This is a genomic window from Pseudorhizobium endolithicum (assembly GCF_902153245.2).
In the GTDB taxonomy this organism is placed as follows: domain Bacteria; phylum Pseudomonadota; class Alphaproteobacteria; order Rhizobiales; family Rhizobiaceae; genus Neorhizobium; species Neorhizobium endolithicum.
In genome coordinates, this window is record NZ_CABFWF030000001.1 from 54908 (window position 1) to 108396 (window position 53489).

65 protein-coding genes and 1 pseudogene (2 of these 66 running past the window's edge) are annotated in these 53489 nt (G+C 61.5%); 20 read left to right on the top strand and 46 right to left on the bottom strand.

All coding sequences use genetic code 11. The annotated features are described in order from the left end of the window. From RTCK_RS00295 to RTCK_RS00325, 7 genes are all read left to right on the top strand, one after another. Positions 1-19: the final stretch of a DUF1638 domain-containing protein gene (locus RTCK_RS00295; protein ID WP_142590719.1), read on the top strand. 623 nt of this gene lie to the left of the window's left edge; the window shows 19 of its 642 coding nt (coding positions 624-642); the start codon falls outside the window, past its left edge; the stop codon is at positions 17-19. Positions 20-131: 112 nt separating this feature from the next. Next, positions 132-434, top strand: coding sequence for a virulence factor (locus tag RTCK_RS00300; protein WP_142590721.1), 303 nt, complete (start codon positions 132-134; stop codon positions 432-434). Beyond that, positions 427-1008 carry a methylenetetrahydrofolate reductase C-terminal domain-containing protein gene (locus RTCK_RS00305; protein WP_142520449.1) on the top strand — a complete coding sequence of 194 codons (582 nt, stop codon included), beginning with the start codon at positions 427-429 and terminating at the stop codon, positions 1006-1008. Before RTCK_RS00300 ends, RTCK_RS00305 begins: the two co-directional genes overlap by 8 nt. Beyond that, positions 1005-2096 carry a methylenetetrahydrofolate reductase gene (locus tag RTCK_RS00310; protein WP_142520448.1) on the top strand — a complete coding sequence of 364 codons (1092 nt, stop codon included), beginning with the start codon at positions 1005-1007 and terminating at the stop codon, positions 2094-2096. Before RTCK_RS00305 ends, RTCK_RS00310 begins: the two co-directional genes overlap by 4 nt. Positions 2097-2169: 73 nt before the next feature. Continuing rightward, positions 2170-3138, top strand: coding sequence for a methyltetrahydrofolate cobalamin methyltransferase (locus tag RTCK_RS00315; protein WP_142590723.1), 969 nt, complete (start codon positions 2170-2172; stop codon positions 3136-3138). A gap of 80 nt (positions 3139-3218) precedes the next feature. Next, complete coding sequence (locus RTCK_RS21140) at positions 3219-3530, top strand: CopG family antitoxin (RefSeq protein ID WP_142590725.1); 312 nt, start codon at positions 3219-3221, stop codon at positions 3528-3530. After that, positions 3527-5554, top strand: coding sequence for an ASKHA domain-containing protein (locus RTCK_RS00325; RefSeq protein ID WP_142590727.1), 2028 nt, complete (start codon positions 3527-3529; stop codon positions 5552-5554). Before RTCK_RS21140 ends, RTCK_RS00325 begins: the two co-directional genes overlap by 4 nt. On the opposite strand, the gene RTCK_RS00330 is transcribed toward RTCK_RS00325, so the two are convergent. Further along, positions 5555-6493, bottom strand: a complete 939-nt coding sequence (locus RTCK_RS00330; RefSeq protein WP_408004488.1) for a LysR substrate-binding domain-containing protein — start codon at positions 6491-6493, stop codon at positions 5555-5557. It lies immediately after the preceding gene. Positions 6494-6647: 154 nt separating this feature from the next. Here RTCK_RS00330 and RTCK_RS00335 point away from each other — a divergent pair, with 154 nt between their 5' ends. Next, entirely contained in the window at positions 6648-6854 is a 207-nt protein-coding gene (locus tag RTCK_RS00335; protein WP_142590731.1) for a hypothetical protein, read from the top strand. A gap of 191 nt (positions 6855-7045) precedes the next feature. Continuing rightward, entirely contained in the window at positions 7046-8065 is a 1020-nt protein-coding gene (locus tag RTCK_RS00340) for a GlxA family transcriptional regulator (protein ID WP_142591410.1), read from the top strand. Between the two features lie 36 nt (positions 8066-8101). On the opposite strand, the gene RTCK_RS00345 is transcribed toward RTCK_RS00340, so the two are convergent. The 3 genes from RTCK_RS00345 to RTCK_RS00355 form a co-directional block, all read right to left on the bottom strand. Further along, entirely contained in the window at positions 8102-8938 is an 837-nt protein-coding gene (locus tag RTCK_RS00345; RefSeq protein ID WP_142590733.1) for a response regulator, read from the bottom strand. 151 nt (positions 8939-9089) lie between these two features. Then, complete coding sequence (locus tag RTCK_RS00350; protein WP_142590736.1) at positions 9090-11603, bottom strand: GcvT family protein; 2514 nt, start codon at positions 11601-11603, stop codon at positions 9090-9092. A 142-nt stretch (positions 11604-11745) separates the two neighbouring features. Then, positions 11746-14229 carry a mechanosensitive ion channel family protein gene (locus RTCK_RS00355; protein WP_235988428.1) on the bottom strand — a complete coding sequence of 828 codons (2484 nt, stop codon included), beginning with the start codon at positions 14227-14229 and terminating at the stop codon, positions 11746-11748. Between the two features lie 136 nt (positions 14230-14365). On the opposite strand from RTCK_RS00355, the gene RTCK_RS00360 reads away from it, so the two are divergent. Then, on the top strand, positions 14366-14617 hold the full coding sequence (locus tag RTCK_RS00360) for a GlsB/YeaQ/YmgE family stress response membrane protein (protein ID WP_142520441.1): 252 nt from the start codon (positions 14366-14368) through the stop codon (positions 14615-14617). 10 nt (positions 14618-14627) lie between these two features. Here the strand turns inward: RTCK_RS00360 and RTCK_RS00365 are convergent, their stop codons facing one another. The 3 genes from RTCK_RS00365 to RTCK_RS00375 form a co-directional block, all read right to left on the bottom strand. Then, positions 14628-15170, bottom strand: a complete 543-nt coding sequence (locus tag RTCK_RS00365) for a DUF924 family protein (protein WP_142590738.1) — start codon at positions 15168-15170, stop codon at positions 14628-14630. Positions 15171-15174: 4 nt separating this feature from the next. Then, positions 15175-15672, bottom strand: coding sequence for a heme-degrading domain-containing protein (locus RTCK_RS00370; protein WP_142590740.1), 498 nt, complete (start codon positions 15670-15672; stop codon positions 15175-15177). Between the two features lie 79 nt (positions 15673-15751). Then, positions 15752-16120 (bottom strand): response regulator, encoded by a 369-nt coding sequence (locus tag RTCK_RS00375; RefSeq protein ID WP_142520438.1) that lies wholly within the window; start codon positions 16118-16120, stop codon positions 15752-15754. 369 nt (positions 16121-16489) lie between these two features. On the opposite strand from RTCK_RS00375, the pseudogene RTCK_RS00380 reads away from it, so the two are divergent. Together RTCK_RS00380 and RTCK_RS00385 are read left to right on the top strand one after the other, a co-directional pair. Then, a pseudogene (locus RTCK_RS00380) lies at positions 16490-16973 on the top strand (cupin domain-containing protein). Between the two features lie 96 nt (positions 16974-17069). After that, complete coding sequence (locus RTCK_RS00385) at positions 17070-18434, top strand: APC family permease (protein ID WP_142590742.1); 1365 nt, start codon at positions 17070-17072, stop codon at positions 18432-18434. 8 nt (positions 18435-18442) lie between these two features. On the opposite strand, the gene RTCK_RS00390 is transcribed toward RTCK_RS00385, so the two are convergent. The 4 genes from RTCK_RS00390 to RTCK_RS00405 all read right to left on the bottom strand — a co-directional run bounded on the left by RTCK_RS00390 (position 18443) and on the right by RTCK_RS00405 (position 22514). Then, positions 18443-19111, bottom strand: a complete 669-nt coding sequence (locus tag RTCK_RS00390; RefSeq protein ID WP_142590744.1) for an HAD-IA family hydrolase — start codon at positions 19109-19111, stop codon at positions 18443-18445. A gap of 96 nt (positions 19112-19207) precedes the next feature. Next, a complete protein-coding gene (locus RTCK_RS00395; RefSeq protein ID WP_142590746.1) occupies positions 19208-20119 on the bottom strand; it encodes a methylenetetrahydrofolate reductase in 912 nt (303 codons plus the stop codon). Positions 20120-20223: 104 nt separating this feature from the next. After that, entirely contained in the window at positions 20224-21636 is a 1413-nt protein-coding gene (gene ligM, locus RTCK_RS00400; RefSeq protein ID WP_142590748.1) for a vanillate/3-O-methylgallate O-demethylase, read from the bottom strand. Positions 21637-21779: 143 nt separating this feature from the next. Continuing rightward, positions 21780-22514 carry a GntR family transcriptional regulator gene (locus RTCK_RS00405; RefSeq protein ID WP_142520432.1) on the bottom strand — a complete coding sequence of 245 codons (735 nt, stop codon included), beginning with the start codon at positions 22512-22514 and terminating at the stop codon, positions 21780-21782. A gap of 203 nt (positions 22515-22717) precedes the next feature. Between RTCK_RS00405 and RTCK_RS00410 the strand changes: the two genes are divergently transcribed. Together RTCK_RS00410 and RTCK_RS00415 are read left to right on the top strand one after the other, a co-directional pair. After that, positions 22718-23890 (top strand): MFS transporter, encoded by a 1173-nt coding sequence (locus RTCK_RS00410; protein WP_142590750.1) that lies wholly within the window; start codon positions 22718-22720, stop codon positions 23888-23890. Between the two features lie 796 nt (positions 23891-24686). Then, entirely contained in the window at positions 24687-25478 is a 792-nt protein-coding gene (locus tag RTCK_RS00415; protein WP_142590752.1) for a class I SAM-dependent methyltransferase, read from the top strand. Positions 25479-25627: 149 nt separating this feature from the next. Here the strand turns inward: RTCK_RS00415 and RTCK_RS00420 are convergent, their stop codons facing one another. From RTCK_RS00420 to RTCK_RS00430, 3 genes are read right to left on the bottom strand one after another with little or no spacing between them, the layout of a single operon-like run. After that, positions 25628-26188 (bottom strand): hypothetical protein, encoded by a 561-nt coding sequence (locus RTCK_RS00420; RefSeq protein WP_142590754.1) that lies wholly within the window; start codon positions 26186-26188, stop codon positions 25628-25630. Next, positions 26181-26735, bottom strand: coding sequence for a hypothetical protein (locus RTCK_RS00425; protein WP_142590756.1), 555 nt, complete (start codon positions 26733-26735; stop codon positions 26181-26183). The genes RTCK_RS00420 and RTCK_RS00425 overlap by 8 nt, the downstream gene beginning before the upstream one ends. Positions 26736-26737: 2 nt before the next feature. Further along, positions 26738-27553: a hypothetical protein gene (locus RTCK_RS00430; RefSeq protein WP_142590758.1), complete on the bottom strand. Its 816-nt coding sequence runs from the start codon at positions 27551-27553 to the stop codon at positions 26738-26740. Positions 27554-27649: 96 nt separating this feature from the next. Here RTCK_RS00430 and RTCK_RS00435 point away from each other — a divergent pair, with 96 nt between their 5' ends. Both RTCK_RS00435 and RTCK_RS00440 read left to right on the top strand, forming a co-directional pair. Next, positions 27650-27934: a hypothetical protein gene (locus RTCK_RS00435; RefSeq protein ID WP_142590760.1), complete on the top strand. Its 285-nt coding sequence runs from the start codon at positions 27650-27652 to the stop codon at positions 27932-27934. A gap of 69 nt (positions 27935-28003) precedes the next feature. Then, positions 28004-28207 (top strand): CsbD family protein, encoded by a 204-nt coding sequence (locus RTCK_RS00440; RefSeq protein ID WP_052641318.1) that lies wholly within the window; start codon positions 28004-28006, stop codon positions 28205-28207. Positions 28208-28683: 476 nt separating this feature from the next. Here RTCK_RS00440 and RTCK_RS00445 read toward each other — a convergent pair whose 3' ends face one another. The 17 genes from RTCK_RS00445 to RTCK_RS00520 form a co-directional block, all read right to left on the bottom strand. Beyond that, positions 28684-29085 carry a DUF1515 domain-containing protein gene (locus RTCK_RS00445; protein WP_142520201.1) on the bottom strand — a complete coding sequence of 134 codons (402 nt, stop codon included), beginning with the start codon at positions 29083-29085 and terminating at the stop codon, positions 28684-28686. A gap of 152 nt (positions 29086-29237) precedes the next feature. Next, positions 29238-29480 (bottom strand): hypothetical protein, encoded by a 243-nt coding sequence (locus RTCK_RS20735; protein WP_142590762.1) that lies wholly within the window; start codon positions 29478-29480, stop codon positions 29238-29240. After that, a complete protein-coding gene (locus RTCK_RS00450) occupies positions 29365-29601 on the bottom strand; it encodes a hypothetical protein (protein ID WP_185927855.1) in 237 nt (78 codons plus the stop codon). Before RTCK_RS00450 ends, RTCK_RS20735 begins: the two co-directional genes overlap by 116 nt. Then, positions 29601-29837, bottom strand: a complete 237-nt coding sequence (locus RTCK_RS00455; RefSeq protein WP_142590764.1) for a hypothetical protein — start codon at positions 29835-29837, stop codon at positions 29601-29603. The genes RTCK_RS00450 and RTCK_RS00455 overlap by 1 nt, the downstream gene beginning before the upstream one ends. Positions 29838-29841: 4 nt before the next feature. Continuing rightward, positions 29842-30663 carry a hypothetical protein gene (locus tag RTCK_RS00460; protein WP_142590766.1) on the bottom strand — a complete coding sequence of 274 codons (822 nt, stop codon included), beginning with the start codon at positions 30661-30663 and terminating at the stop codon, positions 29842-29844. Between the two features lie 179 nt (positions 30664-30842). Then, positions 30843-32855, bottom strand: coding sequence for an acyltransferase family protein (locus tag RTCK_RS00465; RefSeq protein ID WP_185927856.1), 2013 nt, complete (start codon positions 32853-32855; stop codon positions 30843-30845). Positions 32856-32918: 63 nt separating this feature from the next. Continuing rightward, positions 32919-34373 carry a hyaluronate lyase N-terminal domain-containing protein gene (locus RTCK_RS00470; RefSeq protein ID WP_142590769.1) on the bottom strand — a complete coding sequence of 485 codons (1455 nt, stop codon included), beginning with the start codon at positions 34371-34373 and terminating at the stop codon, positions 32919-32921. After that, positions 34370-35413 carry a hypothetical protein gene (locus tag RTCK_RS00475; RefSeq protein WP_142590771.1) on the bottom strand — a complete coding sequence of 348 codons (1044 nt, stop codon included), beginning with the start codon at positions 35411-35413 and terminating at the stop codon, positions 34370-34372. The genes RTCK_RS00470 and RTCK_RS00475 overlap by 4 nt, the downstream gene beginning before the upstream one ends. A 25-nt stretch (positions 35414-35438) precedes the next feature. Further along, positions 35439-35783: a hypothetical protein gene (locus RTCK_RS00480; RefSeq protein WP_142590773.1), complete on the bottom strand. Its 345-nt coding sequence runs from the start codon at positions 35781-35783 to the stop codon at positions 35439-35441. After that, on the bottom strand, positions 35780-36202 hold the full coding sequence (locus RTCK_RS00485) for a hypothetical protein (RefSeq protein WP_142590775.1): 423 nt from the start codon (positions 36200-36202) through the stop codon (positions 35780-35782). The genes RTCK_RS00480 and RTCK_RS00485 overlap by 4 nt, the downstream gene beginning before the upstream one ends. Next, a complete protein-coding gene (locus RTCK_RS00490; protein WP_142590777.1) occupies positions 36199-36507 on the bottom strand; it encodes a hypothetical protein in 309 nt (102 codons plus the stop codon). The genes RTCK_RS00485 and RTCK_RS00490 overlap by 4 nt, the downstream gene beginning before the upstream one ends. 3 nt (positions 36508-36510) lie before the next feature. After that, positions 36511-39063, bottom strand: coding sequence for a phage tail protein (locus RTCK_RS00495; RefSeq protein ID WP_142590779.1), 2553 nt, complete (start codon positions 39061-39063; stop codon positions 36511-36513). Continuing rightward, positions 39064-39516, bottom strand: coding sequence for a DUF6950 family protein (locus RTCK_RS00500; RefSeq protein WP_142590781.1), 453 nt, complete (start codon positions 39514-39516; stop codon positions 39064-39066). Positions 39517-39520: 4 nt separating this feature from the next. After that, positions 39521-40174 carry a DUF2163 domain-containing protein gene (locus RTCK_RS00505; protein ID WP_235988431.1) on the bottom strand — a complete coding sequence of 218 codons (654 nt, stop codon included), beginning with the start codon at positions 40172-40174 and terminating at the stop codon, positions 39521-39523. Next, positions 40174-40362, bottom strand: a complete 189-nt coding sequence (locus tag RTCK_RS00510) for a hypothetical protein (RefSeq protein WP_142590784.1) — start codon at positions 40360-40362, stop codon at positions 40174-40176. The genes RTCK_RS00505 and RTCK_RS00510 overlap by 1 nt, the downstream gene beginning before the upstream one ends. Further along, on the bottom strand, positions 40359-40997 hold the full coding sequence (locus RTCK_RS00515; RefSeq protein WP_142590786.1) for a hypothetical protein: 639 nt from the start codon (positions 40995-40997) through the stop codon (positions 40359-40361). The genes RTCK_RS00510 and RTCK_RS00515 overlap by 4 nt, the downstream gene beginning before the upstream one ends. Next, complete coding sequence (locus RTCK_RS00520; protein ID WP_268963114.1) at positions 40997-43048, bottom strand: phage tail length tape measure family protein; 2052 nt, start codon at positions 43046-43048, stop codon at positions 40997-40999. The genes RTCK_RS00515 and RTCK_RS00520 overlap by 1 nt, the downstream gene beginning before the upstream one ends. A 201-nt stretch (positions 43049-43249) precedes the next feature. On the opposite strand from RTCK_RS00520, the gene RTCK_RS00525 reads away from it, so the two are divergent. Next, positions 43250-43534, top strand: coding sequence for a hypothetical protein (locus RTCK_RS00525; protein ID WP_142590791.1), 285 nt, complete (start codon positions 43250-43252; stop codon positions 43532-43534). Here RTCK_RS00525 and RTCK_RS21255 read toward each other — a convergent pair. The 4 genes from RTCK_RS21255 to RTCK_RS00540 are packed head-to-tail and all read right to left on the bottom strand — an operon-like array spanning position 43515 to position 45268. After that, a complete protein-coding gene (locus RTCK_RS21255; protein ID WP_456239058.1) occupies positions 43515-43889 on the bottom strand; it encodes a phage tail assembly chaperone in 375 nt (124 codons plus the stop codon). The genes RTCK_RS00525 and RTCK_RS21255 overlap by 20 nt on opposite strands. Then, positions 43889-44305: a hypothetical protein gene (locus RTCK_RS00530; RefSeq protein WP_142590793.1), complete on the bottom strand. Its 417-nt coding sequence runs from the start codon at positions 44303-44305 to the stop codon at positions 43889-43891. Before RTCK_RS00530 ends, RTCK_RS21255 begins: the two co-directional genes overlap by 1 nt. A gap of 9 nt (positions 44306-44314) precedes the next feature. After that, positions 44315-44809 (bottom strand): phage tail tube protein, encoded by a 495-nt coding sequence (locus RTCK_RS00535; protein WP_142590795.1) that lies wholly within the window; start codon positions 44807-44809, stop codon positions 44315-44317. A gap of 12 nt (positions 44810-44821) precedes the next feature. Next, on the bottom strand, positions 44822-45268 hold the full coding sequence (locus tag RTCK_RS00540; RefSeq protein ID WP_142590797.1) for a phage tail terminator-like protein: 447 nt from the start codon (positions 45266-45268) through the stop codon (positions 44822-44824). An 18-nt stretch (positions 45269-45286) separates the two neighbouring features. On the opposite strand from RTCK_RS00540, the gene RTCK_RS00545 reads away from it, so the two are divergent. Next, positions 45287-45481, top strand: coding sequence for a hypothetical protein (locus RTCK_RS00545; RefSeq protein ID WP_142590799.1), 195 nt, complete (start codon positions 45287-45289; stop codon positions 45479-45481). On the opposite strand, the gene RTCK_RS00550 is transcribed toward RTCK_RS00545, so the two are convergent. The 10 genes from RTCK_RS00550 to RTCK_RS00595 all read right to left on the bottom strand — a co-directional run bounded on the left by RTCK_RS00550 (position 45459) and on the right by RTCK_RS00595 (position 51354). Then, positions 45459-45905: an HK97-gp10 family putative phage morphogenesis protein gene (locus tag RTCK_RS00550; RefSeq protein ID WP_142590801.1), complete on the bottom strand. Its 447-nt coding sequence runs from the start codon at positions 45903-45905 to the stop codon at positions 45459-45461. The two genes, RTCK_RS00545 and RTCK_RS00550, sit on opposite strands and share 23 nt — an antisense overlap. Then, positions 45905-46942: a phage minor head protein gene (locus RTCK_RS00555; protein WP_142590803.1), complete on the bottom strand. Its 1038-nt coding sequence runs from the start codon at positions 46940-46942 to the stop codon at positions 45905-45907. Before RTCK_RS00555 ends, RTCK_RS00550 begins: the two co-directional genes overlap by 1 nt. Beyond that, the gene (locus RTCK_RS00560; RefSeq protein WP_185927859.1) at positions 46939-47109 is read right to left on the bottom strand and encodes a hypothetical protein; all 171 of its coding nucleotides are present in this window, start codon (positions 47107-47109) and stop codon (positions 46939-46941) included. Before RTCK_RS00560 ends, RTCK_RS00555 begins: the two co-directional genes overlap by 4 nt. Positions 47110-47125: 16 nt before the next feature. Further along, a complete protein-coding gene (locus RTCK_RS00565) occupies positions 47126-47530 on the bottom strand; it encodes a hypothetical protein (RefSeq protein ID WP_142590805.1) in 405 nt (134 codons plus the stop codon). Continuing rightward, the gene (locus tag RTCK_RS00570; protein ID WP_142590807.1) at positions 47530-48018 is read right to left on the bottom strand and encodes a DnaT-like ssDNA-binding protein; all 489 of its coding nucleotides are present in this window, start codon (positions 48016-48018) and stop codon (positions 47530-47532) included. Before RTCK_RS00570 ends, RTCK_RS00565 begins: the two co-directional genes overlap by 1 nt. Beyond that, positions 48018-48428, bottom strand: a complete 411-nt coding sequence (locus RTCK_RS00575; RefSeq protein WP_142590809.1) for a DUF2188 domain-containing protein — start codon at positions 48426-48428, stop codon at positions 48018-48020. The genes RTCK_RS00570 and RTCK_RS00575 overlap by 1 nt, the downstream gene beginning before the upstream one ends. Beyond that, on the bottom strand, positions 48419-48820 hold the full coding sequence (locus RTCK_RS00580; protein WP_142590811.1) for a hypothetical protein: 402 nt from the start codon (positions 48818-48820) through the stop codon (positions 48419-48421). The genes RTCK_RS00575 and RTCK_RS00580 overlap by 10 nt, the downstream gene beginning before the upstream one ends. Next, positions 48817-49410, bottom strand: a complete 594-nt coding sequence (locus RTCK_RS00585; RefSeq protein ID WP_142590813.1) for a hypothetical protein — start codon at positions 49408-49410, stop codon at positions 48817-48819. The genes RTCK_RS00580 and RTCK_RS00585 overlap by 4 nt, the downstream gene beginning before the upstream one ends. 52 nt (positions 49411-49462) lie before the next feature. Further along, entirely contained in the window at positions 49463-50467 is a 1005-nt protein-coding gene (locus RTCK_RS00590) for a hypothetical protein (RefSeq protein ID WP_142590815.1), read from the bottom strand. Between the two features lie 95 nt (positions 50468-50562). Continuing rightward, on the bottom strand, positions 50563-51354 hold the full coding sequence (locus RTCK_RS00595) for a hypothetical protein (protein ID WP_142590817.1): 792 nt from the start codon (positions 51352-51354) through the stop codon (positions 50563-50565). Positions 51355-51455: 101 nt separating this feature from the next. On the opposite strand from RTCK_RS00595, the gene RTCK_RS00600 reads away from it, so the two are divergent. Together RTCK_RS00600 and RTCK_RS00605 are read left to right on the top strand one after the other, a co-directional pair. Further along, entirely contained in the window at positions 51456-51650 is a 195-nt protein-coding gene (locus RTCK_RS00600; RefSeq protein ID WP_142590819.1) for a hypothetical protein, read from the top strand. A 126-nt stretch (positions 51651-51776) separates the two neighbouring features. Continuing rightward, positions 51777-52529: a putative phage abortive infection protein gene (locus RTCK_RS00605; RefSeq protein WP_142590821.1), complete on the top strand. Its 753-nt coding sequence runs from the start codon at positions 51777-51779 to the stop codon at positions 52527-52529. 9 nt (positions 52530-52538) lie between these two features. Here the strand turns inward: RTCK_RS00605 and RTCK_RS00610 are convergent, their stop codons facing one another. After that, a protein-coding gene (locus RTCK_RS00610; protein ID WP_142590823.1) for a DUF4055 domain-containing protein crosses the window boundary here: on the bottom strand, positions 52539-53489 show its 3' portion. Its footprint extends 420 nt past the window's final position; only the last 951 of its 1371 coding nucleotides appear in the window; its start codon lies beyond the right edge, outside the window; it ends in the stop codon at positions 52539-52541.

Genomic DNA, 53489 nt, shown 5'->3' on the forward strand with positions numbered 1-53489 from the left:
GGCGCTGCGCTCTCTTTGACCTTGCCGCACTGCCGTCACCGGCCGCGTCGCTTTTTGCTCTCTGCGACGTCGTGGCAAGCGCAGTCCCGGCCAATTCCGCCGTGCATGCTGCAGAAAAACGGGAGCAATGCATGGCTGATCGGATCGTCGTCTACTGGCGGGACATTCCGGCACAGGTGATCATCAGGCAGGGACGCAAGGCGGCCAAGCGCGAGCTTTCTCTGCGCTTCACCGAGGCGATCGACATGTGCGCCATGCGCTCAGGCGCTGCGGCAACCGATGATTATCTCGCGGAATGGCGCAGGGCAGACCCGGTGCCGGTGTCGGACGATCTTGAGGCGGAAGCCGAGCGCGCAGCCGCCGAACTGGAAACAGCCTACGACAAGCAGCGTCTTTCAGCCCTCGTCCAAAGCGGAGGGCGCGAGCATGGTTGAGGCGAAGCTCGCCACCGGCAATGCCGGCGCGGCGAAAAAGGCGGCCTCGGGCGCCTATGTCCCGAACGACGTGTCGCCGAACCGCCGCGTCCAGCGCCGCTATTCGGTTCGGCTCTGGTCGGTGCGCCATTCGCGCCTGCTCGAATGGTTCTACGTACAGTTCGCCCACGGCTTCCTCCTTCTGCACCCGATGTGGAAGGCGATAGGCTACCGGCGCGCCGAAGCTCCGGTCACTTTCGTCGAGAAGCGCGTCAAGGGGCTCCTCTTCGACTGTCGCATGTGCGGCCAGTGCATCCTGTCGTCGACCGGCATGTCCTGCCCCATGAACTGCCCGAAGCAGTTGCGCAACGGTCCCTGCGGCGGGGTCCGGGCCAACGGCAACTGCGAGGTGGAGCCGGACATGCCCTGCGTCTGGGTCAAGGCATGGGAAGGCTCGCGCAACATGGTGAAGGGCGACGCGATCATGGCGGTGCAGAAGCCGGTCAACCAGTCGCTGCGGGAGACCTCCTCCTGGCTGCGGGTAACGGCCGAGGCGGCGGCCCACAGGCAAGCAGGCGAGGACGGCAGGGTATGAGCAACGACATCGATCCCCACGATCCGGGCGCTCCCCTCGCCCCCCTGCCCGGCCATTCCTCCCGCGGCCGGCTGGAACGGGTGCTGCGGTGCGGCGAATTTGCGGTCACGGCCGAGCTCAACCCGCCCGACAGCGCCAATCCCCAGGACGTCTACGATCGGGCAGCGGTGTTCGACGGCTGGGTGGACGGGATCAACGCCGTGGATGCCTCCGGTGCCAACTGCCACATGTCCTCCGTCGGCATCTGCGCGCTGCTGACGCGCATGGGCTACGCGCCGATCATGCAGATCGCCTGCCGCGACAGGAACCGCATCGCCATCCAGGGCGATGTGCTGGGCGCCTCCGCGATGGGCGTCCAGAACATCCTGTGCCTGACCGGCGACGGCGTGCAGGCGGGCGACCAGCCGGGCGCGAAACCGGTCTTCGACCTCGATTGCATGTCGCTCCTCTCCACCGTCCGCACCATGCGCGATGAGGCGAAGTTCCTGTCCGGCCGCAAGCTGACCTCGCCGCCGCAGGTCTTCCTCGGAGCTGCGATCAACCCTTTCGCACCGCCCTACGACTTCCGGCCCTACCGGCTCGCGAAGAAGATCGAGGCGGGCGCGCAGTTCGTACAGAGCCAGTATTGCTTCGACGTGCCGATGTTCCGCGACTACATGACGAAGGTCCGCGATCTCGGCCTGCATGAGGAGTGCTTCATCCTCGTCGGCGTCGGCCCCCTGGCCTCCGCCAAGACGGCGCGCTGGATCCGTTCCAACGTGCCGGGCATCCACATTCCGGACAGCGTCATCGCGCGCCTCGAAGGTGCTGACGACCAGAAGCGGGAAGGCAAGCAGCTCTGCATCGACATCATCAACGAGGTGAAGGAGATCCAAGGCGTCGCCGGCATCCATGTCATGGCCTACCGGCAGGAGGAATACGTCGCCGAAATCGTGCACGAATCCGGCGTCCTCAAAGGCCGCCGGCCATGGACCCGCGAGGCCAACCCGGGTGACCGGGTCGTCGTCGAACGGCTCACCGAAATCGGCGGAGGCAAGGAGGAACACCAGCAGCAGCTCGCAGACCGCGCCGCCCACAAGCCCCATTGATGAGATCGCCAGGCTCCCGCCCGGCTCACCCAGCTACCGACAAACCCGCCTTTCCCGGCGCCGGAGATCCCGAATGACCCGCACCATCGTCGCATCCGCCTCCAGAGAAATCGCCATCGGTTTCGACCAGCCCTTCTGCGTCATCGGCGAGCGCATTAACCCGACGGGCCGCAAGAAGCTCGCCGCCGAGATGGTGGAGGGCAATTTCGACACCGTGATCAGGGACGCGCTGGAACAGGTCGCCGCCGGCGCCACCATGCTGGACGTCAACGCGGGCGTAACGGCGGTCAACCCGAACGAGACGGAGCCGTCGCTTCTCGTCCGGACGCTGCAGATCGTACAGGACCTCGTCGACGTGCCGCTGTCGATCGACAGTTCCGTCACGGCGGCCATCGAGGCGGCGCTGAAGGTGGCGCGTGGCCGGCCGCTCGTCAATTCGGTGACCGGCGAGGAGGAGAAGCTCGAAGCGATCCTGCCGCTCTGCAAGAAGTACGACGTGCCGGTGGTGGCGATCTCCAACGACGAGTCCGGCATCAGCCAGGATCCGGACGTCCGCTTCGCGGTCGCCAAGAAGATCGTCGAGCGTGCGGCCGACTATGGCATCAAGAGCCACGACATCGTCGTCGACCCGCTCGTCATGCCGATCGGCGCGGTCGGTTCCGCCGGACTGCAGGTCTTCGCGCTCGTGCGCCGGCTGCGCGAGGAACTGAAGGTCAACACCACCTGCGGCCTGTCCAACATCTCCTTCGGCCTGCCCCACCGCCACGGCATCAATGCCGGCTTCATTCCCATGGTGATCGGCGCCGGCATGACGAGCGCCATCATGAACCCCTGCCGCCCCCAGGAAATGGAAGCCGTGCGCGCCGCGAACGTCCTGAACGGCGCCGACGAGAACTGCTACAACTGGATCAAGACCTATCGCGACTACAAACCCCTTGAGGGCGGCGCAGTTGGCGTCCCCGCTCCGGCCGCCGCATCCAGCGGCTCCGGCCGCCGCGGCGGTCGTGCGGCACGGGTTGGGGTGGGCGGTGCGCAGGAGTAGAGGATGCAAACTGCCTTGCACCCGACACCTGTATCCGGCCGAGATGTGTGTGCACATCCACGAACGGGAGATTAGGCGCTATGGAGAGGAATGAGCGAAAGAAACTACCGCACTTCGCTTCCGATGATGAAGCCGAAGCCTTCGTCGACACCGCAGACCTCGCAGAGTGTGACCTGTCGGGTCTCACAACCGTGCGCTTCGGGTTTGACAGGAAGTCGGCTCAGCTCAACATGCGTCTGGCCGAGGCCCTTCCCGCTGCCGTCAAGCGGAAGGCGAAGGAGCGTGGGTATTCCCTAGGCCCGTCTGATCCGCGAAGCGCTGGAACAGACCGCACGCAAATAACCCAAACAGCGATTTTCCGATCCCTATGCCGCCAGAGTGAAAAAGCATGACCGCACCCCACCCCCTCGTCCTCTTCATGCCCTCCGGCAAGCGCGGGCGCTTTCCCGTCGGAACGCCGGTGCTGGAGGCGGCGCGGCAGTTGGGCGTCTATGTGGAGAGCGTTTGCGGGGGGCGGGCGACCTGCGGGCGGTGCCAGGTTTCCGTGCAGGAGGGGCAGTTTGCCAAGCACGGCATCACCTCCTCCAATGCCCATCTCTCCCCGGTCGGGCCGAAGGAAGAGCGCTACGAGCGGGTGCGCGGACTGCCGGAAGGGCGGCGGCTCTCCTGTTCGGCTCTGATCATGGGCGATCTGGTGGTCGACGTGCCGCAGGATGCGGTCATCAATGCCCAGGTCGTCCGCAAGGAGGCCGATGCGCGTATCATCGAGCGCGATCCGGCCGTTCACATGTGCTACGTCGAGGTCGAGGAGCCCGACATGGAAAGGCCGCTCGGCGATCTCGACCGGCTGAAGGCGGCACTGGCGAAGGACTGGCGCTATGGCGACCTGGAGGTGGATTTCCACCTGATCCCGAAGGTGCAGGCCATCCTGCGCAAGGGCGAATGGAAGGTCACCGCCGCCGTCCACAGGGATCATGACGAAGACCGGCCGCGGCTGATCGCGCTCTATCCGGGCCTGAAGAACGAGGCCTACGGGATTGCCTGCGACATCGGCTCGACGACCATCGCGATGCATCTCTCATCGCTGCTGTCCGGCCGTGTCGTCGCTTCGACCGGCGCGTCCAATCCGCAGATCCGCTTCGGCGAAGACCTGATGAGCCGCGTGTCCTACGTGATGATGAACCCGGACGGGCGCGAGGCGATGACCTCGGCGGTGCGGGGGGCCCTCAGCGACCTGATCGACAGGGTCTGCGAACAGGGCGACGTGCGGCGCGAGGACATCCTCGATACCGTCTTCGTCGGCAATCCGATCATGCACCATCTTTTCCTCGGCATCGATCCGACTGAACTCGGGGGCGCCCCCTTCGCGCTTGCCGTTTCGGGCGCCGTGTCGGTAAAATCCTCTGAAATCGGGCTGTCGCTGAACGAGGGAACGCGCACCTATGTACTGCCCTGCATTGCGGGCCATGTGGGCGCCGATGCCGCAGCCGCGACGCTTTCGGAAGGGCCGCATCGGCAGGACGAGATGATGCTGCTGGTCGACATCGGCACCAATGCGGAGATCGTCCTCGGCAATGCCGGCCGCGTCGTTGCGGCCTCCTCGCCGACGGGCCCCGCCTTCGAGGGCGCGGAAATCTCCGCCGGGCAGCGCGCCGCCTCGGGCGCGATCGAACGCGTGCGCATCGACCCCGTGACGCTGGAGCCACGCTTCCGTGTCATCGGCATCGAGCCCTGGTCGGACGAACCTGGCTTTGCCGAAGCGGCGGCGGAGACGGGCGTCACCGGCATCTGCGGCTCGGGCATCATCGAGGTCATCGCCGAAATGTACCTTGCCGGCATCATTTCGGAAGACGGCGTCGTCGACGGCGCCCTTGCGGCCCGCTCGTCCCGTATCCTCGCCACCGGACGCACCTTCGCCTACCTGCTGCACGACGGTGAGCCGCGCATCACCGTCACCCAGAACGACGTGCGCGCCATCCAGCTCGCCAAGGCCGCACTTTATGCCGGGGTGAAGCTGCTGATGGACAAGCAGGGCATCGATCACGTCGACCGTATCGGCCTCGCCGGCGCGTTCGGCACCTTCATCGACCCGAAATATGCAATGGTGCTGGGCCTCATCCCTGATTGCGACCTGGAGAACGTCAAGTCCGTCGGGAATGCCGCCGGAACCGGCGCGCGCATGTGCCTGCTCAACCGCGGCTATCGCCGGGAGATCGAGGAAACCGTCAGGAAGATCGAAAAGATAGAAACGGCTCTTGAACCGAAGTTTCAGGAGCATTTCGTGCATGCCATGGCGCTGCCCAACAAGGTGGACGCCTACCCCCACCTCGCCCGGGTCGTGACGCTGCCGGAACGCAAGACATTGGCGGAGGGTGCGGAAGCGGGCGGACGCCGGCGCCGGCGCGGACGCGAATAATCAGGCGGCGGCGCGGGTCATCTGGCCGTAGAAATCGCGGATGCTCTCGGCCACGGCCTTGCCGGGCACGGAAAGCTGCGGCGTCGTGATCAGCCGCACGTCGAAGCTGAAGAGCTCCGGCAGTCCTTCCTGTGCCCCCAGGACCACCATCTCATTGGCCACATAGGAGCGCGGGAACGGCGCGATGGCAAGGTCCGACAGAACCGCCGCCCGCTGCGCCATCGTATGGGCACTGGCATAGGCCACGCGATAGGGGCGCTTGTGCCTCTCGAGCTGCGCGATCGCCTCCTGGCGCCAGCAGCAGCCCTCCTCCCAGACCGAGATCGGCAGCGGGTCGCGCAGATGCGCGTTGCCGCACTTTGCCCCCGCCCAGACCAGCCGCTCGGTATGGATCACCTCGCCGATGCCGGAGAAGGAGCGCGGATTGCAGTTGAAGAGGGCGAGGTCCAGCCGCTGCTCCTCGACGCGCTTGCGAAGCGCCGAGCTCATGTCGACCGTGACGTCCACCATGATGCCGGGAAAATTATCGGCGAAATCCTTGAGGATGCGGGGCAGTAAGCGCTCGGCAATGTCGTCGGGGGCCCCCAGCCGCACCACGCCGGAAAGCTCCGGCATCACGAAGCGCGACACCGCCTCGTTGGAGAGCGCCAGCATCCGCCGGGCATAGGAAAGCAGCATTTCCCCATGTTGCGTCAGCGTCACCGAGCGCGCGTCGCGCAGGAACAGCGTCGTCTTCAACTGCTCCTCCAGTTTCTTGATCTGCATGGAGACGGCGGAAGGCGTGCGCAAGACCGCCTCCGCGGCGGTGGAGAAGTTCCCCGTCTCGGCGATCGCTACGAAGGTCCTCAGCACATCATTGTCCAGCAGCGGCAGCGGCGGGCGGAAGGGTACGGTCATCGGGCGATCCTTCAACAAAACTGAACCTAAATACGATATCATTTCGTTTGATTGAACGTCAAGCCAGCGGCATGGTGTTCTCATCGAAGATAACAGCGCACCGGAAGCACCACAAAAAATCATGAGACGGATCATCCCCATCTAATTGATAGATGGATCCTGTCTCCGTCATCATCGCAGGCAAAGGAGAAGCACCATGGCATCGACATCGGCATCCACACATCACGTCTCCGGCTGGGGACTTCGCTCGGTCACCCGCCCTCTCATCAGGCTCGCCTCGCGCGTACAGACGGAGTGGCGTCATCGCCAGACGGAAAGACTGCTGGAATCCCTCCCCTCCGATATCCGCAAAGACATCGGCTGGCCGGCGACGGATGGATCGCATGAAACGCGCATCCACTGACCCACCCCTGCCCGCTTCCGGTCCGTCCGGACCGGCAGCGGGCAGGCCTGAAAGTGGAGCAGCACGCGTCGCAAATTTTATCAACCCGCTAGCGCCAGCCCCACTTTCCGATGGGCTTTTTTCATGGCAATGTCGCAATTCAAGCACTGGCGCAATCGCCGTGCACCTTGAGGTATCGCGGCATGAACGTGATGAGCAAGCAGCCGGTCGTAAAGCGGACCCTCGTCTTTTTCCTCGTACCTGATTTCACGCTGCTGCCGTTCACGGCGGCCGTCGAGACGCTGCGGATCGCCAACCGCATGCTGGGCTACCCGGCCTATGACTGGCGGCTCTGTTCGACTGACGGAGAAAAGGTCTACTCCTCCGCCGGCATCGCGCTGGAGGTAAACTCCTCCGTCGCCGACGAGCGCAGGAATCTTGGCGGCGAGAACCGGCCGAACATGGTCCTGGTCTGCTCCGGCATCGACATCGACCAATATCAGAACAAAACGGTGAATGCCTGGTTGCGCGAGACCTACAACCGCGGGATCGCCATCGGCAGCCTTTGCACGGGCGCCCATGTGCTGGCACAGGCCGGCCTCCTCAACGGCAAGCGCTGCGCCATCCATTGGGAAAACCTGCCGGGCTTCGCCGAAGCCTTCCCGCAGGCGGAAGTCTATGCCGATCTCTATGAGGTCGACGGCAATGTCTACACCTGTGCCGGCGGCACCGCCTCGCTCGACATGATGCTGAACCTGATCGGCCAGGATTTCGGCGAGAACCTCGTCAACCGGGTCTGCGAGCAGCAGCTGACCGACCGCGTACGCAACCCGCACGACCGGCAGCGGCTGCCTCTGCGCGCGCGGCTGGGGGTGCAGAACGCAAAGGTGCTCTCCATCATCGAACTCATGGAGAACAACCTGTCGGAACCGCTGTCGCTGGTGGAGATCGCCGACGATGCGGGCCTCTCGCGCCGGCAGATCGAACGCCTGTTCCGCCAGGAGATGGGCCGCTCTCCTGCCCGCTACTACCTGGAGATCCGCCTGGACCGTGCCCGGCACCTCTTGGTGCAGTCCTCCATGCCGGTCGTGGAAGTGGCCGTCGCCTGCGGTTTCGTGTCGGCCTCGCATTTCTCCAAGTGCTACCGCGAGGTCTACAACCGTTCGCCGCAGCAGGAGCGCGCCGAGCGCAAGCTGACGATCGCCAGCTCCCGCCAGAGCGTCGCCGCCTGAGCGGCGTCACCCGTTACAGATCGATGCGTTCCAAGCTCAAGCAGCCGCGGGCGTCTGCTGTCCCTGCATGGAGCGGATCTGGATCAGCGTGTCCAGGTTTTGGTTGACGCGGCAATAGAACTCCTCGTCGATGAAGGGCCGCAGCATGAAGTCGTTGCCGCCAGCCTTCAGGAAGCGCGCCGATAGCAGCCGGTTGGACGAGGACGAGACGCCGATGATGCGCAGTTCGTGCGAGCCCCGGACGGAGCGGATGCGGCGCGTCAGCTCGAAGCCGTCGATGTCGGGCATGTTGTAGTCGGTCACCACCAGGCCGATGTCCGGGTTGCCCTTGAGGATCTCGAGCGCCTTGGCGCCGCTGTCGGCGGTGCTGACGCGGAAATTGTAACGCTTCAGGCGGCTGGTCAGCAACGCCCTGGCCGTCGGGCTGTCGTCGACGATCAGCACGTGGTGGCGATGGTTGGTGAGGAAGCGGGCCACCGATTCCGCCAGCATGTCCACCGCGAACACGTTGTCCTTGATGATATAGTCCACAACATCCTTCGACAGCAGCTGATCGCGCGTGCCCTCATGGAAGGTGCCGGTGAAGACGATCGTCGGGATGCTGAGATCGATCAGGTATTCCAGCGCCTCGCCGCTTTCGGCACCCGGAAGATTGATGTTGGAGATCGCCAGCGTGACGGGTTCGGTGGAGCGGTCGTAGGCAAGCTGCAACTCCTCGAAGTTGCGGCAGATCTCCACGTCGATGCCGAAAAGTTCCTTCAGGCGCGTACCGATCATCGAGGTAAAGACGTTGGAATCCTCCGCCAGCAGAATGCGGGCATCTGCCAGAGATTGGCCGGAATACTGCATTCCGGAAATGCCAAGGAAAGTCATGTTACCCCTTCGGTCGGTTGCTGTGCCCTGATGGAACACATAGTCGCGACTGATTTGCGGAACCGTTAATGGCGCGCTAACTTGTTGGAGAAAAAGGAAAAGGCGGCACGAATGCCGCCCTTGAGGTAAATGCTCCGTTACTCGTGCCGGTTCAGGCGCGCAGCACCGTATTCTCCGGATCGAACGGGCTCTCCGGCACGACGGTCGCGTCGTAGAGCGAGCCCAGGATCTTGATCTTCAGCTTCGTGCCGATTTCCGCCTTCTCGGGCTTCACCATGGCGAGCGCCAGCGACTTGCCGATACGCCAGCCGAAGCCCCCGCTTGTGGCCCGGCCCACCAGTTCGCCCGCCTCGTCGTAGATGGCTTCCGAGCCGCGCGCGTCGACATCCGTGTTGCCCTCCACGACGAGCGTCACGAAGTTCCACTTCAGCCCCTTTTCCTTGTAGGCGAGCATCGCGTCGCGGCCGGCAAAGGATTTTTCCGGCCGGATGAAACGGTCGAGCGCGGATTCATAGGCATTGTATTCGATGGAGAGCTCGCGACCCATGTTGCGGTAGGATTTCTCCACCGCCATGGCGCCCATCGCCCGTATGCCGAAGGGCTTGATGCCGAACTCGGCACCCGCCGCCATCAAGCGGTCGAAGATATAGGCCTGCATCTCGATCGGGTGATGCAACTCCCATCCGAGTTCGCCGACGAAGTTGACCCGCAGCGCATGGGCGCTGGCGACCCCGATCGAGACCGGCTTGGCGGTCAACCAGGGGAAGTCCTTGTTCTCCAGGCTCGTGCGGGTGAGCTTCTTCAGCACGTCGCGCGACTTCGGACCGGCGAGCACCAGCACACCGTATTTCTGGGTGATCGGCTGGAGCTGGACGGAGCCGTCCCGCGGCGCAAGGCGCTGCAGCAGGTCGTGGTCGTGTGCTTCAAGCCCGCCGGCCGAGACCAGGTAGAAGCGGCCCGGCGCCCATTCATAGACGGTGAATTCCGCCCGCACCCCGCCCGCCGGCGTCAGGAGGTGGCAGAGCGCAATGCGGCCGCGCTTCTTCGGAACCGTGTTGGCGAGGATCGAGTCCAGCCAGGCGCGGGCGCCGGGTCCGGAAACCTCCATCTTCGCAAACGGCGACATGTCCAGGACGCCGACATTCTCATGGACGTTGCGCACCTCGTTTCCGACATGCTCGAAGTAGTTGGAGCGGCGGAAGGACCACTTCTCGACGATCCGCCCGTCATCGAGCGGCGGCGCATGGTTATGGCTGGTGATGACGTCGGCGCCGACGCCGAGTTCGCTCTTCGGCACCTCGTAGCCGTGCGGCGCAAACCAGTTGGCCCGCTCCCAGCCATAGACGGAACCGAACACACCCCCGAGCTTCTTCAGCCGGTCGTAGATCGGCGTCGTCTTCAGCGGCCGGGCCCCGGCACGCTCTTCGTCCGGATAATGCATGGTGAAGACATTAGCATAGGCCTCCTCGTTCTTCGCGATGAGATAGCCTTCCGTCGCATAGGGGCCGAAGCGGCGGGGATCGACGCCCATCAGGTCGACCGTCGGCTCGCCATCCACGATCCACTCGGCAAGCTGCCAGCCGGCTCCGCCGGCGGCCGTGATGCCGAAGGAATGACCTTCGTTCAGCCAGAAGTTCTTCAGGCCCGGCGCCGGGCCGACGATCGGATTGCCATCCGGCGTATAGGCGATGGCGCCGTTATAGACCTTCTTGATACCGACTTCGCCGAAGGCCGGGACACGTACGATCGCCGCCTCGATATGCGGCATCAGCCGGTCGAGGTCCTCCTGGAAGAGTTCATATTCGCTCTCCGCCGACGGACCATCGACATAACAGACCGGCGCACCGACCTCGTAGGGGCCGAGGATCAGGCCGCCGGCTTCCTCGCGCATGTACCAGGCGCTGTCCGACTCGCGCAGCACACCCATTTCCGGCAGGCCCTGGCGCCTTCGCTCCTGGATCGCCGGATGCGGCTCGGTGACGATGTACTGGTGCTCGACGGGGATGACCGGAATGTCGATCCCCACCATCTCGCCGGTCTTGCGGGCAAAGTTACCGGTGCAGGAGATCACATGCTCGGCAGTGATCTCCCCCTTGTCGGTGGTGATCTTCCAGAGACCACCGGCCTGCTGCTCGATGGCGGTGACGGTGGTATTGCGGTATATGGTGGCGCCGCGGTCGCGCGCACCCTTGGCCAGCGCCTGCGTCAGGTCCGCCGGCTGGATGTAGCCGTCGTCCGGATGCTGGATGGCGCCGAGCAGCCCGTCGGTTTCGCAAAGCGGCCAGACTTCCTTCACCTGCTCCGGCGTCAGGATGTTGACCCTGACGCCGATCGTCTCGGCTATGCCGGCATAATACATGTACTCGTCCCAACGATCCCTGGTGCGGGCAAGCCGGATGTTGGAGACCTTCGCAAAACCGACGTTCATGCCGGTTTCCTGCTGGAGTTCCTCATAGAAGCGGACGGAATATTTATGCAGCTGTCCGACGGAATAGGACAGGTTGAAGAGCGGCAGCAGACCCGCGGCATGCCAGGTGGAGCCGGAGGTCAACTCCTTGCGCTCGATGAGCACCGCGTCGCTCCAGCCCTTCCTGGCTAGGTGATAGAGCGTCGAGACGCCCACCACGCCGCCTCCGATCACGACGGCACGCGCATGTGTCTTCATCGAAACGAACCCCTCGAGTCGGCCGTGCCGGCAGGCAGGCGGCGTATGGATCTTGTGGTTCGGGGACTATGCCGCCGCTGCCCGCCCGCCAAACGCCTGAAGACGACATGCAAAAAGCTCGCCGCGACGGCCGGAAGCCGCCCTAGACGCCGTCTCCGCCCTCGACCTTATCCTCCGTTCCGCGCCTGTCATTCGCCGGATCGCGACCTGGACGCGGCAGGATCATGATATCCTGGCGGGTATAGGGTATTTCGATCCCCTCCCGCTCGAAGCGGCGCAGGATGTCCGTGCGTACACCGTTGCGGATGCGTAAGCCGTCGGAATAGTCGGCGAGATGGAAGCGCAGTTCGAAATCGAGCGAAGAGGCGCCGAAGGCCACGAAGTCCACATGCGGCTCGGGATTGCGCAGCACTTCGGGCACCGCATCGACGATCTCCAGCAAGATCGCGATGACGCGCTCCGGATCGCTGCCATAGGCAACGGATACCGGAATTTCGGAACGCTGGATCTTGTTGCGATGCGTCCAGTTGCCGACGGGCGAGTTGATGAGATCGGAATTCGGAACGATGATCGACTGCTTGCGGAAGGTCTCGATCTCGGTGGCGCGCACGGAGATGCGTTTGACGATACCTTCCGTCGTTCCCGTCACCACATGGTCTCCGACCTTGAATGGCCGTTCAACCAGCAGGATCAGACCAGAGACGAAGTTCGACACGACGTTCTGCAGGCCGAAACCGATGCCCACCGAAAGTGCCGAGGCCACGAGGGCGAGGCTCGAGAGGTTGATGCCTGCGGCCGACACGCCGATGATCACGGCAAGCCCGATGCCGAGATAGCCGATGCCGGTCTTGACGGAGTTCCGGACCCCGACGTCCACCTGGCTTCGGGCCATGACGTTGCTGTCGACCCACTTCTGCACCCAGCGGGTCACGAGATAACCGAGCCCGAACAGCAGGATGCCGCCGACGATACCGACCAAGGAAATCGTGATGTTGCCGATCGTGATGTCCGTAAAGAAGCGGTAGAACCACGATTCGATGTCGGCTACCTGGAAGCCCCAGGTCAGCAGGATCAGGGGAATGCCGGTGAGGAGCGCGAAGGCGTAGATCGCAAGCCCCGCGACCAGACCGGCCTGGTCCAGTGCCACCTCCCCCCATTTCAGACGCTGCGCAAGCCGCTCCCCCATTGCCGTACGGCCGAAGGCTCCCTGCTTGGAGACCGCCTTCCCGCTAAGCAGGCCGATATAGATGGTCACCAGCACCGCACCGGTGAGCACGATCTGGGTCGAGACGAAGCGGGCAAAGCCGATATATCCGGCAAGCACGGCGAACAGGAGCAGCGCCCCGATCAGCCTGAGCGTGAGCGGCAGGAAGCGCGGCCATGGCCGGCCGGGAGCAGTCGGATCGCCCTCCTTCGCCAGGACCGGACGCATGAAGGAAAGCGCGATCAGGATGATGCCGATGATCGACGACGCGACGAGGCTGCGGGCGATCGTCAGGATCAGTGGCGAAGCGACCGCCTCGCTGATCGTCCCGAAGAAGTAGTCCAGGCCGTTGACGACCGCCATGACGATGACCGCCCAGCCGATCAGCCGGGCGCCGCGATCCGTCAGCCGCACCAGGCGCCATTCGGGCTCGTTCGGCGCCAGCACGGCATAGGTCAGCCGGGAAACGAAATAGACGAACCAGATGAACCCGAACAGGGCCGCGATGATGGGAGCGATGTCGCTCCTCAGGACGCTGAAGCCTTCGAGCAGGAGATAGCTGGCGGCAAGGAACGCCGCGAGTGACATGGTCCGAACGACGGTGGACGCGAAGGCGACCGTCAGCCTTCTCAGATAGGACGGGCCGCCGTCGGCGTGGTCGCGCCGGATGAACCGGCCGAACAGCCGGTAGGCGCCGGAAAGGAAGATCAGGCCGGCGGCGAGCGACAGGAAGACCGCAGCCAGCAGCGGCAGGGTCTTGTATTTCCACGCAAAGCTCAGCCAGCTTCCCATAGCGTTGCCGAAACGTCGAAGCTCGGTGACGTAGGCGTCCCCGGCATCCGTAAAAAGCTGCGGCGTGATCTCGGTGTGCCGGAAGAGCGTCTGGGTGAAGAGGTTGCGGCGGATGGTGGTGATGGTGTTGGCAAGCTGCGTAGCGGTGCTGGACAACTGCTCCGCGTCTTCCACGATGACATTGATCTCGGCGCGCTCGTTGAGGAGCTTGTTGCGCTCCTCCGTCACCAGCGGCGGTTCCGGCGGCTGCCCGCCCTGGGGCGGTTCGCCAAGATCCGTCAAGCGCGCCTGGATCTGCTGCACACGCGTTGCAAGCGTGGCGGAAGCCTCCTGCATCTGCGCGACGATTTCCTCGGCCTGAACCCGCAATTCCGCAAGGCGGGCGTCGTCCCGCACGTCGCGCTGCATGGCCTCCTGTAAGGTCTCTAGCTGCTGGCGGATGCCGCCGAGCTTGTCGCGCATCTCGATATTGATGGAATCAGCCGTGACTTCCGCTTCCTGTGCCTCCTGCGCCATGGCGATGCCGCCGAAGAGTGGCGGAGAGCCGCCAGCGGCAATGCCCGCAAAGATGACAAGCGTCATGACGAGGGCGCGGAGCATCATCGGAAACGGGACGGACGATCTATTCATGCAACCACCGAAAGAGAGGATTCGCCGGCGAAGATAGTTTCGCACCAGCCGGAAGGAAAGCCGCTCGCGATTATGCCGATGGAACCCGGGAACATTGTGGCGCGTTGGCATGCGCAACACCAAAGGAGGGTAAGGCATGGAAGACGCAGGCATCGGCTGGATCGCAGCCATCATCATCGGCGGCATCGCCGGCTGGCTCGCCGAGCAGTTCATGAAGAGCAACATGGGTGTCTTCATGAACATCCTGCTCGGCATCGTCGGCGCCATCATCGCCAACGCGCTGCTGGGCCTCGTCGGGATCACGCTGGGCGGCTGGATCGGCTACCTGATCGCCGGCTTCATCGGCGCATGCATTCTCATCGCCGTGGGGCGGATGATCAGGCGATAGCGCCAAGGCATCAGAAACCGGCGCCGGGCTTCGATAGATAATCGATCTCGGCGCCGGTCGATTCGCGGCCGAGAAATCCGTTGCGGTGGGGGAAGCGGCCGAACTGCCGGATGACAGTAAGGTGCCGTTCCGCGTAGTCGAGGTATTCCGGGTCTCCCAATGCACGAAAGAGCTCCACCGATCGTTCCTGATCGGCAAGCGTCTCCGAGTGCTCGAAGGGCAGATAGAAGAAGGCTCGGCGTTCGGGCCCGACCGCCTGGTCCGCGCCGGTTTCGATCGCCAGCCGTGCCTCCCGCAAGGCCATCCAATCGGCCGCAAAGGCCAAGGGTGTTCCGCGATAGATGTTCCGGGAAAACTGGTCGAGCACGATGATAGCCGCAAGCCGCTGATCCGGATTGCTCCTCCAGTCGACGACGGTACCCCTTGCCAATGCCAGGTGGGTCTGACCGAATCGCTCGCCGATGGCGGCATCCAGGTCCGGCAAGACCTGGAACCATTGCTGCCGTGTCAGTTCCTCGAACCAGAAGCGCAACACCGTCTGCGGCTGTTCCATCCTGTTACGTCCTGTCCAGGCAGAGGGCGGCATTGTCCTTGCCGAGCAGACGGCAAAGGGCTTCCACCACCATGTTATGGTCCTCCCTCTGAGGCAGTCCCGAAACGGTGACAGCCCCGACGCAGCCTGTCCCCTCCACGATAATCGGGAAGCTGCCTCCATGGGTGGCGAATTCGGCCGGAGATACTCCGTACTTTGCCTCGACCGTGGTTCCCTGCGCCGACAGCGCCAGGCCGAGGGCATAGCTGGACCGGAAGAAGCGCAGCGTTACCGCCCGCTTTCGCCGTACCCATGCGGCATTGTCCGCCGTGGTGCCGGGCAAGGCGCAGTAAAACAGGGGCATGGAGTGAAGGTGGACGTCGATCACCACGCCCGCTTGCCGCTCCAGCGCCATTTCGCGCAGCAGCGATCCGAGTTCCCAACCCGTCGCGGCATCGAAGCGGGGGAAGCAGAGCGCCCGCTCCTGTTCGAGGATCCTGTCGAGATCTTTTTCGATGGTCATGTCACTATCCTGATCGGTGGATGTAGGTTGATGGCAAGCGCGGGCAGAAGTAAAGGGCGCCGCGTTCACGTCGTCCGCATCAGGCGGCCATCAGCCGGTGGATGGCCGAGAGCAACATGTCGTGCGGGTAGGGTTTCGGAAGAAAGACGGTGTTGGCGGGCAGCATCATGGGATCAAGGCGGACAATGCCGGAGGTGATGATGATGCCCGTATGCGGCCGGATCGCCCGAACGCGCTGCGCCAGTTGAATCCCATCCATGGAGCCCGCCATGTTGACGTCGGTGAATACGATGTCGATATCCTTGCGGTGACGGAGGTGATACATCGCCTCGTCCGCATTTGCCGCCTCCAGCACTACATGGCCCACGTCCTCGAGCGCGTCGAGTGTCGTGAAGCGTACGATGGGTTCATCCTCCACGATGAGAACAACGGCCTTTTCAGCGGGCATGAACGGCTCCTGGCTGCCTGGCGGCTTTTTATCGTCGGTGTCGCGCCAACCGGCAGGCGAAGCCGGTCGGCGTGGGCGGCATATAGGCCACGCACAGGCGCTTCGCCAGAGGCGCTGATGCCGGGCTTCCTTCGCTGACGGCATCCGGTGCCCATCCCGTTCCGGAACAGAGCGCACCATTCCGCGACCATCCGGCGGAGCACTTGAAGATGTCCTTCACCAAGGGCTTGCGTTACCCCGCTCCGATGTTGAACATGGCGTCAAACCTGCGTTAGCTCCTGCTCAGCCGGCCAAGACCGCTCAGGGGCTCGCGGACCCACTGCTCGCGAAGAGCCGGTGAGCCCCACCAAGAACCTACGAGGACCGGACATGACGGACCACCCTCACCACGACCCGGCCGAACGGACGGATTGGCGCGAGAACGGCGTCAAGGTCATCCCCGGCAACGCACTGGACCCCCAATACCGCACAAACTCCCGGAATGAACCGGGCGACCGCGATCAACCATGCACGGGCCGGCGCGGAAAAGATCTGGGCCGGTACCGTCACGATCCACGCGAATGCGAAGACCGGCGCCCATCATCACGGCGATCTGGAAAGCATCATCTATGTCGTCAGGGGCAAGGCGCGGATGCGCTGGGGAGACAATCTGGAATATGTCGCGGAAGCCGGTCCCGGCGACTTCATCTACGTGCCACCCTATGTTCCCCATCAGGAAATCAACGCCAGCCGTGACGAAACGCTGGAATGCGTCCTCGTTCGCTCCGGTCAGGAGCCCGTGGTGGTCAATCTGGACATCGAACCTGTCGAGAAGCCGGAGACTGTTCTTTGGAAGGACCCGATCCACCGCTGAACTCACAGGGCTGGCCAACGGACTGTTTTACAAGGCCCTTTCCTTCCCCGCTCTTCGCTCTAGCTGTTGACGATGATGCAGGTGGAGGAAGCGGAGATGACTGCCGGAACCGAGGATGCTCCTGAGGACAAGACGAAGCTGAAGCGGGTCATGGGGCCTGGCCTCCTGCTGCTCTTCATCATCGGCGACGTGCTCGGGACAGGCATCTACGCCTTGACGGGCGAGGTTGCGGCCGAAGTCGGCGGCGTAGTCTGGCTTCCCTTTCTGATTGCTTTCGCCGTCGCGTTGCTGACCGCCTGCAGCTATCTGGAACTGGTGACGAAATATCCGAAGGCGGCCGGCGCCGCCCTCTACACGCACAAGGCGTTCAACATCCATTTCCTCACGTTTCTGGTGACCTTTGCCGTGATGTCGTCCGGCATCACCTCCTCCGCCACCGCATCGCGCGCCTTCGCCGCCAACTTCGCGACCGCCTTCGGACTGGATTTCGGAGCTTACGGCGTGCCGCTGATCGCCTCCGTCTTCATCGGGCTGGTGGCGCTGGTAAACCTCCGCGGAGTGAGCCAGAGCGTCAAGATGAACGTCGTGCTGACACTCGTGGAGTTGTCCGGGCTGCTGATCATCATCGGCATCGGCTTCTGGGCGATCGCCGGCGGCCAGGGCGACGTCTCCCGCGCCTGGACGTTCGACACGGGCGGCGAGCGCGGCATTTTCTGGGGCGTCATCGCCGCCACCACCCTCGCCTTCTTTGCAATGGTCGGCTTCGAGGACTCGGTCAACATGGCGGAGGAATCCAAGAACCCGAGCCGAATATTCCCCAAGGTGCTTCTCACCGGCCTTGCGATCACCGGCGTGATCTATGTTCTCGTCTCCATCTCCGCCATCACGCTTGTCCCGGCGGCCGAACTCAGCGAAGGGGAGACACCTCTGCTCAAGGTGGTGCAGGCAGGCGCTCCTGGCTTCCCGATCAGCGTCTTCGGCATCATCACCATGTTCGCCGTAGCCAATTCCGCGCTGATCAACATGCTGATGGCCAGCCGGCTGATCTACGGCATGAGCCAGGAGGGCGTGCTGCCGGCCGTCTTCGGACACGTCCATGGTGAAAGACGAACGCCCGATACGGCGATCATCTTCACCTCCCTGCTCGCGGTGGCGCTGATCCTGTTTGCAGGCGGAGTGCCCGAACTCGGCGGCACCACCTCGCTTCTGCTTCTCTGCGTCTTCACGGTGGTCAATGTCGCCGTGCTGGTCCTGCGCAAGGACCGCGTCGCGCACGAACACTTCCGCACGCTGACCGTCCTGCCGGTTCTGGGCGCCCTATCCTGCGCCTTCCTTGCCGGTCCCTGGACCGGGCGGGACCCCGTCCAATACGGGATCGGGGCCAGCCTGATCGGCCTCGGCGTCGTTCTTTGGGCAGCAACCGTGCTATTCATGCGCCGGCGGGGTGAGAACCCTGCCTGACCGACGCCTCAATCGCAGCGGCGGATCGACAGCCGCCGGTCGGGGCCGATGCCGGCTCGAATGCAGCGATAATCGGACAGCGTCGGATACTCTGTCTCCAGCGGATGCCGATGGGTCGCGGTGACCACCATGACATCCGCGCCGGCCGCCTCGCCGGCCGCGACACCAGCCATCACATCCTCGAAGACGAGGACGTCCGAAGGATCGACGCCGACCCGTTCGGCGCCGCGCAGATAGCATTGCGGATCAGGCTTGCCGACCAGAACATCCTCTGCCGTCACCATGATGCTCGGCTGCGGCAGTCCCGCGGCGGCAAGCCTCGCCCGCGCAAGGTCGGCCGGCGCCGACGTGACGATCGCCCACCGCTCCTGCGGCAGCGACGCCAGGAAATCGGCCGCACCCTCGATCGCAACGACGCCTTCGACGTCCTCGATCTCGCCCCGCAGGATCTCGGCGGCTTCCGCGACGGGATCGATGCCCGGAAGGTTCAGGGCGGAAATCGTGTCTATCCCACGCTTCCCGTGCATGGTCGGCAGGAAGCTTTCCAGTTCCAGCCCGTGGCGCAGGGCCCAGCGTCCCCACACCCGCTCGGCAGCCGCAAGCGAGTTGATGATGGTGCCGTCCATATCGAAGAGGAAGGCGCCGTAGGTTCTGGCGGCTCTGGCAGTATCAGTCATTGAGGGCATAGTCCGTCTCGGCAGGGCATGCCGCGGAAGGCGCGGCATTTCTCCATATTCACCCGCGGCCCATGCCGCAAGTGAACCGCGGCGGCGCTAGATCGACCGCGTTTCCGCTTGCATCCGCGCCAGCCACTCGGCACTCGCCCGGATCCCGCCGAGAGGAAAGATATGAGCCTGCTCGATGAGGCTGCCCGGCCGGGCGGCCCTATGGGCGGCAATGCCGGTGAGAAAATCCGTGGGTTCATAGGGAACCAGCAGCTTTCGCAGGTCCAGCGCCCGCTTCTGCAGGATGTTGAGGGACGGACCGACACCGCAGGCGACCCCATATTTGATAAGCGTCTGGAGCTTCGTCGGCCCCGCGACGCCGACATGGATGGGCAGGTGGATGCCCTCCGCCGCGATCCGCTCCGCCCAGGCGATCACGGGTGCGGCATCGAACGCGAATTGCGTGACGATCGCCATCTCTGCGTCGGTTCGCTCTGAAAACGACTGTTTCCACCGCAGCGCCTCGTCAGCCCGGGCCGATCCGCCATTGACGTCGATGTCCCGGTTTCCTTCCGGATGGCCCGCGACATGCAGCCGCCGGAAGCCGAACCTGTCGAACAGGCCCGTCTCCAGCAGGGCGATGGAACTTTCGAACCCTCCTGCGGGTGTCGGAACCCCGCCTCCCAGGATAAGCGCCTGCGTCACGCCGGCCTCGTCACGATAGCGACTCAGCCAGTTCTCCAGGGTCGTCCGATCCGGAATGACGCGCGCGGGAAGATGCGGCATCGGATGAAACCCCTCATCCGTCAGCCGCCGCGCGGTGGCGATCATGTCGTCGATCGGTGTTCCGTTGATGTGGGCGACATAGACCCGCGTGCCCTGCGGCAGGATCTGCCGGAAGTCCTCAATCTTGGAGGCGGTACGGGGCATCACCTCGATGGAGCAATTCCTGAGCAGCGCTTCCAGCGCAGCCGGAACGTCGGGCGTCTCCTCATTGCGCAGAAAGCCTGTGATACCCATTAGCCTGTCCCTGGCGTGCCGCCTGCCTGCGGACGCTCCCTTTGAAGCAGCAGATGGAACAATAACAGGCGGGCGCATTTGCGGCGCCCGCCACTGCAACCCCGTCAGCCGACGCGTTTCGTGCGCCAGCTTTCGGCGTAGTTCTCGCGGGCCTCGCGGGCATAGGGTGTCGGCGACACGCGGACCCGGATTTCCGCCTGTTTATGGCGCTCTGTGGAGGTCTTGCCCGTACCACCGTTGGGCTCGCCCCAGATCATCGTCAAAACGTCGCCTTCCTGGACATCGGCATCCACGACGCCGAGCGACAGCATGCAGCGCTCGTTGTAGCTGTAGCCGTTGAACATCGACATGCCGACCATTTTTCCGTCGTGCATCACCATGTCGGCACTCGTGGAGGCATAGTTCGGCTGCGGGAAGTCGATCCACTTGTAGTGGTCCTCTCCCGGCTGGAAGGCGGACGCGATGACCTTCACGACGTCCTCTGCATTCCATTCAAAGGTGACCTTCTTGCGGTTCCTGCCGTCCTTCATCGTCTCCAGCGCCTGCTTGCCGATGAAGTCTGACTTCCAGCCGATATAGAACCCGTAGCCGAGCTCGAAGGGGTTCACGTAATAGTCTTCGATATTGTCGGAGACGAAACTGCCGCCGATTGCGCCTGTCGCCTCATAGCTGTCGGCGCCGAGCCAGTCGCGATACTCCTTCATCATGCCGTCGCCGGTGTAGATGCCCGGTAGCGGCGATGGTATCCATCCGGATTCCAGCGTGTTGGTGGAATAGGCGCGGCTGCCGACCTGATGCAGATCGACGCCCGCATCGCGCGCCGATTGCAGGATGACGCTGCGGACATATTCCAGGTCCGCGTAGGGTCCCCAGATTTCCAGCCCCGGCGCGCCGGCCATGCCGTGGCGCAACGCCTGCACGCGCTTCGACCCGACATTGATCCAGTCGACGTGGAAGAACTTGATGTCCGGGACGGGACCGCCATTCATCTTCTCGAAGATCTTCGGCGCGTCGGGCCCCTGGATCTGGAAACGGTAATGGGTGCGATAGACGGCCTTACCGTCGGGCCGGGAGGGCGAGCGCGGATCACGATGGATGCGCACGTTCCACTTGCCGATCGCCTGCTGGAACTGCACCCAGTTCGCGGTCGGAGCACGGCCGACGAGGATGAACTTGTCCTCCCGCTCACGGAAGATGATCATGTCGCCGACCACGTGCCCGGCCGGCGTCACCGGGACGAAATGCTTGGCGCGGTTGAGGTCGAAATTGGCGAAGCTGTTGATCCCGACATGGTCCAGGAATTCCGCCGCCTGCGGCCCCTCGACGATGACCTCGTCCATGTGGTGGGACTGGTCGAACAGCACCGCGGAGTCGCGCCATGCCCGCTGCTCGTCCCGCCAATTGGTGAATTCGGGCGCCACCACCGGGTATACATACATGCCGATCTTGGAGTTGCGCAGCATCTCCACGACGTTGCCGCTCGCGTTCATGACGTCTGAAAGGCTGGACTTCGTCACGATATCTCCTCCCTGAGATGAGTGATGATGTATACATCAACCCATTTGAGAGGAAACTTCAAGGGAAAAACGGCGAAAGCACCGGCGCAAACGCCTTCTCCCTGTATGCATCAGGAGAGGTGCGGTCTTGGCCGCATCCACGATCAGGCGTTGAGAAGTGCAAGGCCGGGAACGCGCAGGATGAGATCCGGGTTCTCGACCATGACATATTCCAGGTTGCGCCGCGCGATGCGCGCATGCTCGCGCGCAATGAACTCCGCCCGAGTTCCCTCGCGCGCGCCGATCGCTGCCGCCAGCGCCCGGTGCTGTTCCTGCGCCACGTGAAGGGACTGCCGGAAAATGTCGATATTCGTCCTGTCCGAGAGGAAGGCGGAAGGGGATGCGAAAGGAAGGCGCGTCGCCCGGTCGATTTCCCGCTGCAGGACCGCACTTCCCGAAAGTTCGACCAGAAGACCGTGGAAGCGGGCGTTGAGATCCGAATAGGCTTCGAAGTCGACCTCACCGGCCGTCCGGCCGAAACAGGCGTCGAGTTTCGAAAGCACCTCTTCCACCTGCCGCAACTTCTCCGCCTCGACCCCGCGTTCGGCCGCAAGCCGTGCCGCCGTCCCCTCCAGAACGCCCCGCAACTCGATGGCATCCATGACGTCGGCGAAGGTAAAGCTGCGCACGATGAAGCCGCCGTTCGCGAGCCGATCCAGAAGCCCCTCTTCCGCAAGACGCGACATCGCCTCCCGGATCGGCGTCCGGGAAATCTGCAGGGTCTCCGCGAGCGGAACCTCGAACAGGCGCGTACCTCCCGGAAAGTCTCCGTTGAGGATGCGCTTGCGCAACTCCATCAGCGCTGCAAGCGTATGCGTCGTCCGCCCCGTCTCCTCCATCCGATCCTCTTGTCTCCCTTGCTCCGCGCAGGAATGTACATTGCGAGCCCCCGCCGTCGCAAGTCCGGCAATCGGCATGTATACATCTCCGCCGTTTGGGCTTGGCCGGCCGTCACCCAGGCTGTAGCAGAGAATTCCGCGACGGATCCTTCGGGGATTCGCCGGATCGGGAAAGCAGGCTGCCGACCAACAGGGATACCGGAATGTCCACACGCTGGAGCCAGGTCACGATTGCGGTTCTGGGTGGCGCCGCCGCCGCGCTGCACGTCGGAAAGGTGCCGCCTGCCCTTCCCCTCCTGCGCCAGGAGATGAACCTGGACCTGGTCTCAGCCGGCTGGCTGATGGGCCTTGTCAGCCTCATGGGCGGGCTGTTGGGCCTAATGCTCGGCCGGGTGGCGGACCGGATCACCCATCGGCGGGCCATGCTTCTTAGCCTGTCCCTGCTCACCGCCGGCAGCTTCGCGGGAGCGTTTTCCCGCTCGGCAGCCCTTCTCTTCGCAAGCCGGGTCGTGGAGGGCATCGGCCTGATCCTCGCCGTCGTCGCCGCCCCCGCGCTCATCACTGCGGCAACGGACCTCAAGGACCGCGGCCTGGCTTTCTCCGCTTGGGCCGGCTGGCTGCCGGCGGGCGTCGGCGGGATGATGCTCGTTTCCCCTGGCCTGCTGCCGAACTTCGGCTGGCGCGGCGCTTGGATCGCCGCGGGACTTGCCACCCTCGTGCCGCTGATTGCGCTTCTTGTGTCATCCCCGGACGCCGCCCCGAGACGGCTCCACGACGCTCCGTCCCTCGTCGAGGGCGTCAGGAGCACTTTGTCGCAGTCCACCTCCTGGCTGCTGGGCGGCATGTTCCTTCTCTACAGCCTGAGCTTCATGTCCGTCTTCGGCTTCCTGCCCACGATGCTGATCGAGGAGGCTGGCCTGGGGCTTGGGACCGCCTCCATGATGACGGCCACCGCGGTGCTCTCCAATATACCCGGAAACTTCACGGGAGGCCTACTCCTGCGGCGGGGCGCAAAACGCTGGGCTCTCGTGGTCGTCGCCTTCACAACCCTGACGCTCTGTGCCTTCGTCGTGTTCCATCCAGGCCTGCCGCTCGCCGCCCGCTATCCGGCAGCGCTCCTCTATGCGGGCGCGGGCGGCCTTCTGCCGGCTGCCATCATGAGCGCCCTGCCCGCCTATGCGCCCCGCCGCGACCTCGTCAGCACGATCAGCGGGTTTGTCATGCAGGGAACCAATATGGGCCAGTTTCTCGGGCCGCTTCTGCTCGCCTCGATCGTATCTGCGATGGGATGGCCCGCCGCCCCCTATTTCGTCGCAACGACCGGAGTGCTGGGAATTGTGCTTGCGCTTGCCTTCCGCGGCCGGGAGATACCGTGACGGCAAACTGACGGAAGCCGCCACCGTCAGACCCAACAGACCTTCCTCCACGCCCAAGTCTTTTTCCGCGGCGCCAGCACCTCCGGCAAGAAGCGAAGTGTCTTACCCATGTCTTAGGTACAGTCTGTTACCTATGTCTCCGGGTCGGACACAGTGGAAACTGGCGACCCCTGCAGCAGTAACAAAAGAAAGAGCATTCAATAGCTTAGATGAAGGTGGGACCAAATCGAGGCCCATTGCTTTCATTGACGAATTCAGAACCCCCGGTCGCACCTTTGCAGCTTACCACGCCGCCTACAAAACCTCTGGCGACGCCGTAGAGAGCTACCCCCGAAATGACGGACTTATCGCTTATCGTCCCCTCTCGGCGGGTTCTTTGGCCGGCGCCCGAAATCTTCGACAAAGAGGTTTAGTAGCACGATGAGTTCGTGCGAAGCCCCCGTCCCGAACGGCGATGGCTTCGCGAACCCACCTTTTCCGCGGCAGACCGAGACGTCTGATCTAGGTTTGTTCCGGCCTTAACAAGCGAAATGGTCCGCAAGCTAGCTTTGATCTGCGTATCCGGAGCCAACATAAACATGACGTTCCAGGCCGCTATGCCGGCCATAGACACTCGCCTCATCGCCACCAGCCGCACCTTTGCCGAAGCGGCAGAAAGCTACATTAAGCAAGAGGACTTAGGCCCCTAACAGGCTCTGGCTCTCCAACGCTGAAGTCATACCCCTTTCAGACATCTGGCCTTCCGAAGCTCAACGCTGAAAAATCGACAGGGGCTACTACTTCGAACGAGGATGGGATGGAGACTTACTCACGGCGGCTTGCGCGGAAGGCAATCGAAGGTCTCGCGAGGACGGGCTTATGGAAAGAGTCTGAACAGGCTCTCATCCGGAGCGCCTCTAGCTATTGGGAAGATCCGACTGCGAACCATTTCGCAACCAACTCCCATTGGTGCCGTGACGTGGGCATTGAGAGCACCGTCTGGAACCAGCTGGGGAAGCCGCACCTCGCAATACTTCAAAGGCATATGAAGGCTATAGGAAAAGAATGCGAGCGTGAACGTATCCTCGAGTGGGGTTGCGGCGGCGGCGCAAACGCGATCCATTTCGCAAGTTCAGCCAAGGAGTTCGTGGGCGCTGACGTCTCCAGGGCGTCGTTGGCGGAGTGCAAGTCACAACTGGAACAAAGGGGCCACGCCAATTTCAGCCTCATTCATATCGACATCGCTGAACCCGAACAGGCAGTGCGGCACCTACTTGGCACTTGCGACGTGTTCTTGTGCACCTACGTCTTCGAGCTCCTCCCATCACCCGAGTATGGCACTCGTGTCCTTAAGCTCGCATACGAGCTCCTCCAACCAGGTGGCTGCGCCATCATACAGATAAAATACCAAACTCACGACCGCCGGACGCAGCCACGCAGATGGCTGTACCAGAGAAACCTCGCCAACATGACTACATACCCAATCGACGAGTTCTGGCAGATCGCGAGCCGCGTGGGATTTTCACCCGCCTTCGTAACCCTTTTGCCGAAAGACCTGCTGGTGGAGGACGAGCGCTACGCTTACTTCGTACTGGATAAGCGAGGTTAAATTCCCGTGCTCGTGAAACGGACATCGCCCGTGACGCACCGAGTCCCGGAGGAATTCTGGAAACACCGCAAAGTCATCGGCTTCTGGAAATGTGGGACCGAAAGCGAGACGCTGGAGTAGTTATGTTTTCTGGCAATGAAGTCCCACGACTACAGAGAGCCAAGTCGCGGAAGTGCTGGCAGATCCACCGCTTCAAGCGCGTCTTTGTGCGGTAGATCCTTCTGGCAGATGTGGCGATGGGGTCCCCTCAACATTCCAGTCAACATGCCTACCGCTGCACGTCGATCTTGACGGCGTTCCTTTCGCGTACCTTGAGCCCCCTTTGGAACAAACTCTACTTGGAAATGCATGTCGGCTCCATGCTCCGGCTTCCAGAAGCAACGGAGGGAGTAATATGACATCTCGATCGACATGAGTTGTCCGCGAGTGAACTGATAGAAACCGAGGTAATGCACTTCTTCAGTGACCGGTGAGGGTGCCCGCTGGTTCTTCTGCACGAAACGCTCGTTCGCTATCGTCGCGGCACCACATCCGTAGCTGTGCACTCCGTCGTTCCCTCGAGATAGGAAATGCGAGGCCACAGAAAGGGCATAGCTCTCCCCTTCCCCGAGCGGCATGAAGGTAAGCAGCATCTCCTCATCGAAGATGCCTTCGGGAGTTACAAATTTTGGATACAGAGCTGCCCGGCAGAGCAAATCACCGTCAAGCATCGGCATCCATAGTGGTTGACGAAGCAGGAGGCGCCCCTATCAGCTCGACGAGCTTCTCAAACACGGTCATGTCATGTGCGACATCGTGTACGCATTTCACACCGAGACGCTTATTTAGATCCATTACGTCCAGATCGTCTTCTTCGACCGTAAGATACCTTTTCAGATCACCATAATCCCAAGTAAACACAACCCCCTCACCATCCTGTGGCATTACCTTGGGAGGCTTAACAGAGAAGTTTTGGGAAATCACCGCGAGGATACTAGAGGCTCGTTCAGCAGCTTCCGCGTCCACGTGCAAGGTATGATCATCCGGCAACAATGCCATGTGCTTGATAGCCTGCTGCAGGACGGCGAACCTGATAGATCTGTCGCTGTTGGCACCGAGATTAGTAGGATCCTCCGAATGCATGGATACCCAGGAAGATACCTGCGCAGGCTCCGCATTCGTTTGTGAACCATATATCCCAAACGGGAAGAACACGGAGCGTCCGCCGCCGCTCTCTTGGACAGCCACATACTTTCTGGGCTTGATCTTCATCACCATCGTTAATCGCCTAATGCCTTTGGTGAAACAGACGCACCGACCCTTAAAGTCTCCGCGATCAATTGCCTAAATATGATGCCTTGCTCCACAGCTTCAATGAGGCGCCCGGTAGGCACCGTGTTGAAATCCAAGGTGAGTGAAGTGCCAAAGCTTTGTTTGGATATCGGAGTCGCCCCACTATGCATGCCAACTTGCGGGATCATCTGAAATACGAAGTGTTGCGTCGCAGCGACCCCGAACCTCATCACCCGGTTGATCTGCACGTCCACATCCTGCAGCGCCTTCCGGCGATTCACCTGCAGGATAGGATCTCGTACATCCGAATAACCTAACTCATACTCTGTAACGTCAAGAAAAGCTCTTGTTGCTGCCTGCTCGTCGACTTCGGGCTTTATGAGGTTGGCAACTACCGAGAGACGAACAGCGGGCCCAACCGCCGCGCTCACTTCCCCAGCCCGAGATTCGATATCTGCCAGAATAGCCGCAGTGTCCATCAATGGCATGGCATCATCTAGATCCTGCGTCTCAGCCGGAGACACTACGACATCCAATCGACCTGGTTGCAACTGCACTTGATATGCCCTGGCACCTCTAGTGCCAGAGGCCAGTCCTAGCAACGGGTTCGCAGGTCCGGGCACCTTGTTCCTTTGAACAATCTCAGCCTCATCCCCGGTGACCAGCAAATAGATCTGATCAGCTCTTACGTTTGTCACGTCCGGCAAAAACCAGACGAACTGAACTGACTGAGATTCCCAGAGCGCCATCACAAACCTTTCTACTTCCGACACACTAATTACCAACGCAGTCACAATTTGCAATGGCATCGCTCCTAAGGCGCGAGGACGACAGGTTTGTCTTTAATACCCCCTTAGCGCCAACTAGCTGTTTTCCCTTCTGCGCGTTACCAGTGGGCGATGACCTGGCAGAAGAAATACCGCTGGACCCGCACATGGGGAGACGAGCTCGGCCTTGACGACAAGCCTCATGAGGATTTCGTGGGATGGGACGGCGAGGTGAACATTGGGCGTATCTACCTCGACCGGCAGACGCTGAAGGCGGGGAAGTGGCGTTGGGCACTTCAGTACCCTGAGGGAGGGAAGCCATTCATGCCCAATACAGGCTGGCTACCTACCGCAGCAGAAGCAGCCCGGCATGTCGAGGAAGCTTGGGACGAGCAGAAGGCGAGACTGGGACGCTGACGGCGAAGGATCGAACCAATCTCCGGACTGCGCGTTGATATGCGCAATGGTCCAAACGGAGGAAGATCCATGGATTGGAACCGCGTTGAAGGAAACTGGAAGCAGATGAAGGGCAAGGTCAAGGAACAGTGGGGCAAGCTCACTGATGACGACCTCGACCGGATCGAAGGCAAGCGCGACCAGCTCGAAGGCAAGATTCAGGAGCGGTACGGCTACGAAAAGGATCAGGCCCGCCGAGATGTAGATGACTGGTATGGGCGCCAGACCTGGTGACTCGTCAAGCCCCGCCTCGGCGGGGCTTTTCGTATGTCACCTTGACCGGCGACGCGTCTCACGCCATTTCATCCTTCACCCGATGGCGGCTCGCGCGACCCTGTGCCGCGGCTAATACACCCGATGCGTACCAAAAATGTCCTGACTGCACTCGCCGACACCGGCACCAAATGCGAAAGAGCAGTTGCCCGATTGAGAAAGCCGGGCTTTTCCCCTTATTGCCCTGCCCCTCGGTGGGGCTTTTTTTGCGTCGAGCCGCAGTAAGCGCACGGCTGCGGACGGGACCGGCAGAGAAGATAGCGATCGCTCGATCGAGCCTAGCCTTACGCTGCGCCTTGTGCGGAGAGAAGAACGCGAGGATTATGGCGGGCTATTGGGCAGCGGAGTTTCCCGAATGCCAGACTGGCTCACCACCAGCATCATGGTTGTAGCGGCGATACTGGCCGTCGCTTCGTTCTTGGGACACTAGGCTGGCTTTAGTCGATCCGCAGCCACTTGCGCAGCCCCGTGATCATCAGATCCGAGAACCAGATGAAGGTTCCGCCAGCCGTGAACCCCAGCCCGATGAAGATCATCGAGGCCCGCTTACCGAGCGCCTTGATCTCCTTCACCTCCTTGATCGTCGGCATGACATCTTTCTCCACCACCTTCGTAAGTTCGGAGATGACATCTCGCTGCTGAGCGACCGTCTGGCCGGTCAGGATGATGGTGCTATCCAGCCGGGAATACTCATCGGCATGCTTGTCTAAGCGCTTGTGGATCTCGGATCGGCTCTCCCTTGCCGACCGCTTCTCTTCCTGGAAATCCTCCCGGAGCCGATGGATACCCTCCTCCACTCGCCCCAGCACCCGCAGAATGTCATCATTCGATCCCGGCATATCGTCGCTTTCATGCACTGAACTGGAGGTGTGCGAGGCAAGCCACAAGCCCGGCGAAAGCCTTGGCTGTCACTTCAGTATGCACATCGAGTCTGCAGGCTCGACGTGACGAGACCCGGTCAGGCCCGCCGCCTGATCGGGTCTTTTGCGTCTCATCCGCCAGCTTCGCCATGCCTTTGGCACTCGTCCCGCGTCCAGAGAGCCGCAGCGCAAAATCCGACCACCGTGCGGTCAATCTTGCGCTGATCAGCAGTCGTCGCGCCGCGGGCGCCGATGAGGTCAGTCCCGACCACCCGTCGAAGGCCCTCGACACTTCCGGGCGCCGAAGTCCCACATGCCGTCAGGGCAAAGGTCAAACCGAGAGCGATCATCGTCCGAGGCGTCACCTGCTTCATTGTTCTGCCTTTCAATCTGGTTGAGGGCATCATCGCTGGCTTTGTCCCAGATCCAGCCGACGACGAGCGCGAGAATGATGAGGATGGCGAGAGCGCCGATGATGCGGGGAGACTTGAGCATCACTCGACCACCTTCTTGATTTGCACTTCCGGGTCAGACGGCAGCACCGCCGGCCGGGGCCGAAGCCAGATGTTGAGCAGGAACAGTCCCGCGAGGAACATCCGCTGATAGTCCTGCGGCACGATGGCGAGGATCTCCGGCGCGTTCAGGATCTCCGGAAGCACCGTGATCAGTGCTAGGAGACCGTTCACGATCCAGGTACGCCACCTGGCGAGCATCTTGAAGAACGAGGTCATGGGATCACCCGCAGAACAAGCCGAACCACTGGCACGGCAGATTGGAGAAGAAGGCCCAGCCGGCAGCCAGAGCCGCGATGACGCCACCAGCAGCAGCGGCAGTGCCGGTCGGTACCGGCTTGCTTTCGGCGGCAGGAGGCCGTGGGATGGGCTTTGGACCCGGCATGGGCGATGGAGCAGCTGCCGCGCGTGGCGCGTATCCTGCCGCCTTCAGCGCCTTCTCGAACTCCAACGCATGACGGCCGATCTTCTCGGCCTTGTCCGTGCCGTTGACGACGCGCCGAGCGTTTATGAATTCCCGGAGGTCTTCGGCGTCGTCCTCGTCAATATCGTCGATGTAGTCGAGAAGATCCTTGCCTGTCCACCAGCCTTCCTTGTTTCCGAGGAACAGCGAGTGAGCCGAGATGAAGGGATCGCCGCGCTTCTCCGGGTTCGTCACCAGGTCGACGTTGAGGCCGAAAACCTCATTGAGACGCTTGCTCGCGAACTCCGCATTCCGCCTTCCGGTGTTCTGTACATGGCCCTCACCCCGGAAGCGGTATCCGTCTCCCCTCTGGGTGTTGCCCAACACCTTCCCGATCTTCGTTCCCGGCTCGTACTTGTTGAAGTAGTAGACCGGCCCCCTCTCCCTGATCGGCTGCATCGTGCCCGCCGTCTCGTGGAACGCTGTTGCGAGATTGTAGGCCAGGAGGTTCAGCGGGTCGGCGAAGTAGTGCTTCTCCCATACGTCCAGGAGGTTGGTGAAGCCGTCCACCTGCTGTTGCGTGAAGCCGTGCGGGAACATGGCTCCGCCCCTCAGGGAGGCGAAGAACGCCGCTCTGTTCATGGGTATCTCCTGATGTTCGGTTGATCAGTCTGCTATGCTGTGCCGATGAGATGCGAGACCTGCGACAACACCGGCTGGGTGTGTGAGACGCACCACCGGCCATGGAACGGCCCGAAGGCTTGCTGCTGCGGTGGCGCCGGCATGCCCTGCATCATCTGCAATGGTGATGGGCAGTCGTTCTAGCTGTGACCGGCGATGACCGGAAGCAATGGGCCAACGACTTGGTCAACGCCTGAGCGAGTCAAATGGTCGTCATCAGAATAGAAGACGGAATCATCAGTATGGGCAACACAGCGTTCGGGAATGCGGGTGCCGCAAAGAGCCTTCTCCGGATAGACCCGCACGACGTTGCTACCCGTGACAGCGTCAAGAACCGCATACGCCTCTCGGTTCCTTTCCGAGAATACTTGAAGTGACGTGGTTATACCCCCAGTCTCAATCCATCGTTCCAGAAGGACTTTCGATTTCGGTGCGATCTTTGCCAACGTTGACACAACGTTCCAACCAACTTCGGGCGTCGGATAGATCAGCACAACACGGTGACCATAGTCCACCAGCTCTTGGATTGCATGGGTTATTCCTAGTGAGACCTGAGCAGCCCGATCCGCCTCATCTTCAAAGGAACCGTCAACAGGAACCATAGGAATTCTGCCGCCTGATTCTTTTCCGCCCTCCTTGTTGTCGAACCGCTCACCTGTGATGTAGCCGGCATATCTCCCTGCAACCACGACCGTTGCTGGGTGGATGCTCAAAAGGTACTCCCGCACACGAGTGTTATGTCTACCGCATCCGGCGTCAGGAACCCTTGTGAACCCGGGGGCGTAAAGACACCCACTATAGGCAAGCAACTCGAATGGCTTGGCCTCGCGTTCAAGAGCCTCGTTCAGCGCCGGAGCGTACATCGATGCGTGGCTGTCTCCGATTAAAATCCAACTGTCCAAGCCAGCAGCAGGCCGGAACGAGCACCGGTCTTCAAACTCCCGCCCAAAACAAACTCGGCCATCTTTCTCTAGCAGCCGCTCCTGCTTTGTCACCGCAGCGGCTTCGCGCACCAACGGAGGTAGCCGCGTGGGGAAGCCGGCTGCGGCGACAATGGCTATTGAGCCAGCCAGGATGACGCCTGCTGCTCCACTGACAGTCCCGCAGAAGAGCCTCCGACCAATCCGTTCTACCTTTCTAAAACGCTGCTCTACCCACACCCACGAAGCAGTAGCGACGGCGACAGAGAGACCGGTCAGTTGGGCGTAGTCGAAAGGATCGAGAGCGTTCACGCTCGACAACCTCGCGAACACGAATATTGGCTGATGCCAGAGATAAAGCGAGTATGAGACCCACCCAATGAAGACCAGTGGCGAGGTCTTTAAGAGTGCTGATCCAAAATTGTGCCCGCCAAACCAGACAACTAGGCAAGCTCCCAAGATCGGGACTAAGGTCGCAAAGCCTGGATGTCTCGTTTCTTGATCAAAGGCGATGACGGACCATGCGAGCAGGGCAATACCTGCTGAGACTGCAAAACCTGCAGACAGCCCCTCTGTCCTACGTTCGCGTATCGTCTCCAAGTATGCCAAACTTGCGCCCGCCATTAGCTCCCATGCGCGGAAGGGCAGCAGGTAGAATGCCGCGGACGGAGCCGCTTCCGCACCCCATTCCGCCAGAAGCAGCGAAGCCGCCGCCAGCACTAGCACAGCGCCTACCATTGCCCATCGGCGCGATGCAAATGCGATCGCAAGAACGGGGAAGAACAGGTAGAATTGCTCTTCGACCGCCAAGCTCCACATATGTATCAGCGGGTTAGTCTCTGTAGGCTCAGCGAAATATCCAGCTTCCCTCCAAAAAAGGAAGTTTGACACGGGCAGAACCGAAGACACCTCCGCCCTTGCCAATTGCGCAAATTGTTCTGGGAGCAGCAGAACCCAACCTATAGGCAGGCAGACGATCAACATCACGAAAAGGGCCGGTAGGATTCTCCGAAGCCGCCTATCGTAGAAGCGCCCTAGGGAAAACTCGCCCGCCGATTGCCACCGTATAATCTGCGTGGCTATCAAATAGCCGGAGATCACAAAGAACACGTCGACGCCGACATAGCCTCCACTTAAGAAGATAGTGTCGCCGAAAGGCAAGTGCATGTGGAAGGCTACGACAGCGGAAACCGCTATTGCTCGGAGCCCGTCAATCTCCCGTCGATAATTCAATCCCAGGCCCTAAGGTTGTGGCTAAACGCCAACTAACGCATGCTTCGCGCCGTGCCAAGTACATCAATGAACCTGTAGGACAGACATTCGCCCCCTAACCTCGCCTGTGTTCCCCAACTGTGCATAAGCCTGGATTCGGAGCTGGTCCCCCGCGAACAAGTATGCCTTGAACGAACCCATCACCTGTGTGGCCCTTACGGAAGGTGAATCTATCCACAAGACTTGGCCGTTGATGAACTCCCCTTCGTTGATCAGAAGGCGACAACCAACCCTGCCACCCCCCACGTTCGAGGTCACGTCGCACCACAGATCAATGTCGTAAAGGCCAGACCTCTGTACTACAAAGCAATCATTCTCTAGATCCCAACCCTGCTGCGAGTCCTGAACGACGGTATCGAGAGGGACGGTTGTGTAAGTTGATGTTCCTAACGAGAGACCAGAATTATTCCCGGCCGCCTCTGAATAATTCGTAGAAAGTCCCAACGGCCTCAACACCTGGAGACCTACCGTTCTGTCCTCACAAAGGAGCAGAAGCTCGCCGTCTCGCTCAAAGAACATAACGGTCGCTCGGTCTGCAGGAGACGGCAGGCTGACGGGATGGCCTATTGGATCACGCCAGTTGATAAGATCTTTCGATAGCGCAATCCCGGAAACCCATCGCGGCGTAGACGCTGCCCGCTTAATCTTTGGGTGAGAAATCATGACGAATTCCGATCCCACTTTTCGGATGTCATCCGGGACGTGACCTTCAGACCAAAGCCAGCACTGCTTTGCACCGACAACCGGATTAGACGCGTGCTTAGTCCAATTTATGCCGTCGTTTGACGTAGCAAGTCCGATCTGATCAATGCCGCCACCAAAGCGTCCCTCGAAAAGCATATACCAAGTGCCATCGTCTACGATTACTGTCGGACTAGACACGTCTTGGCTGTCCCATCCCGAAACACCTTTGTCCAGCACCAGACCCCTGTCAGTCCAGCTGACAAAATCAGTGCTCGTGAACAGCCGGATACCGGTGAATGGGATAGGTTGCTTGTCCTCGACATAAAGATAATAGGTGCCGTTGTGCCTCACGACGTAAGGATCTTCTGACGGACGAGAGACCAACTTCCCGCGCTTCGTCCATGTCTTGCCATCAAGGGATGATGCCCAGAATACCCAAACCTGATCCTGCGCGTAGGGAACCTTGTTCCCCGAGTAGGTCAGCTTGTGAGGCGCGACTTCGTCTTCCGGATCATAAATATAGTTCCCGATCTCGCGTATGTTCTCGTCGTCTGCGCCGGCCTCCCCCACAGTCAATATCGTCTCCGGGAGGCCAATGGCGCCCATAAGATAATCGGCAACGGTTAGATAAGGGCCAGCTTGATCCGCCCTCGCCAGCGGGAATCCACCCGGCGTCACCCCATCATGCACCACTGCCGTTTTCTTCGTGATGTCGACGGTGATCTCGCCTTCGAGGCCCGTGAACGTCGAATGCTCTACCGTCGTGCCGCGACGGCGCTTGATTGCTTCGCTCATGCTGCGAGGCCTCCGTAATCTCTGGTGATGTCTGCTGCGTCGGTAATCAGGCCATAGTCCTGCACGCGCGGGACGGAGCCGGGGAAGTATTGCCAGTCAAGAGGGTTATCGCGGGGCCGGCTATTGGTGTTGGTGGTCGAGGCGATCCACGTGGCTGGCTGGCCTTCGGCGTCGTCATCCGTAACCAGATCGCCACTTATGTACTCGCTGGCGCTGCCCCATGCGCCGCGCCAAGTGATGCCTCGCTGGCCTTGCGGTCCGACATCACCGCGGATGTCGATGGCGTCCTCAATGTCTGTGACAAGCCCTCCGAGCCCGACATAGAGACCAACGCCTGCCGGCTTTGCGCCCTCCCCGCCGATGAAATCTGCCACACGCAGAACCTGCTTGGAGCCGTGCGGCACCACTTCCGGCTCAATCGCCCAGCCTTTGAAGCCTTGGACACCGCGCGGAATGCCGAAGTTCAGAGTATAAGCGCCACCGGAGCCTGACACAGACGCCGTCGCGCTCTGCTCCGGGGTGCGGGTGGTGACAGTACCGATGCCAAGGGTCGGCGCTGGCCCCACAGGACCCGCGCCGTAGTTGAACGGGCCAAGCCAGTCGCCACTTGTATTGCTGGCTTTGACGTAGAGTCGCGCCGTGGTCCCCGCGAGAACGAGATAGCTGAAACCCTTGGGCTGTGCGTTGTAGGCGGCTCGCTCGGCGAGCGTACCGCTGGCGTCATACTTGAAGATCGTTCCCTTGCGTATCTCGTCCAGCAGATAGGCGACCGTCTCGCTGTTTCGGTCCAGCGTCTTCAGGTAGGCCGTATCGCGCTGGATCGCATAGCCATAACTGCCAGTGGCACCCATCCACTTAAGCTCGGCCGTGATCTTCGTCTCGCTGTCGACAGAGGCGATTGGCAGGATATTCCCCTCAGCCTCTACGATGATGTTTCCGCCGGCAATCAGCGCTGTCTGCCACAGCGTACCGTTGCCAGTGACCACGGCGCTGCCGTTCGTCAGGGACACGGTCCCCGTCGAGTAGTAGGAGGTTGCCATTTAAGAGAGCCTTTTGGATACGGGATTAGGCGATGAAGACGACGTACTTGAACGTGTCGGTGTAGCCGAGATAGCTGGTGACCGTGAGGATGCCGGTGCTCAGATTGAGTTCTGCTTCACATCCATGCATCCGATTGGATGCGCACCTGAGGATCACGACGGGAGGGAAGGAGAACGCCATTCCGAGAGCCACGGATGCGCTCCCGCCCCCGGCCACCGTCACGTAGCCCTGCGCGAGATAAGACATCGGCCGCATGTTTTCGTGGAGCAGGCAATTCTCGATAGCAGCATTTCGCGCGTCGAACCCTGGCTTCGCTACACGCAACTTGAACGCGCCGTTGTCATTACCCATGAACAGCCGCTCACTCACAGCGGGTTCCTGTATACGACGTAAAACAGATCGAGATCCATCTCATCCCCACCTATGTTCATGTCCACCGATATGCTGCTTGGTCCTACCGAGACTTGGAGATTTTCAACCGGTCTTCCGTGGGCGCTGGAGATCCCGGAGGGGTACCTAACCGTGTTGCTGGCCCACAGGACGAGAGCCAGATAGTATTGCGGGTTGAAGCCAATACTCGGGTAGCTTCGGATTATCCAATAGCGCCAGGTGTTGTTGAAATTATCCGAGGAATTCAGGCGCACCCGTTCGGTAAAGTGGACGTTCAATGTTTCCGAGAAGCGGCTATCGAGCAACAGGCTTTTCTGAGGATTATCCAGATCATCGCCGGGTTGACTGATGTAGACGCCCGTCTGCCCGAAATGGCTCCCAATAACGGTTCTTTTCATTGTGAGATCGCCCACACCCGCCAGTTGATGATGCGGGTCGGCACATCCGCGTCGATTATCAAGGAACTGTTTGTTACCGACCCCCTCGCCCCCTCTGCCGCCGGCACATAGTGAAGGGGGAAAGGGAACGGGATCACCAACTGCTGCCCCAGTATCTTTTGTGCAGCCCCTCTGAACGCCAGCATGCCCGTGGCGCCCCAGTTGCTGTCGAAGATTTTGAGACTGTCTGGCAAGGCGGAGGAGGCTTCATATCCCGGCTTGCTGATAATGATGCGTCCGGCAGTCTCAGTGAATCTGATTGTCATCTGCTAGTCCGATATCGAGATGAAGCCTGAGTTCAGGTTGATGACCATCTTCCCGTTCGTGCTCTGGATGAGGCCCGCCGTGACGGTCCCGATATTTGCGATCTGGAGCTTCAGGACACCGTTCTCGAAGACCATGGGTAGCGTCGAGGTCGCACCATTGGTGACCACGAACTGATCCGCCATGACTGCAAAGCGCGAACGCTGGACGCCGCCTTGTGTGTAGAGTTCAAGGAAGAAGCCTGTTTCGCGGAACGTGCCACTGGTGCCGCCCCTGATTGCCACAGCGAACCGAGCATCCACTCCGGACTGATTTGCCGCGGCACGGAACTCTACGCGACCCTGCGCGAAGCCGTCATCAATCGCCGCGTAAACATCGGTGATCTGCGTTGCCAGTGCATCGAGGTCGGTTGCGACAGAGGCAAGCTCTTGGGTGACCGTCGCCTTGTTGCTCTCAAACTCGGCGTCTAGCTCGGTGATCGAGGTGACGGCCGCCGCGAGATCGCTCACGACCACGGAGATCTCTTCCGTGAAGGTGGCCCTTGCGTCTCCGATCTCCTTCGTCAGGCCGCGACGGATAACCTCTGATGTGGCCCCCTGAAGTTGCTGATCGGTCAGGACGCGCTCTAGGATGGGACGGACATCGTCCAAGCCCTGGAACAGCTTCTCGAACTGCTCCTTCACTTCCTTGTTGAGGTTGCCAAGGTAGCCTTCCAGATCGGCATTGCCGCTGGCGAGCGACGTGGCCGTCTTGACGCCGGACCAGACCGTGACCCGGCCGGGGGCAATAAGGCGATGGCGGAAGCTGTATTCCGTCTCGCTAACGATGCCTTCCTGAATGAGCGTGATCGTGACGTCCGGCTGCACGTTCTTCGTGAACCGGTTGTTTGGCTCTGCTGTCGGCCACCACTCAAACTGAATGCCAGTCACTGACACATCATCGAACGGCGACCAGGACATGCGGAAGGCCGCGATGGTCCGCCCGTCGTCCGCCTGCGCGAGGATCGGGATCGGCGTCCAGTCCGGCAGTTCGTTGAGGTAGACCGGCTCGCCGCTCGGGATCGGCACGACTGGAGGCAGAACACCCGTGCCGGCATAGATCGATCCGTCGCGTTCCTGAAGCGATAGAGCCACATTGCGCGGCCCATCGCTGGTCAGGGCACGGATAGACCGGCTCTGGACAATGTAGACGCGGTTTCCGTACCGTTCCGAATTCCACCGCACCCAGTCACCCACCTGGATGTCCTGGAAGTAGGGCCGCAACACAATGTCGGCCGTCGCCTCGAAGCGGTTCTCCTTGTAGTAGATCGCTGCAAGCTGGTTGGCCTGCCGTTTTGACGGGACCGTGGGGAAGTCGATCGGCAAGTCTCTCGTGCGCCGGTCGAGCGCGACCTGACTGCTGTTCGTCTGCGTGTCGTAGCCCGCCGGCGACCACATATTGGCCGGCTCCGGATAGGTGCCGCCAACGGAGTTGACCAGATCCGCCATGGAGCGGCGGCGCTGGAACCGGACGGCTTCACCAACGATCAAGTCGTCATCCGTGAAGGTCGCAACGATGGGCTGCGCAGTTCCGATCAGCGGCCACGAACCGTCAACGCTGTCGATGACCATCCCGCCGCAGGCCTGCATCAGGCCGTCGATATTGTCGCCGTGGTCCACGTCGCAGTCGAGCAGGACAGAGCAGCGGTAGCGGCGCTCGCCTGAGACCATCTCGTCGCAGATGTTGGCAGCCGTAGCATACTTGTCGATCGGCAGGTCTTCCGGCGCCATGCCCATGCCGCAGAACATGTCGGGACGGCCGGAGGCGTCGGCACCCCACACGAAGCCGCGCCGGTAGTTGTAGTCCATGATCACCGGGTTTTCGGTGAACTCGTAGGTGGCGTAGTTTCCCCACCGATGCCCACCGGAGCCGCCGACTGTGGAATCTTTGCGCGGGTCATAGAGGCGAGCGCCGCGGATCTCGAAGAAGAAGTCGGGGAAGCTGTTTAGCTTTTCCTGGTCATAGGTCGCCGTCACGACCATGTAGCAAATGCCGCTGCCCAGATGCTGCGCCGTCCAACGCCCTGAAGGGTTGGAGTTGGCAACCAGTGAGGCATCGGCGGCGCCTTGCGTCCCTCGGTAGAAAGCAAACGATATGCGCCCCGCAAGGTCGCCCGAAGCTATCCCATACCGCTGCACCACGCCGTCATCGGAAGTGAGCGAGAGGTTTAGTTCCTTTCCCCCGGCCCAAATCCGAGACAGGCCATCGCAAGGGTAATCCGACAAAGCGAACACCTGCTGGAGGTGCTTATTCGAATTTCCGTAGGTGTTGACGTAGACATCATGGCCGGCAATCCCGACGTAGCCACAGGCAACCTTCCGGCTGACGTTCTCCCCGTATTCGCGCTCGAACTGCGTTCCCGCGTTCTTTTTCGCCGCCTTGTTGGCCCGGTCACGCTGAATCTTGCCGACGACGACGTTGAGGCCAATGCCAATGGCGGCATTCGCCAGGGCAACACCGACAGAGCCAAGTCCGATCGCTGCGCCAACAGCACCGACTATTGCTGAAATGAATGGCATCTATCGAACCTGGAAAGCTTGCTTAACCGCAGAGGGCGGGAAGAACTGGAGGTCGTAGCCGGTGATGGTCTCGGCCCGCTTGCCGGCAACTGTATCGGTGCGGCCATAGATCGTGCGGACAGCGAACCCGGCAGAGGTAAAGACCCCCGAGGAGATGATCCCATCGCGCTCGATCACGCCCACATCGCCGCGCTGCGCCATCAGGACAGGCACCGGCTCCAGGACGGACGCAAGCGCCTCCTCGACGGTCTTGAAGCCGGCCTTGGCGAATACGCGATAGCCAGCCGCCTCGCTCTTGTACTTGCCGAGCTTCGTCAGGATGCCTTGGCCCCTGACGGCCCGTATGGCGTCCATGGTGAGCGTCCAGCAGTCGGACTTACCCCATTCGCCAGGCAATGCCTGATGCTTCGCCACAACTGCGTTGAGGCGTTCTTCCCAGTCGGGGTGTCTCATTTTGTTACCGCGAGGTGATAAGGGCGTAGAATTTCTGGATCTGCGAAGCTGGCGATGACCCGGCAGTGCCGCCATTAGACGGCGTGCTTCCCTTTCGGCCCCAGTAGATTTCGATGCGGCCAGACTGCCCGCCATGCTGGAATATTAGATCTCCAGGGGCTCGACGGTTCTGGTCTGCCGTGGAGCGAATGCGGCCATTCTTGCGACTGTAGTCAAGCTGGCTCCCTTCGCAGCGAGCCAGAAGCGTGTAGCCGCGCTCGTCATCAATCGAATGTTCGATCACGTCGAGTTTGCCGCGTGCAACGGTCTCCACCTGAAGCAACGCGCCGGTATCGGGATGGAAATGCGCGTCCATCACCCGCACCGGCCGGTCGCGGTAGTCCTCGTTTTCGATCTGCACCAGCACGTCCGGCGTCAGTCCATCGTCTGGGCTTTCGGCAAGCGTCAGCGTGAAGCTGCCATCTGCCGTCGTGCCCGTGCCGCTGCCGATGTCGGAAACCTCGATCAGGCCAAAGGGCTTGTATTCAACGCCCTCCCAGATCAGCGGCTCGTTGCGGGCGATGAAGCCGTAGATGCCGGAGCCGAACTGGAACCGGATCATCTGCCGCGTGGAGATGCGGCCCTCGTTGTAGAGGTTCTTGACTGCGGTGGAGAGCATTAGCGAAGGCTCCGCCGACGTTCCATGTCAAGAACCACCGCCATCACGGCCTTGCGGAACTCTGGGTCATTGGGATCGTACTTCGGCTTCGGCTGCGGCTCTGCTTCCGTCTCCGGTGCGAGCACAACACCGGGAGGAAGATCACCGACTTCATCCGACGTGATCGTCTGCAGTTCTTTCTCGCTCATCTCAGCACCTGATACCCTTCGAAGGTTGCGGGAGTAGGATTCGCCACCACCTGATGCGACCACGATGTGTGATCCATGATGAACAGCGCACGCGGACGCCACAGACGGGCAACAGCGGCAGCCGTGAATGTCGAGGTATGGAGCAACGGCGCCACCGTGAGTGCCAGTGCACCGCCAGATGTTGCTGTGGCCGGGGCGATGATCTCATAGAGCGCCGTCGCCGCACCTTGACTCAGCTCCACCCGGTCGCCAGCAGAGGCCATATAGCCCGCAGGAACGCCGCCAAGCGTCAGAGCACCCGACGTACCCAAAGAGGCAACCGTCGCGCTCCCTGCCCATCCTGAGGCGATAGCCTGCGGTGTCTGCGCTCCCTCATAGGCAAGCGGAGCCATCTGGCCGATGTCGAAGCAGCGGAAGCGGTTCAAGCCGCCCTTGAGCGACAGCTTCCAGGCGTGCCACTTCTGCCGGTCCTCCCGATCGAGCGGAGCGGTCTCGATCGCCACCTTCCAGATCGGGTCCGTCACCTGACTGATGTTGAACGCCATACCCCGGTTGAAGCCAGAGGAGACGGTGCCCTCCATCAGCGTGAAGGTGCACTCGACTACCTCGTCAAATGGCAGATCGAAAACCGCCATCAGATTGCTCTCCGCTTCTGCAGGTTTGCAATGCGATCCGGCAGCTTCGCCTCTGACTGGCTGATGGCCTGACGGGTGACGTTCTTGACGTAAGCCTGCAGCCCGCCTTGATCGTCCACAGCCACGCCAACAGTTACGTGAACGCCTTCAGCTCGCCCCGTGGCGCTTCCACCTGCGTTGTTATTGGCGGGGATGACAGGTGCGACATGGCCGCCGCTGGCATACCCCTTCGCCCGCTTGTGCATCGCATCGAGGTTACGAACGCCGATCCGGTCGGTTGCCTTCTTCGAGAAGACGAACTCGCCGCCGTGGACGATACCTGCAGCCTGATGTGCCGCGCCATTGCCGGTGTAGCCGCCAGAGGCGAAGAGGCCCGTGATCTTGCCTGATGCAGCTTTCGACCACTGAGACCCGCCGCCGAACAGCCCGCGGAATATTCCGCCAAGGCCGCCACCTCCACCGCCGAACAGCCCATCAAAGGCACTGTCGAGAAGCTTGTCTGCTATCTTGCTGAGGGCGTTCAGTGCAGCATTGGCGAAGGACTTCCATGCGCCCTCGCCATTGGCCAAGCCGGACACGAAGTCATCGACAAAGCCGCGGGATACGTCCTTTACGAACTGGATCTGTTCCTTCGCGGCCTTCGTGGCTGCCTCAAGGCTCGCCATCGATCCCGCCAGAGCCGAAAGCTCGCTCTGCTGCTGTGGCGAGAGAGTGATGCCTGCCTGCTGTGCCCGGTTGAGCAAATCCTGCTCATATCGGAGTGCAGCTGCCGCTTCCTCCGTCATGCCCAGCGCCTGCTGCTCGGCCTGCAGGCTGGCGATGCGTCTGTTCGTGTTGGCGACGATATCCTCGTATTTCTCGCCGGGCGACTTCTTTGCCCTGCTGCCCCCACGCACCTTGGGAAGTCCCTCCAGTTCGACCAGAGGACGGCGGCCGGGAGTAGGCAGTTCGGACACACCAAGCTCGCGTGCGGCTCCCTCTGCAGTGTTGCCGATACGCCCGAGGGCAGCATCATAGGCGGCACGAGCTGCTGCACGGTCTTCGGCGCCTTGCGATGCTGCGATGGCGTTTCGGTAAATGTCGAGCGCCCGGTCAGCATCAGAAAGCGCAGGGACAGCGATGTTCGCAAGTTCGTTGAGCGCCTTCGTCAACTGGTTGACGCTTCCCACCTGCCCGGCTGCTGTGCCTCCGATGAGCGAGATGGCATCTTCTGCAGCCTTTACCTTGCGTTCTGCCTCAGCAGCAGCGGAAGAGGCGTTGATGATCTCGTCAGCAGCAGCGCGAAGCCCTTGAGGATCAGCAGCAGCCAATCGCTCAACTTCGTTGCGAAGCCCGATGAAATCAGGCGTACCAGCGGCGGCAGATGCCCGGAACTGCTCAAGCGCATTCTGGAACGGACGGAATTGCTCATCGATCGCCAGGCGCCCCCATAGGCTCCCGTTCGGCAGGAAGGCGTCAACGAAGTCCTCACGGGCCTCTACGGCCGCAGCTTTGAGCGTTGACAGGCCTATGCGAGCGGCAGCCGCAAGTTCGGCGTGGCTCTTGAGCACGTACGTGTCCAAGCCCTCGGCCGCCTCACCGAATGCCTCCTTCAGCGACTTGATGATTTCGCCATGCGCCTTCCAAGCCTCATCCGCCTGCTCGGCAGTGCTCTTGCTGCTCATGAAGTAAGAGATGGCTGCGCTGCCGGCGAGGACAAATGCCGTGGTCAGAATGCCAAGGGGGCTGAAGAGACCGGCGAGGGTCGACTTCAAAGCCGTCATTACACCCGTCAACTGGCCGCCGTACATGGTGATCTGGGGGAGCTGCTGTGCGAGGAGCACTAAGGGGGACTGACCGGAGGCCAGCATCGTTCCTATGTCCTGAAACTGAAAAGCCAGATTGCGCACGTTCTGCTGAGCCATGGCCGAAGAGCGACCAACTGCAGCAAGATTTTGGTTGGCGGCCTGCGCGTGGAGACGCAACGCACCAGAAGCCTTGGTTGCTGCTGTAGCCTCTGCATTCAGAGCGGAAGCGTGCGCCGTGGATCCTTGCGCTGCTTGAGAGGCCATCTTCCCCGCAGACGACGCAGCGGGTCCGAATCCCTCCACAGCGCTTTCAGCGCGTCGTGCCGCGCCCGTCAGCTTCTCCAGCTTACGCGATGCGTCATCGACGCCTACCGCTCTCGCCTCAATCCCCAGGGTCGCAAGTTCTGCCACTGGACTAACCTTTCGAGCATCGGCTATCGTCCCGCTCCAACTTCGGGAGCACGGATGACAAAGCGGTTCATCATTTCGGGATCACAAGAACTCACGACGGCCGGCAAGATCGGCGCCGCTCTGTTCGTATTCAGCCCGATCGCCAGTGGTGCGTTCTACTACTGGTTCCTGAGGGAGCTAACCCGCCAATACAGCGGCAGTCCCGAAGTCCCACTTATGATGATGGGTCTGTGCGGGATCACGTTCCTTGCCGGGATAGTCCTCGTTATCGTCGGACGGTCCTATTCCTACTCCGCGAGAGAGGCGGAAGAGACCGGCGCTAAGGGATTATGGTCGTAGCTGAGCGCTTGACCACACGTCGGTTCTTCGCCGCCGCGCGGATGCGCTGTTTGGATTCCGCCACGTCTGCCTCTGTGGCCTCATCCCGCTTATGGCCGCCGGTCTTATTGATGACCGAAAGCACCTCAGCATCGATCCGCCGAATGATGGAAAGCTCCCACGGCGAGATGACAGCCCCCGACAAACGGCAGAAGCTTTCAATCTCGCTGTAGGTGATTGGATTGGCAGAAAAGCCAGACTGGCGGGTGTTATGGAGCTCGATGAACCATCCCCAGATGTGGAGCCCGAATTCAGGCTCCTCTGGTGGCGGATCATTCCTGCGGCGAGGAAGGAAGAACGCGGTCGCGTAGGCGATTAAGCCTTCTGCGACCGCTTCGTAAAATTCGCGTCCTCGTCAGCCGCAGCATCAACCTGCTCTGCGATGAAGAAGTAGCGCGGATCAGAGATGATCTTCATCACCTCCTCAGGCGTGGCCGGAACAGCCTGGCCGCCGCGGGTCATGTTCCAAGAGACGACGGAAGCCGCGACGATTTCGTTCGTCCGCTCCTCCACCTCCTCCACCGTCCCGATCTTCTTCGGGTTCTTGCGGTTCTCGCGGATGGCTGCATTGGCAAGCCGGCGTTGGATCCGCTTCACCCGCTCCGAACGGTAGGATGCCACCTCGATCTCCAGCCCGGTCTTCTCACGAGTGACGGGGTGGATGATCTCGACGGTGAAGGTATCTTCGAAGTCGAACGAGACTTCCTGCTCGAATTTCTCGAGGTCGAACATAGGCGCTCCTTACGGCGTGGTGTCGGCAGGTTCGACGGTCAGGATCTCGGTGTTGATCCCGATTGCGAAGGTGCGGCGAAGCACATTGTCGCCGGCGCCGATCTGCTTCCGGGCCGACATGACCAGTCCTCGGAAGTAGTCGACGCTGTTGGAGAAGTCCGCGCTCGGAGCGTCCTCGTACTCGACCTTGAAGTTGTAGAGGAACTTCGTCTGTTCGGCCGCACGAAGCGCGATCTGGCCCGGGTCAAGCGGGTCATCACCGACGACCAGGGAGATGGTGCCGGCATCACGGGCGCCCTTGAGATGGCGAACGCGGCCGTCGCTGAGAGACTGGAACGTGACGTCAGCGGATTCGTCACCGATCTCTCCGCCGTCTTCTACCTCACCAATCGGAACCCAGGTCAGTGCCTCGAAATCTTCGATTGCAGTGGCGTCGGAGGTGTAGTCGATGGAGGTCGTGCCCCCGATGAAATACTTGGCGCCGGTCGCCGTGGTAATAGCCATCGGTATGCTCCTTTATGGCTGGTAGGTTTCGTATCCGATTGTGACAGGGACCGTCACCGAACCGTTCTGGGGCGGCTGCGGGATCGCGTAGGGCTTGCGGTAGATCTTCAGCCGGATTCCGCCCTGATCGAGGATGAGCCCGAGCGGGAAGTGCGCGATGATTCTGTCCGCGATCTGCAGGGGGTTCACCAAACTCTCCTCACCTGAGGGATGATGAACCGTCACCTGATAGATCCCACGGTGCTGCTGGCGACCCTGAGAGAGGGTTCGCGTTACTGTCCGGTTTGGCAGAAAGTTGACCTCAAGAAATCGCGGCGGCTTTGGCTTCACTTTCCCGTCCGGACCTTTCCCGGGAAAGTCGATATTCGGCCAGGAGATTGGCCACGCGGGATTGAACACGAGCGCAGCCAATCGTGCCGACAGCGCGCCATAGATGTTCGCTTCCACACCAGTGGCCATTCGTGTAAATCCCTATCGATGTCTGAAAAGCCGCCCCTGACCGATGACCAGGTTCATGCCAAGCTGAGCGAGGCGTGGAACCTGTTGGCTCGGGAGAGCGGATCAAGCGAGTTCGGCAACAACGTCTTGGCTACCGCCCGCAAGGTGCTGTTCACCCTGCAGGCCGCGTTGGTGAAGCGATCGGATGACGCTAAAGCCCAAGACGACGCTTGAGCTCTGCTGCCTGCCTCTCGACTATCCCCTGCCACTGTTGAGCCGCTGATCGCACGAAGGCGTCGGGCGGCTGTCCGTTACTGCCGAACTCCCGAAAGCCAGCGTATGCGGCTGTGTAGCCGAAATAGAGCGTGTCTTTCACATCTGCCCCGGCGATCACCGCTTCGATCTGTCCGAAGTCCGCGGAGTATGAGCCTCCCTCACTCGGCTGCGCACCGGGATTGATCCGAGGCATCGCAGCAGTCGAGGCCATCAAGGATGCCCTCAAGAAGCCGGTGTCGATTCGCATCCTGCCGCCTTGCGCGACTGGCTTCTGCATCTCCTCCACGACTTCCTGCACGCTCTCCTTGAAGACCGCTTCGATCGCCCCCGGCACCTTCTCAGCGAAGGCGGCTACCTGCGCAGAGAACGACAGCTTCGCCATCAGGCAGCCTCAGCACGGAACCTGCGCTCCACGGCGCCGATGTAGTCGATCTTATAGGTGACGTGGCACCTGCACCCGGAAATCTCGTTGATGGGCGCCCTCGGGTCGCCTGGGTACCGTAGCGTGGCTCCCGATGAGCTGATGAAGACGCCGTCGATCGAGACCGACGTATTGTTGAGCGCCCTGTGGGTGTGGCGCACGCGGCTGTCACCGGCAGAGCGCCAGATCTTCACCACATCCCGCGCTTCGATCTTGCCGGCGTTGATCTGCTGGCGAATGGCGTTGTCACGGGCAGAGCCGAGCGCCATCATCGTTTCTGTACGGGCCACCATCTCACCACGAAGGCGGAGGTTGTTGTCGTTCAAGCGGCTGACGATCCGCTGCACATCCTCTGCCTTCAGAGCCTTCCCGTCGCGGATGGCAGCTAGAACCGTGCGGTCGAAGCGCTTATCCCGGGTGGTGAGGTCCAGATACTTCTTCATCAGGTCCGGGTCACCGGAGAGAAGGTTCTGGCGGGCCCGTTCGATGTATTCGATCTGGCGATGCGTCAGGCCTATAACGCCGCCCTCACGCTTGCCGGTGACGCGGTTCACCCGTCCAACGGCATCAAGAGCCGTCTGGCGAGGATTGGCCCCACGCTGCAATCCCTGCTCCAGAGCGTAGCGAACACCCTGGCGCTGATCTTCGGTGATGTGTGTCACCATCGAGGACGACAACTCACGAAGGATGGTCTCTGCCTCTGGATTTCGGACACCGAAGCGGAAGACAACTTTCGCGCCTTCCGGGTCTCGCACCGTCGGCAACTCGCCAACGGCATTGATGCCCCCGGCGTTGAACGCTTCCTGGAGGGCGAGATCGAGCGCGGAGAACGCCTCCGGTTCCAGCATCATTGCCTCGATCGCCCCATTCAAGTCGCCACGCTCCAGACGCTCAATCACGCGCTGAAGCACGATGGCAGACTTGATGGCCTCAACACCTTCACGAAACGCCGCGGCAAGGCGAGGCTCATAGGTGTTGAGGAGTTCTTCGAAGGTCATGCGGTCGGAACGCTCGCCTTGGCGATCTGCTTTTCGGCTGTCTTGGTGGCCGGCTCTACCAGCCCCATCTTCTCCAGCGTCGAAGCCTTGACCGAAGACAGTTCCGGCGTGTCACCGATCCTGTAGCGCTCAAACGGCTTGATGACCTTTACCTTGATCTTCGCCATGTCGGTTCCTTTCGGGTTAAACAGTCAGATCGAGTTCGTAGAGGACGGCAACACCGGCTGGCGCCAGCGGCCTCACTTCGATGATTTCAATGAACGCCGTGTCCGCCGCCACATCCTCGGCCCTCACGCCGATCGCCACCTGATGGCTCTTCATCGGCACAGCGTCAGGATCGGCCGTGACGGTCAGCGTGTGGCGGGTTTGGCCTATGAGGGTACCCGAGGCATCGCGCACCTCCTGAAACCCCTCCACGGCGTACAGCGTCTTGTAGGTCGGACCCCCGCCCGGCTGCGGGTCCCACTCTGGTCCCGTTGCCTCGCCAGGTATGCGCAGCGTTACCGGGTAGCCGTTGGGTTGGGAGATGTCGGAGACGGAGCGGATGGCATCGCTCACCTCTGCGGCGATAGCGTTCCAGTCCTCCATCAGAACCTCGCGAGCGTCGTGACGGTGGTGCCGGTTGGTGCCGGCGTGAGGATCTCCGCGAGAATGCCATCGACGATGGGCAAAACTGCTCTTGCAGTCGCATTTCCAACGACTTCCCACTGGATCTTATCAACTCGCGTGAGAACCTTCTGGGGCCCGGCCGCAGCGTCGGGAGCCAGTGACCCCGGCTTCGCCAGTTCCCGCAGCGCAAGTTCATAGGCCGCATGTTCGATCGGCTTCGGCGTGGCATCTTCGGCAAGCGCCTGTCCCCGCCAAGTGACGTTCTTTCGCGGCCACAGCAGATCCTGATCTACGGTGGCAATCACGCCTGGGTACCGGCTACCATAAAAGGCATCCAGTGCCTGGGACCCACGGATAAGCGCCGCGGTGCGCTTGGCATCGTCGACACCTGCCGCAGCCCACGCCGCATTGCCTCGGTCCTCATGATAGGTCAGCGCAGCCGGAAGATTGCCGTAGTGCTCTGACATCAGTTCACTCCCGTGCCAACGAAGGCTGTAAGGTCGACGGACAGCCAGCGATCATCCGCGAGCTTCGCCACGGCAGCGACCGCGGCGGAGGCGTCGTCGGTCTCGTCGCCTTCTTCGTCAAAGAGGTTGGTGATTTCGCATCGCTTGCCGGTGTCCGTCACAGCTTGCCTTAGCGCGACGTTCACAGAGACGACATCTGGATTGGCGGCATGGACTGTTTCAACGCGTCCGGTCCCATCGTGGATGTATGCCAGAGCATCGATCTCATCTGCTCGGCGTATTGCTTCGGCAATGGCTGCTTCTCGTCGTAGCCCAGCCACCAATACGCAATCTGCACCACTGCGGCGCACTGCCCAGGCTGAACGGTGAGGGACGGCATGGAAGGCTGCAGGGCGAAAGTTCATAGCCATTGCTTCCCCTTCCCCTGCGTCGAGGTATAGGCGTTGATCAGGCCCTCAGTAATCATTTGGATGCCATAGGCTTCCATCTCGATCCCCGGGCTGTCTTCGCCTATGTGGCGGCAAAGAAACTGCCAGACATGCACAGCCTCATGCACAATGGTGGAGATGACCTCCAGTGCGTTACGCTCGCTGGCCTCGAAGACAATGACGTAGATGATTGCTTCGCCCGTAGTGTCATTGACTGCGAGATGGGTATAGCCGCCGCAGTGAGCCTTCCCGGGCCACGGCTCGGGCATCCGCACCCGCTTCATTTCCTTGTCCCAGGCCGCCTGGGATGGGACGAAACCGATCGCGACCGGTTGCCAGCCGCGATCGATCCAGATGACGCGGTCCTTGCTCAACCGCGGCGCTTCAGTTCAGCTTCGATCGCAGTGTTGGCTTCTTCACCATTGCTTACCGGATCGTCGCTGAGCTTGGACGCGAGAGACCGACGCTCCTGCCAGGTGAGGTCCTTCCAGTTGGCCGGGATCTCGACCTTGGACCGCTCGTCGGTATCGCCAGTGCCGCCATTGCCAGTGCCGCCGGCCGGCTGATCTCCAACGATCTTCTGAGCGCCGGGCATAACTGCCTCGCCAGCCTGTCCGATCGTCTGTGCCGGCTTGCCGGTGGAGAGGTCGGTGTTGCTGGCCTTGATGCCGATGCCGCCAACGGCAGAGACTTCGGCATTGGCCGCGAAGTTGCCCTCGCTGTCGGCCAGCGGCCTGCTCGTACCCTCCGGATCGGGCTTGATCGGCTCGATGCTGGAAAGAGCGGTTGAAGACTGCCGAGCAGCCTTTTCCGCCTGTTCCGCCATCTTTTCGAAGGCGCTGGCGAGACGTTCGGTAGCATCGCCGCCGAGGCGATTGGCGCGGGAGCGCAGGATCTGCGCGCGGCTCTCATCACGGCGAGCGATCGCCTCCGCAAGCTGCGGATCATTCTTATGATCAGTCATTGTCATTTCTCCAGATTGAGGGGTGAATGGAGAGGGGCCGAAGCCCCTACCCTCAGCCGTTCGTGACGACGGCGACCATGCGAACCAGCTTCGGATCGTAGACCCGGGTCCAGTTCGTACCAGTGGCAAGCTCGGTATCGGTCACGCCGGATGCCGACGCAGGCGTACCGGAGAACGAGACGCCGCGGGGGTGCATGACCCAGTGGCGGCGATACCAGACGGTCTCGACGCCTTCACCGTTACCGGCGGCCGCAACGCTGTCGATCTCGACCGGCTTCTTCGGACCGCCCTCGCCGGTGGCCTCGGCATAGCCGATGGCGCCATTGCCGAAGAGGTAGGACGTGTACTTGAAGCCGGAGGTGTCGCCTGGCTCGCGCGGGCACTGGTCGGACACGTAGACGATCTTGTCGTCCCACATGTCGAAGTCGAGGCCCGTAGCCGGATCCTTGAACTTCTCGATCGCACGAGCAGCACGCAGATTGTAGAAGATCCGCGAGTGCATGAGGACGGCAGACAGAGTCTGGCCGTACTCGCCCAGCAGGGCATAGGCATTGGCCGCGATCTCGGCATCCAGATTGACGGGCGAGACCGCGCCGTCTTCCGAAGCGACGTCGAGGACGTTGCCCGCCATGCCGGCCGAAGCGAAGACGCCGCGCATCTGCTCGCCCATGATCCGCTGTTCTTCGCGAACCCAGTATTCAGCGATGAGCTGAGCCACTGCGTCGAGCGGGTCTTCCGCCAGCATGGAGGCGACGAGGTTTGCCGACTGCCAGCCGTTGTTGCGGCGGATCTTGCGGGCCATGTCCTGGCCCTGCGTCAGCTTGTTCGGCGTGGCCGTCTGAGCCGGATCGTCCGTCGAGACGTTCGAATTACCGGTCAGGTCGTTCCAGAACGGCATCTGGACGAGATCGCCGGGGCCATTCGCGAAACGCTGAAGCTCAGCGTCGGTGGAGACGATGGGCGAATTGCGGATGCGCGAAAGCTGCGCAATGCGCTGGATCGTCGTGGGGAGGAAGAGCGGGCCATAGATGACGTCGCTCAGGCGCGTTGTTGCCATAACGAGGCTCCTGTCATTTGGAGGATGTGGGGTGGATGGTCTCGGTCACCCCACTGGGCATGACCTCGTCTGCGGTGGCGCCACTGGCGCCGGTGTTACCAGGTGGGAGTGACGCCGGCGGCCTGGGCCATCTGGCGGGCCTTCACCGCGTTCTCCTGGATGAGCTGCTGCTGTTTGGTCAGGTTCGGTTTCTTGCCGTTGCTGGTGTCCCAGGGGTTGTCGCTGAACTGCCGGCCGTCGCCGCCCTTCGCATCGCCACCGGTTGGCTTCGCGACGAAGACCTTGCCCTCGTCCTGACCGGCCCAGTTGCGGACGTAGTCGGTGAGCGGCGTGCGGTCGTTGACGCCATCATCGGCAAAGACGTGAATGGCATCGTCGTCCTCGACGAGCTTGATCTGGCCCTTCTCCTTCAGCAGCGCCTTGGCGGCCGGGAGGAAGGTCTTGTCAATTCCGGCATCAAGCAGCGCCTTCGTCAGGCCATCATCGACCATGACGCGGCGGAGCGTGCTGTCGAGCTTGTTTGCCCGCTCTTCCAGCTTCTCGCGCTCCTTGGCGAACTTCGCCTCGAGCTGCGTCTTCTGGGCGGTAAGGCGCTCTTCGATCTTCGGCGGTTCTTTGCCCTCTGCCTGGGTGCGGAGGGTTTCGTATGCGTCGGCGTCGAAATCCTCCGGCAGGCCTTCCAGCCGGCTTTCGGCGCCCGTCAGCTTTTCGCTGAGGGTGCGCTTCTCGCCGCGGACGCGATCGAGCGCGGACTTGAGCGCCGCGGCGCCGGGATGGGACTCGATGCCCTCGATGGCGAGGACGAACTTGCCGTCCTTATCCTCGTAGAGCGAGCGGAACTGTTCCTCGACAGTGTCGAGGCTGTCGATAATCGCTTTAAGGGCCACTGGCCTTCTCCTTGGTTGTGCCCGGTCACTGCCGGACATGAAAAAGCCGCCCTGAGGCGGCGAAAGATATGAGAGCAGTTCAGACGATTCAGGAGCCGACCATGCCGGACGACCTCTACTCACTAATCATCACAGGCGTGATTGCGGTTGTGGTGCTCTGGCTGGTGGTCTTCGTCGTCCGAAAGCTGATCGGTGTTGCGCTGCTGATCGCCCTGGCAATCGGCTTGTGGATGGTCTGGAACGATTCAAGTGCTCTAGGGCACTGGGCGGACACCATCATCAAATATCTCAACTAAGCCGATGGCTCTGAAAGGGACGCTGTCCAAACGCACGCGCAGCATCACAATGTCGGCCTTTTCTCCTTTTTTCCATTCGTTCACTTTCGCCCGATAGTCTCACTCCGGGTTGCGAGGGGGAAGGCTATGGGAAGCAGATGGACGATCGTCACAGGAGTTATCGCGATAACACTCTGGTTAGCTTGGGTTATTCAAAAACCTGTTATTCAGAGCTTTTCCATTGAGTGGGATTCGGCGACCCTTGGACAATGGGGTGATACATTCGGCGCGTTGAGCAGCCTCTTCGCCGGCTGCGCCGCAATAGGCGTAGTCGCCACCCTTCGACTTCAGCGCCAAGCCTCAGCTGAACAGAAAATGGATCAGGACCGTCAGCGGTTTGAGAGTCACTTCTTTCAGCTCCTAGGTCTGCTTCGCGAATTGAGGCAAGGCGTGAAGGTGAAGCCTAGTGCTGTGGCCTACACTGGAGCAGAGGCAATTGCGTATTTCGCCTCTACAATCCGCAACCGAGCGAGTAAGGGAACCGAGGACATCGCATCAGCCACGGACTTGGCTGATGCCTACAGAGAAGTAGTTCATCAACGTGATGAGGCGGGCCTAGGTACTTACTTTCGTACGTTGTTCAACATCTTGAAGTTGATCTCACAAGAGAAGTCGATTACCGAGCCGGATAGGATTTTCTATGCGAATGCCGTTCGAGCCCAACTGAGTAGTGACGACCTCCATTTGATCGGGTTTAACGGCCTGATGCCGGAGTCGGGCAAGCTCTCAAAGTACATCAAGGAATTTAGACTGTTAAAGTACATGCCGGAAGGCGTGGTTCGGTCTATCTTTCTCCTGCACTACGGAGACCAAGCCCTGAGCGGCCGGAATGATGATTAGTGGACGCACCTATGAGATCACCGCCTGCCGTTCCTCCTCGTTCCCGAACCGCTCCTCATCGATGAGCTTCATCTCCGCCTCGTGATCCCGCTCAGCGCTGGTGATCTCGCCACGCTGCAGGTTCTCGTAGAGCGTCTCATAGGAGATCGCGCCATTCTGCCAGAGCGAGACAAGCGAAGCGGCCTCTTGCGGTGTGAGCGTGGCATCAACGAACGACAGGTTCGGCTTCACCGTGACCGCGTCGGGGCTTTGCCCGATCATGACTGCGATGTGCCGCAGCGCCTTCTCCAGCCCCTGAGCGCTCGCGAGAGCGATTGATGTCAGCGTGGCCGTTTCGGCAGCGAACCGAATCCGGAGCGCGTCACCGCTCTCCGCCGTCTTCGTCTCCGAGCTATTGAACAGCCTGGCGCCGGACTGAGCCGCGTTCTGTCTTTCGTCCAGGATCGCCGTGCGATGAGCGGCAATGCCAGTGCCGGCCGGCCCGACATACTTCACGTCGGGCGTGCCCTGCTGGTCGCCCTGCTTGATGGCAATAACCGCCCCAGCCCCTACGGCCGAGGGTGGATCACCATTGATGACGACGAGGGTCTCTTGCCCCGTCATGAATAGCTGCCAGCGATAGTCCGCGGAGAGCTGGTAGAGGGCGATGGCCGATCGGGCGACACCGAGCAGCGGCGGAAGCTCCGGAGCCAGCGAAAGATCACGTGCGCCCATCACGACGAATGGGATCTCCGGCAGCTTCGTGTTGCCGCGGCCCGCCGGCGTTACCTCGTCACCCGGGGTTCTTTCGCTCCCGGTGTAGGTCTGGACGGTGTAGCTGCCGTCTTTCATCTCCAGCACGCGGAAGCGCTGCTCCTGCTCCCAGCGGAAGCCTTCACGCTTCAATCCGCTCTCGTCGAGGACGAACATCGTCCGATCGTCGGACCAGTTGATCAGGGCCTCTGCGGTATAGCCGGCGAG

Coding starts and splice junctions, on each gene's coding strand:
- RTCK_RS00300 (WP_142590721.1), top strand. CDS start 132: ATGGCTGATCGGATCGTCGTCTACTGGCGGGACATTCCGGCACAGGTG.
- RTCK_RS00305 (WP_142520449.1), top strand. CDS start 427: ATGGTTGAGGCGAAGCTCGCCACCGGCAATGCCGGCGCGGCGAAAAAG.
- RTCK_RS00310 (WP_142520448.1), top strand. CDS start 1,005: ATGAGCAACGACATCGATCCCCACGATCCGGGCGCTCCCCTCGCCCCC.
- RTCK_RS00315 (WP_142590723.1), top strand. CDS start 2,170: ATGACCCGCACCATCGTCGCATCCGCCTCCAGAGAAATCGCCATCGGT.
- RTCK_RS21140 (WP_142590725.1), top strand. CDS start 3,219: ATGGAGAGGAATGAGCGAAAGAAACTACCGCACTTCGCTTCCGATGAT.
- RTCK_RS00325 (WP_142590727.1), top strand. CDS start 3,527: ATGACCGCACCCCACCCCCTCGTCCTCTTCATGCCCTCCGGCAAGCGC.
- RTCK_RS00330 (WP_408004488.1), bottom strand. CDS start 6,493: ATGATATCGTATTTAGGTTCAGTTTTGTTGAAGGATCGCCCGATGACC.
- RTCK_RS00335 (WP_142590731.1), top strand. CDS start 6,648: ATGGCATCGACATCGGCATCCACACATCACGTCTCCGGCTGGGGACTT.
- RTCK_RS00340 (WP_142591410.1), top strand. CDS start 7,046: ATGAGCAAGCAGCCGGTCGTAAAGCGGACCCTCGTCTTTTTCCTCGTA.
- RTCK_RS00345 (WP_142590733.1), bottom strand. CDS start 8,938: ATGACTTTCCTTGGCATTTCCGGAATGCAGTATTCCGGCCAATCTCTG.
- RTCK_RS00350 (WP_142590736.1), bottom strand. CDS start 11,603: ATGAAGACACATGCGCGTGCCGTCGTGATCGGAGGCGGCGTGGTGGGC.
- RTCK_RS00355 (WP_235988428.1), bottom strand. CDS start 14,229: ATGAATAGATCGTCCGTCCCGTTTCCGATGATGCTCCGCGCCCTCGTC.
- RTCK_RS00360 (WP_142520441.1), top strand. CDS start 14,366: ATGGAAGACGCAGGCATCGGCTGGATCGCAGCCATCATCATCGGCGGC.
- RTCK_RS00365 (WP_142590738.1), bottom strand. CDS start 15,170: ATGGAACAGCCGCAGACGGTGTTGCGCTTCTGGTTCGAGGAACTGACA.
- RTCK_RS00370 (WP_142590740.1), bottom strand. CDS start 15,672: ATGACCATCGAAAAAGATCTCGACAGGATCCTCGAACAGGAGCGGGCG.
- RTCK_RS00375 (WP_142520438.1), bottom strand. CDS start 16,120: ATGCCCGCTGAAAAGGCCGTTGTTCTCATCGTGGAGGATGAACCCATC.
- RTCK_RS00385 (WP_142590742.1), top strand. CDS start 17,070: ATGACTGCCGGAACCGAGGATGCTCCTGAGGACAAGACGAAGCTGAAG.
- RTCK_RS00390 (WP_142590744.1), bottom strand. CDS start 19,111: ATGACTGATACTGCCAGAGCCGCCAGAACCTACGGCGCCTTCCTCTTC.
- RTCK_RS00395 (WP_142590746.1), bottom strand. CDS start 20,119: ATGGGTATCACAGGCTTTCTGCGCAATGAGGAGACGCCCGACGTTCCG.
- RTCK_RS00405 (WP_142520432.1), bottom strand. CDS start 22,514: ATGGAGGAGACGGGGCGGACGACGCATACGCTTGCAGCGCTGATGGAG.
- RTCK_RS00410 (WP_142590750.1), top strand. CDS start 22,718: ATGTCCACACGCTGGAGCCAGGTCACGATTGCGGTTCTGGGTGGCGCC.
- RTCK_RS00415 (WP_142590752.1), top strand. CDS start 24,687: ATGGAGACTTACTCACGGCGGCTTGCGCGGAAGGCAATCGAAGGTCTC.
- RTCK_RS00420 (WP_142590754.1), bottom strand. CDS start 26,188: ATGCTTGACGGTGATTTGCTCTGCCGGGCAGCTCTGTATCCAAAATTT.
- RTCK_RS00425 (WP_142590756.1), bottom strand. CDS start 26,735: ATGGTGATGAAGATCAAGCCCAGAAAGTATGTGGCTGTCCAAGAGAGC.
- RTCK_RS00435 (WP_142590760.1), top strand. CDS start 27,650: ATGACCTGGCAGAAGAAATACCGCTGGACCCGCACATGGGGAGACGAG.
- RTCK_RS00440 (WP_052641318.1), top strand. CDS start 28,004: ATGGATTGGAACCGCGTTGAAGGAAACTGGAAGCAGATGAAGGGCAAG.
- RTCK_RS00445 (WP_142520201.1), bottom strand. CDS start 29,085: ATGCCGGGATCGAATGATGACATTCTGCGGGTGCTGGGGCGAGTGGAG.
- RTCK_RS20735 (WP_142590762.1), bottom strand. CDS start 29,480: ATGAAGCAGGTGACGCCTCGGACGATGATCGCTCTCGGTTTGACCTTT.
- RTCK_RS00450 (WP_185927855.1), bottom strand. CDS start 29,601: ATGCTCAAGTCTCCCCGCATCATCGGCGCTCTCGCCATCCTCATCATT.
- RTCK_RS00455 (WP_142590764.1), bottom strand. CDS start 29,837: ATGACCTCGTTCTTCAAGATGCTCGCCAGGTGGCGTACCTGGATCGTG.
- RTCK_RS00460 (WP_142590766.1), bottom strand. CDS start 30,663: ATGAACAGAGCGGCGTTCTTCGCCTCCCTGAGGGGCGGAGCCATGTTC.
- RTCK_RS00470 (WP_142590769.1), bottom strand. CDS start 34,373: ATGAGCGAAGCAATCAAGCGCCGTCGCGGCACGACGGTAGAGCATTCG.
- RTCK_RS00475 (WP_142590771.1), bottom strand. CDS start 35,413: ATGGCAACCTCCTACTACTCGACGGGGACCGTGTCCCTGACGAACGGC.
- RTCK_RS00485 (WP_142590775.1), bottom strand. CDS start 36,202: ATGAAAAGAACCGTTATTGGGAGCCATTTCGGGCAGACGGGCGTCTAC.
- RTCK_RS00490 (WP_142590777.1), bottom strand. CDS start 36,507: ATGACAATCAGATTCACTGAGACTGCCGGACGCATCATTATCAGCAAG.
- RTCK_RS00495 (WP_142590779.1), bottom strand. CDS start 39,063: ATGCCATTCATTTCAGCAATAGTCGGTGCTGTTGGCGCAGCGATCGGA.
- RTCK_RS00500 (WP_142590781.1), bottom strand. CDS start 39,516: ATGAGACACCCCGACTGGGAAGAACGCCTCAACGCAGTTGTGGCGAAG.
- RTCK_RS00505 (WP_235988431.1), bottom strand. CDS start 40,174: ATGCTCTCCACCGCAGTCAAGAACCTCTACAACGAGGGCCGCATCTCC.
- RTCK_RS00510 (WP_142590784.1), bottom strand. CDS start 40,362: ATGAGCGAGAAAGAACTGCAGACGATCACGTCGGATGAAGTCGGTGAT.
- RTCK_RS00515 (WP_142590786.1), bottom strand. CDS start 40,997: ATGGCGGTTTTCGATCTGCCATTTGACGAGGTAGTCGAGTGCACCTTC.
- RTCK_RS00520 (WP_268963114.1), bottom strand. CDS start 43,048: ATGGCCTCTCAAGCAGCGCAAGGATCCACGGCGCACGCTTCCGCTCTG.
- RTCK_RS00525 (WP_142590791.1), top strand. CDS start 43,250: ATGACAAAGCGGTTCATCATTTCGGGATCACAAGAACTCACGACGGCC.
- RTCK_RS00530 (WP_142590793.1), bottom strand. CDS start 44,305: ATGTTCGACCTCGAGAAATTCGAGCAGGAAGTCTCGTTCGACTTCGAA.
- RTCK_RS00535 (WP_142590795.1), bottom strand. CDS start 44,809: ATGGCTATTACCACGGCGACCGGCGCCAAGTATTTCATCGGGGGCACG.
- RTCK_RS00540 (WP_142590797.1), bottom strand. CDS start 45,268: ATGGCCACTGGTGTGGAAGCGAACATCTATGGCGCGCTGTCGGCACGA.
- RTCK_RS00545 (WP_142590799.1), top strand. CDS start 45,287: ATGTCTGAAAAGCCGCCCCTGACCGATGACCAGGTTCATGCCAAGCTG.
- RTCK_RS00550 (WP_142590801.1), bottom strand. CDS start 45,905: ATGGCGAAGCTGTCGTTCTCTGCGCAGGTAGCCGCCTTCGCTGAGAAG.
- RTCK_RS00555 (WP_142590803.1), bottom strand. CDS start 46,942: ATGACCTTCGAAGAACTCCTCAACACCTATGAGCCTCGCCTTGCCGCG.
- RTCK_RS00560 (WP_185927859.1), bottom strand. CDS start 47,109: ATGGCGAAGATCAAGGTAAAGGTCATCAAGCCGTTTGAGCGCTACAGG.
- RTCK_RS00565 (WP_142590805.1), bottom strand. CDS start 47,530: ATGGAGGACTGGAACGCTATCGCCGCAGAGGTGAGCGATGCCATCCGC.
- RTCK_RS00570 (WP_142590807.1), bottom strand. CDS start 48,018: ATGTCAGAGCACTACGGCAATCTTCCGGCTGCGCTGACCTATCATGAG.
- RTCK_RS00575 (WP_142590809.1), bottom strand. CDS start 48,428: ATGGCTATGAACTTTCGCCCTGCAGCCTTCCATGCCGTCCCTCACCGT.
- RTCK_RS00585 (WP_142590813.1), bottom strand. CDS start 49,410: ATGACTGATCATAAGAATGATCCGCAGCTTGCGGAGGCGATCGCTCGC.
- RTCK_RS00590 (WP_142590815.1), bottom strand. CDS start 50,467: ATGGCAACAACGCGCCTGAGCGACGTCATCTATGGCCCGCTCTTCCTC.
- RTCK_RS00600 (WP_142590819.1), top strand. CDS start 51,456: ATGCCGGACGACCTCTACTCACTAATCATCACAGGCGTGATTGCGGTT.
- RTCK_RS00605 (WP_142590821.1), top strand. CDS start 51,777: ATGGGAAGCAGATGGACGATCGTCACAGGAGTTATCGCGATAACACTC.